This is a genomic window from Paenibacillus sp. NPDC057886, assembly GCF_042796655.1.
Taxonomy (GTDB): Bacteria; Bacillota; Bacilli; order Paenibacillales; family Paenibacillaceae; genus Paenibacillus.
On the sequence record NZ_JBHVMZ010000017.1, the window covers coordinates 1 to 57,671 of the forward strand.

At 44.9% G+C, this 57,671-nt stretch carries 53 protein-coding genes and 2 riboswitches (1 of these 55 running past the window's edge); of the genes, 41 read left to right on the forward strand and 12 right to left on the reverse strand.

Translation table 11 applies throughout. The features are described 5' to 3' along the window. Positions 1 to 23: 23 nt before the first annotated feature. The 8 genes from ACFVQB_RS33015 (at position 24) to ACFVQB_RS33050 (ending at position 7,948) form a co-directional block, all read left to right on the forward strand. The gene (locus ACFVQB_RS33015; RefSeq protein ID WP_379449524.1) at positions 24 to 1,067 is read left to right on the forward strand and encodes a hypothetical protein; all 1,044 of its coding nucleotides are present in this window, start codon (positions 24 to 26) and stop codon (positions 1,065 to 1,067) included. Between the two features lie 132 nt (positions 1,068 to 1,199). Continuing rightward, positions 1,200 to 2,750 (forward strand): ABC-F family ATP-binding cassette domain-containing protein, encoded by a 1,551-nt coding sequence (locus ACFVQB_RS33020; RefSeq protein WP_379449414.1) that lies wholly within the window; start codon positions 1,200 to 1,202, stop codon positions 2,748 to 2,750. Between the two features lie 64 nt (positions 2,751 to 2,814). Then, a riboswitch (TPP riboswitch) is annotated at positions 2,815 to 2,924 on the forward strand. A 235-nt stretch (positions 2,925 to 3,159) separates the two neighbouring features. Then, positions 3,160 to 3,834 carry a thiamine phosphate synthase gene (locus ACFVQB_RS33025; RefSeq protein ID WP_379449417.1) on the forward strand — a complete coding sequence of 225 codons (675 nt, stop codon included), beginning with the start codon at positions 3,160 to 3,162 and terminating at the stop codon, positions 3,832 to 3,834. A 4-nt stretch (positions 3,835 to 3,838) separates the two neighbouring features. Then, complete coding sequence (thiO, locus tag ACFVQB_RS33030; RefSeq protein ID WP_379449419.1) at positions 3,839 to 5,068, forward strand: glycine oxidase ThiO; 1,230 nt, start codon at positions 3,839 to 3,841, stop codon at positions 5,066 to 5,068. Beyond that, the gene (thiS, locus tag ACFVQB_RS33035; protein ID WP_379449422.1) at positions 5,065 to 5,268 is read left to right on the forward strand and encodes a sulfur carrier protein ThiS; all 204 of its coding nucleotides are present in this window, start codon (positions 5,065 to 5,067) and stop codon (positions 5,266 to 5,268) included. Before thiO ends, thiS begins: the two co-directional genes overlap by 4 nt. Positions 5,269 to 5,271: 3 nt before the next feature. Beyond that, positions 5,272 to 6,039: a thiazole synthase gene (locus ACFVQB_RS33040; RefSeq protein WP_379449424.1), complete on the forward strand. Its 768-nt coding sequence runs from the start codon at positions 5,272 to 5,274 to the stop codon at positions 6,037 to 6,039. Next, positions 6,036 to 7,085: a MoeB/ThiF family adenylyltransferase gene (locus tag ACFVQB_RS33045; RefSeq protein ID WP_379449428.1), complete on the forward strand. Its 1,050-nt coding sequence runs from the start codon at positions 6,036 to 6,038 to the stop codon at positions 7,083 to 7,085. Before ACFVQB_RS33040 ends, ACFVQB_RS33045 begins: the two co-directional genes overlap by 4 nt. Before the next feature lie 173 nt (positions 7,086 to 7,258). Next, positions 7,259 to 7,948 carry a winged helix-turn-helix domain-containing protein gene (locus ACFVQB_RS33050; RefSeq protein WP_379449431.1) on the forward strand — a complete coding sequence of 230 codons (690 nt, stop codon included), beginning with the start codon at positions 7,259 to 7,261 and terminating at the stop codon, positions 7,946 to 7,948. A gap of 135 nt (positions 7,949 to 8,083) precedes the next feature. Here the strand turns inward: ACFVQB_RS33050 and ACFVQB_RS33055 are convergent, their stop codons facing one another. Together ACFVQB_RS33055 and ACFVQB_RS33060 are read right to left on the reverse strand one after the other, a co-directional pair. Further along, positions 8,084 to 8,584 (reverse strand): C40 family peptidase, encoded by a 501-nt coding sequence (locus tag ACFVQB_RS33055; RefSeq protein ID WP_379449434.1) that lies wholly within the window; start codon positions 8,582 to 8,584, stop codon positions 8,084 to 8,086. A gap of 282 nt (positions 8,585 to 8,866) precedes the next feature. Continuing rightward, entirely contained in the window at positions 8,867 to 9,508 is a 642-nt protein-coding gene (locus tag ACFVQB_RS33060) for a thiamine diphosphokinase (RefSeq protein WP_379449437.1), read from the reverse strand. Positions 9,509 to 9,696: 188 nt separating this feature from the next. Between ACFVQB_RS33060 and ACFVQB_RS33065 the strand changes: the two genes are divergently transcribed. Together ACFVQB_RS33065 and ACFVQB_RS33070 are read left to right on the forward strand one after the other, a co-directional pair. Continuing rightward, on the forward strand, positions 9,697 to 10,365 hold the full coding sequence (locus ACFVQB_RS33065) for a trimeric intracellular cation channel family protein (RefSeq protein WP_063563197.1): 669 nt from the start codon (positions 9,697 to 9,699) through the stop codon (positions 10,363 to 10,365). Position 10,366: 1 nt separating this feature from the next. Next, positions 10,367 to 10,831, forward strand: a complete 465-nt coding sequence (locus ACFVQB_RS33070; RefSeq protein ID WP_379449440.1) for a low molecular weight protein-tyrosine-phosphatase — start codon at positions 10,367 to 10,369, stop codon at positions 10,829 to 10,831. A gap of 163 nt (positions 10,832 to 10,994) precedes the next feature. On the opposite strand, the gene ACFVQB_RS33075 is transcribed toward ACFVQB_RS33070, so the two are convergent. Next, on the reverse strand, positions 10,995 to 11,729 hold the full coding sequence (locus ACFVQB_RS33075; RefSeq protein WP_379449443.1) for an alpha/beta hydrolase: 735 nt from the start codon (positions 11,727 to 11,729) through the stop codon (positions 10,995 to 10,997). A 255-nt stretch (positions 11,730 to 11,984) separates the two neighbouring features. On the opposite strand from ACFVQB_RS33075, the gene pdhA reads away from it, so the two are divergent. From pdhA to ACFVQB_RS33120, 9 genes are all read left to right on the forward strand, one after another. Then, positions 11,985 to 13,052: a pyruvate dehydrogenase (acetyl-transferring) E1 component subunit alpha gene (gene pdhA / locus ACFVQB_RS33080; protein WP_053780908.1), complete on the forward strand. Its 1,068-nt coding sequence runs from the start codon at positions 11,985 to 11,987 to the stop codon at positions 13,050 to 13,052. Between the two features lie 105 nt (positions 13,053 to 13,157). Beyond that, entirely contained in the window at positions 13,158 to 14,135 is a 978-nt protein-coding gene (locus tag ACFVQB_RS33085; RefSeq protein WP_379449447.1) for an alpha-ketoacid dehydrogenase subunit beta, read from the forward strand. Between the two features lie 175 nt (positions 14,136 to 14,310). Continuing rightward, positions 14,311 to 15,624 carry a dihydrolipoamide acetyltransferase family protein gene (locus tag ACFVQB_RS33090; protein ID WP_063562830.1) on the forward strand — a complete coding sequence of 438 codons (1,314 nt, stop codon included), beginning with the start codon at positions 14,311 to 14,313 and terminating at the stop codon, positions 15,622 to 15,624. Positions 15,625 to 15,627: 3 nt separating this feature from the next. Continuing rightward, positions 15,628 to 17,043: a dihydrolipoyl dehydrogenase gene (gene lpdA / locus ACFVQB_RS33095; RefSeq protein WP_024630356.1), complete on the forward strand. Its 1,416-nt coding sequence runs from the start codon at positions 15,628 to 15,630 to the stop codon at positions 17,041 to 17,043. Between the two features lie 285 nt (positions 17,044 to 17,328). Continuing rightward, the gene (thyA, locus tag ACFVQB_RS33100; RefSeq protein ID WP_379449452.1) at positions 17,329 to 18,123 is read left to right on the forward strand and encodes a thymidylate synthase; all 795 of its coding nucleotides are present in this window, start codon (positions 17,329 to 17,331) and stop codon (positions 18,121 to 18,123) included. A gap of 55 nt (positions 18,124 to 18,178) precedes the next feature. Next, positions 18,179 to 18,667, forward strand: coding sequence for a dihydrofolate reductase (locus tag ACFVQB_RS33105; protein ID WP_379449455.1), 489 nt, complete (start codon positions 18,179 to 18,181; stop codon positions 18,665 to 18,667). Between the two features lie 626 nt (positions 18,668 to 19,293). Further along, complete coding sequence (locus tag ACFVQB_RS33110; protein ID WP_024633996.1) at positions 19,294 to 20,781, forward strand: glutamate synthase subunit beta; 1,488 nt, start codon at positions 19,294 to 19,296, stop codon at positions 20,779 to 20,781. A gap of 303 nt (positions 20,782 to 21,084) precedes the next feature. Next, a complete protein-coding gene (fur, locus tag ACFVQB_RS33115; RefSeq protein ID WP_024633997.1) occupies positions 21,085 to 21,552 on the forward strand; it encodes a ferric iron uptake transcriptional regulator in 468 nt (155 codons plus the stop codon). Between the two features lie 125 nt (positions 21,553 to 21,677). Continuing rightward, complete coding sequence (locus ACFVQB_RS33120; protein WP_379449459.1) at positions 21,678 to 24,026, forward strand: type IA DNA topoisomerase; 2,349 nt, start codon at positions 21,678 to 21,680, stop codon at positions 24,024 to 24,026. An 85-nt stretch (positions 24,027 to 24,111) separates the two neighbouring features. On the opposite strand, the gene ACFVQB_RS33125 is transcribed toward ACFVQB_RS33120, so the two are convergent. Both ACFVQB_RS33125 and ACFVQB_RS33130 read right to left on the reverse strand, forming a co-directional pair. Beyond that, positions 24,112 to 24,876, reverse strand: a complete 765-nt coding sequence (locus ACFVQB_RS33125; protein WP_379449462.1) for an HAD family hydrolase — start codon at positions 24,874 to 24,876, stop codon at positions 24,112 to 24,114. A gap of 43 nt (positions 24,877 to 24,919) precedes the next feature. Continuing rightward, the gene (locus ACFVQB_RS33130) at positions 24,920 to 25,840 is read right to left on the reverse strand and encodes an ArsR/SmtB family transcription factor (RefSeq protein ID WP_379449464.1); all 921 of its coding nucleotides are present in this window, start codon (positions 25,838 to 25,840) and stop codon (positions 24,920 to 24,922) included. Positions 25,841 to 26,041: 201 nt separating this feature from the next. On the opposite strand from ACFVQB_RS33130, the gene ACFVQB_RS33135 reads away from it, so the two are divergent. The 5 genes from ACFVQB_RS33135 to ACFVQB_RS33155 all read left to right on the forward strand — a co-directional run bounded on the left by ACFVQB_RS33135 (position 26,042) and on the right by ACFVQB_RS33155 (position 31,576). Next, positions 26,042 to 27,241, forward strand: coding sequence for an MFS transporter (locus tag ACFVQB_RS33135; protein ID WP_379449467.1), 1,200 nt, complete (start codon positions 26,042 to 26,044; stop codon positions 27,239 to 27,241). An 83-nt stretch (positions 27,242 to 27,324) separates the two neighbouring features. Then, entirely contained in the window at positions 27,325 to 28,050 is a 726-nt protein-coding gene (locus tag ACFVQB_RS33140) for a phosphonate ABC transporter ATP-binding protein (RefSeq protein ID WP_024634002.1), read from the forward strand. Positions 28,051 to 28,117: 67 nt separating this feature from the next. Continuing rightward, a complete protein-coding gene (locus ACFVQB_RS33145) occupies positions 28,118 to 29,395 on the forward strand; it encodes a hypothetical protein (RefSeq protein ID WP_379449469.1) in 1,278 nt (425 codons plus the stop codon). Next, positions 29,388 to 30,086 carry a response regulator transcription factor gene (locus tag ACFVQB_RS33150; RefSeq protein ID WP_063562821.1) on the forward strand — a complete coding sequence of 233 codons (699 nt, stop codon included), beginning with the start codon at positions 29,388 to 29,390 and terminating at the stop codon, positions 30,084 to 30,086. Before ACFVQB_RS33145 ends, ACFVQB_RS33150 begins: the two co-directional genes overlap by 8 nt. After that, complete coding sequence (locus tag ACFVQB_RS33155) at positions 30,083 to 31,576, forward strand: sensor histidine kinase (RefSeq protein WP_379449473.1); 1,494 nt, start codon at positions 30,083 to 30,085, stop codon at positions 31,574 to 31,576. The genes ACFVQB_RS33150 and ACFVQB_RS33155 overlap by 4 nt, the downstream gene beginning before the upstream one ends. A 101-nt stretch (positions 31,577 to 31,677) precedes the next feature. Here ACFVQB_RS33155 and ACFVQB_RS33160 read toward each other — a convergent pair whose 3' ends face one another. Further along, a complete protein-coding gene (locus ACFVQB_RS33160; RefSeq protein ID WP_379449475.1) occupies positions 31,678 to 32,904 on the reverse strand; it encodes a glucose-1-phosphate adenylyltransferase in 1,227 nt (408 codons plus the stop codon). 159 nt (positions 32,905 to 33,063) lie between these two features. On the opposite strand from ACFVQB_RS33160, the gene glgB reads away from it, so the two are divergent. From glgB to ACFVQB_RS33175, 3 genes are all read left to right on the forward strand, one after another. Beyond that, entirely contained in the window at positions 33,064 to 35,106 is a 2,043-nt protein-coding gene (gene glgB / locus ACFVQB_RS33165) for a 1,4-alpha-glucan branching protein GlgB (protein WP_379449476.1), read from the forward strand. Further along, complete coding sequence (gene glgA / locus ACFVQB_RS33170; RefSeq protein WP_379449478.1) at positions 35,103 to 36,545, forward strand: glycogen synthase GlgA; 1,443 nt, start codon at positions 35,103 to 35,105, stop codon at positions 36,543 to 36,545. The genes glgB and glgA overlap by 4 nt, the downstream gene beginning before the upstream one ends. A gap of 76 nt (positions 36,546 to 36,621) precedes the next feature. After that, on the forward strand, positions 36,622 to 38,325 hold the full coding sequence (locus ACFVQB_RS33175) for a right-handed parallel beta-helix repeat-containing protein (RefSeq protein WP_379449480.1): 1,704 nt from the start codon (positions 36,622 to 36,624) through the stop codon (positions 38,323 to 38,325). A gap of 46 nt (positions 38,326 to 38,371) precedes the next feature. Here ACFVQB_RS33175 and ACFVQB_RS33180 read toward each other — a convergent pair whose 3' ends face one another. Together ACFVQB_RS33180 and ACFVQB_RS33185 are read right to left on the reverse strand one after the other, a co-directional pair. Next, positions 38,372 to 40,123, reverse strand: a complete 1,752-nt coding sequence (locus ACFVQB_RS33180) for an alpha-glycosidase (protein WP_379449482.1) — start codon at positions 40,121 to 40,123, stop codon at positions 38,372 to 38,374. Between the two features lie 245 nt (positions 40,124 to 40,368). Continuing rightward, on the reverse strand, positions 40,369 to 41,544 hold the full coding sequence (locus tag ACFVQB_RS33185; protein ID WP_379449484.1) for a M20 family metallopeptidase: 1,176 nt from the start codon (positions 41,542 to 41,544) through the stop codon (positions 40,369 to 40,371). A 180-nt stretch (positions 41,545 to 41,724) separates the two neighbouring features. Between ACFVQB_RS33185 and ACFVQB_RS33190 the strand changes: the two genes are divergently transcribed. The 3 genes from ACFVQB_RS33190 to ACFVQB_RS33200 all read left to right on the forward strand — a co-directional run bounded on the left by ACFVQB_RS33190 (position 41,725) and on the right by ACFVQB_RS33200 (position 45,049). Further along, complete coding sequence (locus tag ACFVQB_RS33190; protein ID WP_379449486.1) at positions 41,725 to 43,188, forward strand: ABC transporter substrate-binding protein/permease; 1,464 nt, start codon at positions 41,725 to 41,727, stop codon at positions 43,186 to 43,188. Continuing rightward, positions 43,175 to 43,897: an amino acid ABC transporter ATP-binding protein gene (locus ACFVQB_RS33195; protein ID WP_379449488.1), complete on the forward strand. Its 723-nt coding sequence runs from the start codon at positions 43,175 to 43,177 to the stop codon at positions 43,895 to 43,897. The genes ACFVQB_RS33190 and ACFVQB_RS33195 overlap by 14 nt, the downstream gene beginning before the upstream one ends. Before the next feature lie 284 nt (positions 43,898 to 44,181). Further along, positions 44,182 to 44,378: riboswitch (cyclic di-AMP (ydaO/yuaA leader) on the forward strand. A gap of 2 nt (positions 44,379 to 44,380) precedes the next feature. Next, entirely contained in the window at positions 44,381 to 45,049 is a 669-nt protein-coding gene (locus ACFVQB_RS33200) for a 3D domain-containing protein (RefSeq protein WP_379449490.1), read from the forward strand. Between the two features lie 131 nt (positions 45,050 to 45,180). Here ACFVQB_RS33200 and ACFVQB_RS33205 read toward each other — a convergent pair whose 3' ends face one another. Further along, positions 45,181 to 45,969 carry a polysaccharide deacetylase family protein gene (locus ACFVQB_RS33205; RefSeq protein WP_379449491.1) on the reverse strand — a complete coding sequence of 263 codons (789 nt, stop codon included), beginning with the start codon at positions 45,967 to 45,969 and terminating at the stop codon, positions 45,181 to 45,183. A gap of 154 nt (positions 45,970 to 46,123) precedes the next feature. Between ACFVQB_RS33205 and lpdD the strand changes: the two genes are divergently transcribed. The 5 genes from lpdD to ACFVQB_RS33230 all read left to right on the forward strand — a co-directional run bounded on the left by lpdD (position 46,124) and on the right by ACFVQB_RS33230 (position 49,054). After that, the gene (lpdD, locus tag ACFVQB_RS33210; RefSeq protein WP_379449493.1) at positions 46,124 to 46,468 is read left to right on the forward strand and encodes a prenylated flavin chaperone LpdD; all 345 of its coding nucleotides are present in this window, start codon (positions 46,124 to 46,126) and stop codon (positions 46,466 to 46,468) included. 129 nt (positions 46,469 to 46,597) lie between these two features. After that, positions 46,598 to 47,269, forward strand: a complete 672-nt coding sequence (locus tag ACFVQB_RS33215) for a PspA/IM30 family protein (RefSeq protein WP_024634017.1) — start codon at positions 46,598 to 46,600, stop codon at positions 47,267 to 47,269. 95 nt (positions 47,270 to 47,364) lie between these two features. Next, entirely contained in the window at positions 47,365 to 47,766 is a 402-nt protein-coding gene (locus tag ACFVQB_RS33220; protein ID WP_063562809.1) for a DUF350 domain-containing protein, read from the forward strand. A gap of 23 nt (positions 47,767 to 47,789) precedes the next feature. Next, positions 47,790 to 48,296 carry a DUF4178 domain-containing protein gene (locus ACFVQB_RS33225; RefSeq protein WP_379449496.1) on the forward strand — a complete coding sequence of 169 codons (507 nt, stop codon included), beginning with the start codon at positions 47,790 to 47,792 and terminating at the stop codon, positions 48,294 to 48,296. 11 nt (positions 48,297 to 48,307) lie between these two features. Beyond that, positions 48,308 to 49,054 carry a DUF4247 domain-containing protein gene (locus tag ACFVQB_RS33230; protein ID WP_376037512.1) on the forward strand — a complete coding sequence of 249 codons (747 nt, stop codon included), beginning with the start codon at positions 48,308 to 48,310 and terminating at the stop codon, positions 49,052 to 49,054. 111 nt (positions 49,055 to 49,165) lie between these two features. On the opposite strand, the gene ACFVQB_RS33235 is transcribed toward ACFVQB_RS33230, so the two are convergent. Further along, positions 49,166 to 49,456, reverse strand: a complete 291-nt coding sequence (locus tag ACFVQB_RS33235) for an HNH endonuclease (RefSeq protein ID WP_379449497.1) — start codon at positions 49,454 to 49,456, stop codon at positions 49,166 to 49,168. 172 nt (positions 49,457 to 49,628) lie between these two features. On the opposite strand from ACFVQB_RS33235, the gene ACFVQB_RS33240 reads away from it, so the two are divergent. Together ACFVQB_RS33240 and mobB are read left to right on the forward strand one after the other, a co-directional pair. After that, a complete protein-coding gene (locus tag ACFVQB_RS33240) occupies positions 49,629 to 50,897 on the forward strand; it encodes a molybdopterin molybdotransferase MoeA (protein ID WP_379449529.1) in 1,269 nt (422 codons plus the stop codon). 7 nt (positions 50,898 to 50,904) lie between these two features. Continuing rightward, positions 50,905 to 51,450 (forward strand): molybdopterin-guanine dinucleotide biosynthesis protein B, encoded by a 546-nt coding sequence (gene mobB / locus ACFVQB_RS33245; RefSeq protein WP_379449499.1) that lies wholly within the window; start codon positions 50,905 to 50,907, stop codon positions 51,448 to 51,450. A 177-nt stretch (positions 51,451 to 51,627) separates the two neighbouring features. On the opposite strand, the gene xerS is transcribed toward mobB, so the two are convergent. Further along, positions 51,628 to 52,719 (reverse strand): tyrosine recombinase XerS, encoded by a 1,092-nt coding sequence (xerS, locus tag ACFVQB_RS33250; RefSeq protein WP_257031372.1) that lies wholly within the window; start codon positions 52,717 to 52,719, stop codon positions 51,628 to 51,630. A gap of 175 nt (positions 52,720 to 52,894) precedes the next feature. On the opposite strand from xerS, the gene ACFVQB_RS33255 reads away from it, so the two are divergent. Further along, the gene (locus ACFVQB_RS33255; RefSeq protein ID WP_076289151.1) at positions 52,895 to 53,383 is read left to right on the forward strand and encodes a GNAT family N-acetyltransferase; all 489 of its coding nucleotides are present in this window, start codon (positions 52,895 to 52,897) and stop codon (positions 53,381 to 53,383) included. A 154-nt stretch (positions 53,384 to 53,537) separates the two neighbouring features. Next, entirely contained in the window at positions 53,538 to 54,431 is an 894-nt protein-coding gene (locus tag ACFVQB_RS33260) for an aldo/keto reductase (protein ID WP_379449502.1), read from the forward strand. Between the two features lie 510 nt (positions 54,432 to 54,941). On the opposite strand, the gene ACFVQB_RS33265 is transcribed toward ACFVQB_RS33260, so the two are convergent. Continuing rightward, positions 54,942 to 55,820 carry an aminoglycoside phosphotransferase family protein gene (locus ACFVQB_RS33265; protein WP_379449504.1) on the reverse strand — a complete coding sequence of 293 codons (879 nt, stop codon included), beginning with the start codon at positions 55,818 to 55,820 and terminating at the stop codon, positions 54,942 to 54,944. 348 nt (positions 55,821 to 56,168) lie between these two features. Between ACFVQB_RS33265 and ACFVQB_RS33270 the strand changes: the two genes are divergently transcribed. Both ACFVQB_RS33270 and ACFVQB_RS33275 read left to right on the forward strand, forming a co-directional pair. Beyond that, positions 56,169 to 56,444: an acyl carrier protein gene (locus ACFVQB_RS33270; RefSeq protein ID WP_064637210.1), complete on the forward strand. Its 276-nt coding sequence runs from the start codon at positions 56,169 to 56,171 to the stop codon at positions 56,442 to 56,444. Then, a protein-coding gene (locus ACFVQB_RS33275) for a hypothetical protein (RefSeq protein ID WP_379449506.1) crosses the window boundary here: on the forward strand, positions 56,425 to 57,671 show its 5' portion. Its footprint extends 151 nt past the window's final position; the window shows 1,247 of its 1,398 coding nt (coding positions 1-1,247); its start codon is at positions 56,425 to 56,427; its stop codon lies beyond the right edge, outside the window. Before ACFVQB_RS33270 ends, ACFVQB_RS33275 begins: the two co-directional genes overlap by 20 nt.

Sequence of the window (57,671 nt, forward strand, 5' to 3'; positions counted from 1 at the left end):
AAAAAGATGGAGCGCCGTGTGCGATGAAAGTCGCACGCACGGTGCGGAGAAGGGGAAAAGGCGGTGATCATATCAAATCCTTACCTATTTCTATTGATCTATCCATTGTGTTTGTGCTTATCTTTTTACCTATATTTTGGGTTATTTCTCACAATACGGACAACGCCCAAGAGGCTCAATATTTAAGCAATCGATATAAGATGGCACTTCAGACTGCTGTACTGGATGCAGGGGCTGTGATGCATCAAAATGAAAAGCAAAACGATGAAGCAGGGTATGATTCAACCAAATTTGTTAAAGCGGACAGAGAACTTGCCTTGACTACGTTTACCCAAACAATGGCGCTAAATATGGGGATTCAGGATGATCCTGCTGCTATACGGGCCATGTTTAATTACATTCCTGCAATGGTCGTGTTGGATTATGATGGTTACTATATTTTGGCGAACGAAACAGAAATGACCGGAAATCTTGAAGATTCATTCCGGCAAGTTTGGAGTCCCAAAAAGCCCTATACATATTCTGATTCAAATGGTAGCAGTATTAATTTCACACTCGATGGGTATGTTTATGCCTATGACGCAGGTTTGGGCAAGTGGGTGGAGGGATTCCAGAAAGAACTGGCCTCCAGCACGCAAATCCCTCTGCTTCAGAATGCCGAGACGTTTGAGCAGGTCAGACGAAGCCGGATCGTGACTAGTGTGCAGAAAGATTTGGCAGATGTTATTAACCGGCATAATGAGTTTGCTAGAAGGAATGGTGTTTCCTATACCTTTACCATGCCTTTAATTTCACAGGAAGACTGGTACAATTCGATTAATGACACGGGGCTTATGGCTTTTATTCAGGGGATACCTGTAGGTAACCAAAAGATTAACAATTATGCCATTGGTGGTGGCAGACTGGTGAAGAAAACAGCGATCGTTGGCGGAGTTGATCCGGTAAGTGGAATAAAATACTTTTACCCTTCCACATGTAACAATGGTTACAGAGCCGAAGAAGTGTTTACAAATGCCAAACAAGCGGCAGCGCAAGGGTATTTTGAGTATAACTGTTCCATAAATTAATGGCAGTTTGTTTGTAATATAAAAGCGAGGTTGCATGAGATGTTTACATTACTTTCAGAAAAGGCGACACCTGTGCTAAAATAGGGTTTCGGAACGATAGTAATGTCCAATAGATAGGAGCAACCTCATCTTATGAGTTTATTGTCAGTAGAGAACGTGAGTCACAATTTTGGAGACCGCACGTTATTTAAAAATGTATCTTTTCGTTTACTTGCCGGAGAGCGTGTAGGCCTTGTTGGTGCTAATGGTGTGGGCAAGTCCACACTGATGAACATCCTTACCGGAAAATTGTTAAAGGACGAAGGGAAGGTCGAATGGACCCCCAAAGTTCGTTATGGATATCTGGATCAGCATACCAAGCTCACACCTGGAAAAACGATTCGTGATGTGCTTAAGGATGCGTTCCTGCCCTTGCTGGAGCTGGAAAAAGAAATGATGTCCATCACGGATCAGATGGCAAACGCCGATCCGGACAAGCTTGAATTGTTGCTGGAAGAAATGGGTGACATTCAGGAGCAATTGGAGCAAGGTGACTTTTATCTGATTGATGTGAAAGTGGAAGAGATGGCAAATGGACTGGGCTTGTCCGCCATCGGTCTGGATCGTGACGTGGCCGCGCTTAGTGGTGGTCAACGTACGAAGGTATTGCTTGCCAAGCTCTTACTGGAGAAACCAACTGCTCTTCTGCTGGATGAGCCGACGAACTATCTTGATGTGGAACACATTGAATGGCTGACGCGTTACCTGAAGGATTACCCGTATGCGTTTATTCTGATTTCGCATGATACGGAGTTTATGAATGAGGTCGTTAACGTTATTTATCATCTAGAATTCGCCAAGTTGACGCGTTATGCAGCGAACTATAACAAATTCCTTGAAATGGCCGACATGAATAAGGCGCAGCATATTGATGCTTATGAGAAACAGCAGGAATATATCAAGAAGCAGGAAGATTTCATTCAGCGGAACAAAGCCCGCGCTTCCACTTCCGGTCGTGCCAAGAGCCGTGAGAAGCAGCTCGGCAAGATTGAACGGATCGATCGTCCGGATGAAGCGGCCAAACCAACTTTCAAATTCAAGGATGCTCGGGCGAGTAGTAAAACCGTCTTTGAGGGTATTGATTTTGAAATTGGATATTCGTACGCATTATTGCCTAAAATGACGATGACGATTGAGCGTGGTGAGAAAATTGCCATTGTCGGCTGTAACGGTGTAGGTAAATCCACACTGCTCAAGACTATCTTGGGAAAAATTCCACCAATCAGCGGTAAGACCTTCCTGGGTGACTATCTGGAAACAGCCTATTTCGAACAGGAAGTACGAGCAGGAAACATTACCCCGATCGAAGATGTGTGGAACGAATTTTCTCATCTGACACAGAATGAAGTCCGGGGGCATCTCGCACGTTGTGGATTGAAAAATGAGCATATCACCCGTCCGCTTAACGCACTCAGTGGTGGTGAACAAGCCAAAGTTCGTTTGTGTAAGCTTCTGATGCGTGAAAGTAACTGGATTTTGTTCGATGAGCCTACAAACCATTTGGATGTGACGGCGAAAGCAGAGTTGAAACGTGCCTTGCAAGAATTCAAGGGTACCGTGCTGCTCGTATCCCATGAACCTGAATTTTATGAAGGTTGGGTTACCAAAAAGTGGGATGTTGAAGCTTGGTCCGAGAAACAATAACGTAATAAATGGAAATGTACGGTGACAAAAAAAGGTGTCTATGGTAACATAGGCTACAGCTTCATATGAACACTAGGGGGGTCGCACGATGCGGCTGAGATGGAAGAATGCGATTCCGGACCCTTTGTACCTGATCTGGATCATACCAGCGTAGGGAAGTGGCGCGTTTCAGCTAATGACAAAGGGCGTTATCGATGACTTTGCGATATTGCCTGCAAGATGAATCATGCGGTTTCTAAGTATACAGCGTTGCGGCTATGTTGGTTTTTTATAGTTGATATGCGTTATGTATAGAGTAATTGCATGCGACAGTCATTCAGTTGATCCATGAATTTTAAATTCGTGGCCACTCCCCTACGGGAGTGGCTTTTTTTGTTGTTTATATCAGCTTAAATCATGCAAGAGGAGGGTGAACAGGACGGAAATCTTCCACGAACATGTAACAACACGATCATTCGAACTGCATGTGGTTTCACCAGGTACAGGAGATATGAACTCTTTTCTGAATATTGCCAAGGATGTATGGCGATGGGTCGATTATATCCACATTCGGGAAAAAAAGCTGCCCCTTGAACAACAGATGTTTTGGGCGCAAAGCCTTAAAACACGAGGTGTCCCATCTAACCGAATCATTATGAATGGCTTAAATCAACTGGATCAACATGCGTTGCTTGGTGGTGTGCATTGGGGACAAGCAGTTATTCGGAACTACGATAAGGATGTGTTGAGGAGAAACGATCGGCTTCGGGTAGGGATATCGGTTCATTCTTTGGAAGAGGCAAAAGTTGCAGAAGAACAGGGAGCGGATTATCTCTTTTATGGGCATGTCTATGCTTCAAATAGTAAACCAAATTGCGAACCCAGAGGGCTTAGTGCGTTAGCTGAGGTATGCTCTAATGTTTCGATTCCCGTGATCGCGATTGGCGGGATTAGACCTGAGAATGTTGCTGCCATTCGAACTGCTGGTGCCAGAGGAGCGGCTGTGATTTCAACGATTTGGACGAACGATAAGCCGGAACTGGCTGTAGCTTCATTGCGACAGGCAATCACGGATTCAGAGAAGTACGCCGAACCAAGGAGATGAGACCATGAGAGAGGAAGCAAGAAGCCGAAGCAGGAATCGTTCAGGATATCATTCAGGAACAGTATCCAGGAGTAAAGTTGGAGCGGAAATTCGAGGCAAGCTTTATGCAGAGACCATTATTGTAGGCGGAGGAGTTATCGGTTGTGCCATCGCATGTGAACTCGCTACGCGTGGTCATGAAGTTCTTCTGGTTGAGCGTGCGCGGATCGCTGGAGGAACTTCCTGTGCAGCCGCCGGGATGCTTGCTGCTGACAGTGAGGAATTCACTCATGCTGTGATGGCAAAGCTTGCGCGGCAGAGCAGAGCTTTGCTTCATGAGCAGAAGGAACGAATCAGTTCGCTTAGCGGAGTGGAAATGGGGCTGCAACAGCATGGCTTTATTACTCCTTTCCGTTCATACAGGGAGGTCAGCAGTTACAAAAACAATCGATCGTCTACCTTATCAACAGAACATATTTGGTGGGATCGTATCGCTGTCCAACAGGAAGCTTCATGGTTAAACAGGGATACGTATGGAGCATATTACAGGCCTTCCGAGAGCGAGGTTCTTCCTGTCAATTTAACGCAGGCTTATGTCAGATCTGCTCAAGCCATGGGTGCGAGGGTGATGGAAGGTGTACAGGATGTCCGTTTGCATACGGATGTGAATGGAGTGCAAGGGATTGAGACTTCAATAGGAACGATGACATCGAGAAATGTCATTATTGCTACAGGGTTACATGGTGAAGAATTGATGAGACATGTTGGTCTGAAATCCCCTGTTTTACCAGTGAAGGGGGAGATTGCAGCCGTGCAGTTTTCACCCCACCATGCCGGGTACAGGCCTGACAAAACGGTGTATGCAGAGGATATATATATTGTCCCCAAAGCTAATGGAGAAGTATGGATCGGTGCAACAAGCCTTCCTGGAAGAACAGATATGAAAGTTTCGGTGCAAGGCATTCAGAAGCTGCTTGCAGCTGCAACAAACTGGGTACCTGGCATGAAGGAAGCACATTTTATCCGAGCGTGGGCTGGTGTCCGTCCTTCAACTCCGGATGGACTGCCGTATGTGGGGGCTTGTGAAAGTGTTCCAGGTTTATTCGCTGCTTTTGGACATTATCGTAACGGCATATTGCTTAGTGCGATTACAGCTAGCCTCATGGCTGACTTGATTGGTGGCAAAACCTCGGAAGAACTGGAGATTCAGGACCTTTGTCCAGAACGTTTGAACATAAAGGAGATGTTGCAGTGAACATCATTGTCAACGGACAAACCATGCAAATTGAAGATAACTTAAATCGTGTGGACAAATTGCTCCATTCATTTAATTTGCAAGTGAAAACCGTCGTGGTTGAATTGAATCGGCAAATTTTAACGCGGGAATATCATGAAACGACGGCGTTAAGAGACGGAGATCGGATTGAAATTGTACATTTTGTGGGAGGCGGTTGAATCATGTTGAGGATTGGAAATTATACGTTTGAGTCTAGATTGCTTCTGGGTACAGGCAAATTTTCGGAATTGGAAGTGCAGAGCCAGGCGGTTGAAGCCTCAGGTACGGAAATATTAACGTTTGCAGTTAGACGATTAAATCTGGAAGATCGCAACAAACAGCATTTTCTGGACACACTGGACTTGAAAAGGTATACCCTTCTTCCTAATACAGCGGGTGCTTCAACAGCAGAGGAGGCTGTGCGAATCGCTGAACTTGCCCGAGCTTCAGGACTTTGTGATATGATAAAAGTAGAAGTTATCGGCGATGGAATCACATTGCTTCCTGACCCGATTGAAACCTATAAAGCTTGCGAAATCTTGCTTGAAAAGGGCTTTACGGTACTGCCTTATATCTCGGACGATGTTATTCTGGCCAAGCGATTGCAACTACTCGGCGTACATGCTGTTATGCCTGGGGCTTCACCCATAGGGGCGGGAAGAGGGATTATTAATCCCTATAATCTGGAGATTATTATTGAACAAGCCGTCGTTCCTGTTATTGTGGATGCAGGACTTCGAGCACCTAAAGATGCTGCTCATGCGATGGAGCTGGGAGCTGACGGTGTATTGTTGAATACGGCTGTCTCCGGATCCGGAGATCCGGTGAAGATGGCGAAGGCAATGCGAATGGGGGTTGAAGCAGGCAGACTGGCATATGAGGCAGGCATGATTCCCGTTAAGCGCTATGCAGCAGCGAGCAGTCCGGCGGAAGGAATGGTTCATACATGACTAATCAGACACGATCTTCTGAACAGGCAGACCGCTATTCCAGACAGGAACGGTATGCACCTATCGGTAAGGAAGGTCAGCGTAGATTGAATAACAGCAGAGTATTAATTGTTGGAGCGGGCGCGCTAGGTACGGGCATTGCTGAAACGCTGGTTCGTTCAGGAATTGGCCATATTACCATTGCAGATCGAGATTATGTGGAGTGGAGCAACCTTCAGCGACAGCAATTGTATATAGAACAAGACGCCATTCAGCGAATGCCCAAAGCGATGGCAGCAAAGAAGCGCCTATCTGACATTAATTCTACTATTGAGGTTGTAGGCAAAGTGATGGATGTCAGAGTAGACGAGCTGGAGGAACTGATTCAGAACGCAGACTTGATCATGGATGCCACAGATAATTTTGATACCCGGCTATTAATAAATGATATGTCTCAAAAGTATCGTATTCCTTGGATTTACGGCGGATGTGTGGGCAGTTATGGAATTACCTACACATTTCTGCCTGGCGAAACACCTTGTTTAAACTGTTTGTTGGGTGAGGTTCCGTTAGGTGGGGACACCTGTGATACGTCAGGCATTATCCCTCAGGCGGTGCAGATGGTTACAGCTAATCAGACTGCGGAAGCGATGAAGTTTCTCAGTGGTAATTCAGATGCACTGAGACGCAAGTTGTTATCATTCGATGTGTGGAGAAATGAATACATATCCATTAACGTCGACGGTGCCCGAAAAGAAGATTGTCCTTCCTGCGGAGCAAAGGCTAACTATCCGTACCTCTCTGCCTCCAATCTGGCAAAAACAGACGTATTATGTGGCAGGGATACGGTACAGATTCGCCCTTCACGGCGGATGAATCTGGATCTACAGCATACGGCTGATCGCCTTGGCAAGCTGGATGAAGGCCACGTGGAGGCTAATCCGTTTTTGGTTTCTTTTACAACTGGAGCGCACAGGATGGTCATCTTTCAGGATGGTCGCGTTCTGGTTCATGGAACAAAAGACACGGCGGAGGCGCGTACGCTGGTTCACCGGTACTTTGGTTAGAGAAAAAATAAATGATTGTTCCGAGTCCGTTCCTTCCGGGAATGGACTTTTTCATTTTACGGCATGATAAACATACAACAATGCTGCGATGCACAATGGTCACAAGGATGTGGGGACCCAGTGTAATTGAAATCAACAAATGTAGCAGCGTATAAGACAGGCCGGGTGAAAAAATGAAAACATCCATATTACTGGTTGGCAGGGGCGATCTGGTTTCTTTTATTCAAGGAATACTGTGTGCTGAAGGGTATCAAGTCGAGCAAATGGAATGGACAGATCTGAACCGTATTTCTGAACTAACACTCACGAATCTCAATATGATCATATTAATGAATGAAGGATGTAATGAAGATACCCTGAAACATGGATTAGAGTCTTTCGTACACATAGGAGTCACTTCTCCATTATTTGTGATAACCCCCAAGATATCGCCTGAATTGATTGTGGAATTACTCGATTATGGCGCTAATGATGTGATGGAAGCACCTATTCACGGTAATGTGTTGATGGCCAGAATACGGAATCTTTTACGTGTATTCTCGCATGCTTCACAGGAAGATGAAGAAGTCATTGTAGTGCATGATCTCAAGGTGAATCTGCGTTCACGTCGCGTGAGTCGTGCAGGTGAATATCTGGTATTAACACCGAAAGAATACGAATTGCTGGAGTTTCTGGCTCGTCATGTGAACGAAGCGTGTCCCCGGAGCGTTATTTTAAGGGAAGTATGGGGATATGATTTTGCAATGGATACCAATGTAGTGGATGTGTATATCAAACATTTACGGGTGAAGGTGGATAAGGGGAGGAGTGTTAAATTAATTCATACCGTTCGTGGAGTCGGTTATATGCTTTATACTAAATAAAAGAGGTTGTATCGCCGAACTCAGTGCCTGTTTTCCACATAACTCCTATTTGGACAGAGAACTTCATTGGGTAAACATAAAAGGACCGGATCATCAGATCCGGCCCCACTCGCTTCGTTATTTTCGGAATATGAGCTACAGTACGCGACGAGCTTTAATATATGTTTTTTTCCAGTTCCCCGAGTTCAAGTCGGAGAGAGTAACACCTGGCGAGCCGTACGTGTGAAGAACTTTTCCGTCTCCTGCATATACTCCTACGTGAGTAATATTGGAGCCTGTGGAGCGACTACCGCTGGAGAAGAAGAGCAGATCTCCCACTTGCAGATTAGCTTTGGAAACAGCTACACCTTCTTGGGATTGCTTAACGGATGTACGTGGCAAGTCTACACCATACTTTTTGAAGATGTATTTCATAAAAGAAGAGCAGTCAAAATTCTTGGTTGTAGAAGTTGACGCGCCAAATTTATATGGAGTTCCTGTAAAGGTTTTACCATAGTTCACGATTTGTTGTCCTGTGGATACAGAAGCGCTTGCTGCCTGTGCAACAGGTGCATTAGTCATTAATACAGCTCCAAAACCTAGTGTAGCGCACAACCCGACGGTTACGGCCTTTTGGACAAAGATGTTTGTTTTCATGTGAGTACCTCCAAAATTCGTTTTCGTTTAGTTGCTAGAGCGAGTATAACAGCTTTGTAACAGCCTAGAAATTGGATGGAACCTGATCATCCCTACGGCCGCAACGGTTTGGGTTTGTTTATTAAAATACCATTAAAAATGTCAAAAAATTAATCATTGACGAAACCTGAATGTTACAAATACAGAAAAGACCCTTGATATATCAAGGGTCTTTGTTGTTTTATACGCTTATTTTTAATCTAAATCATAGGTTACAAAAACGTAATAAGTATAGGCGGAAGGTTAATCTTTGCTCTGAATAATGAGTAATAACCCACTATCGATCGAGACGGTGCCAGACTTTCCAAGCAGTTTGTTGCTAATCCCCAAAGATTGTCCCATGCGTATAGTGGCTTGATCTAGCGGGTACATGAAACCTTCCAGCGTAATACCTGTTACTTCATTAGTAAGTGGGAGCAGGGAGATGTACTCATATCCACGGTCTTCCACAAAAGCTTCGGAGGTCGTTAACATCATATAATTGTGTTCATCCTGCAGAGTACAGGAAATATGATGCTGCATAGCGCGGACCATAATATGTACGTTAGCCAGTGTATGATCCATGCGTGTGCCCGTTGCGCCCAACATAAGAATGTCAGTAGGCTCAAGATCCAATGCTGTTTCAAATGCCATCTCTGTATCCGTCAAATCCTTATGCACAGGATCGCAGGTGATTATTCGTTCGCTGTTATCTCGTACACTCTCCCGTTCCTGCTCGGTAATGGAATCAAAATCTCCTACTGCAATATGTGGCTGAATCCCATGTTCGATTAAGAATAACGCCCCACGATCGGCTGCGATAATGATGTCATCCTTACCGATTTCATCTAAAAATTGAGGAGAGAGGTTTCCGCCTGTAAAAATAACAATTCGTTTCTGAGTCATTCTATTTCATCCTTCCTAATCAATAAAGAAACAATTCACTTCTAACTTAAGGTGTTAGTATGGTGCAAAAATCATTCACTAAACCAGTATAATCCACAAAATGTGGTTGCACAATTTCAGCCTGCGCGGATACAATGGGTAGAGCGACATGGAGATGACTTGAAAAGTGAGGTTTGAACAGGTTGGACTTGCACATTTTTGAAGTATTCAGCATTATAGGTACCATTGCGTTTGCAATGTCCGGAGCTTTCGTGGCAATGGAAGAGGAATATGATATTTTGGGCGTGCTGGTACTGGGGCTCGTGACCGCATTTGGAGGCGGAGTCATTCGTAATGTTCTCATTGGTGTACCCGTAACCATGCTGTGGAGCCAGGGAATGCTGATTATGCTCGCCCTAATATCTGTGGCGATTGCGTTTGTACTACCTCTTAAGTGGATTGGTCACTGGAAGCGGACAGAAGCGCTATTCGATGCGATTGGACTTGCAGCTTTTGCGATTCAAGGGGCGTTGTACGCGGCCAATATGGGACATCCCATTAGTGCGGTTATTGTAGCCGCAGTGATGACCGGTATAGGCGGAGGGATCATTCGTGATCTGCTGGCAGGCAGGAAGCCCCTGGTACTGCGCGATGAAATTTATGCCGTGTGGGCAATAACAGCTGGTTTTGCCATTGGTATGGGATGGTTCACAACGAACGTTGGACTGTTAATATGTTTCGCCGCAGTTGTGTTCTTCCGGATGTGTTCTGTTCATTATAAATGGAAGCTGCCCCGTCGTTCTCTGGTACAAACGGAGAGTGTGAAACCTCAGACAGCACCAGCGCCACTTAACCGCACCTTGAGTAAGGGGGAATAACATGATTAACGTTTTGTTTGTATGTTTGGGCAACATATGCCGCTCACCGATGGCTGAGGCTGTCCTCCGTCATAAAGTGAGTGAAAGAGGACTTGATCAGCAGATTTCGGTGGACTCAGCAGGTACAGGAGACTGGCATGTTGGCAAACCTCCGCATGAGGGGACTCGAACATTGCTTGATTCATATCAAATTTCTTATGCCAATATGGCGGCAAGACAATTTGGGAGTGCGGACTTCACACATTTTAATTACATTATATGCATGGATGATTCCAACGCAGCTAACGTAAGAAGTGTAACAGGTGGTGAGGATGCGGAAATTATCAAGATGATGGATCTGCTGCCGGACGAGACGCTCCGTGAAGTACCTGACCCGTATTATACGGGGAATTTTGAAGAAGTGTACAGGCTGGTTGATGCAGGCTGCGACGTGTTGCTAGATCGGATTGAAAGGAACATTCTTTAATATAACAATCGGTGATGTTTTCTAGGAATGACAAGTGTGATATAAAAGAAGAAGCCGGAATGGACAAGCAGGAAAACCTGCTTCTTTTTTGAGTGTTAATGTAAGCGGTATCATGCCATTATAAAACAAAAGCGGCATTTCAGCCGCCTGTTCAATGATCGAATTAATTTTCCTGAAGAAAGTAAAGCAATGCTTCCGGCAGTTCCTTCTGCCAGAATCCCCATTGGTGATGCCCGTCTTTCTCCTGATAGGAGACGAGTGCACCTCGTTTTTCCAGCAAATCACGGGTATCCCGGTTTAATTGAACAAAATCATACGTGCCGGTATCGGCTTCAAAGGCAGTCTCCTGCAAACCAACAATCATCCAGATCGACAACCAGGACAAGTCTTCAGCAGCAGCGTAGATTTCCTGGGAAGCTGTGTAGTAAGCTCCAGACATACTGATGACACGTGTGAACAGGTCTGGATAGAGCAGAGCAAGATGAAGCGAGACGCTGCCACCCAGAGAGTCGCCAGCAAGTACACGTTCCTGCGGAGAGCGGCGCACAGGATATTTCTCTTCTACATAGGGAATAATCTCTTCAGCGAAGCATGAGGTATATGCCTTGAACCGATCGCCGAAAGGGGCGTATTCCTGAGTTCTTACTGACACGTCAACCTGAACTCCTACTATAATGAAAGGTTCGGCTCCCTCGTCGAGAATGATACGGTTGGCAGTGGTGGCGATGCGTCCAAAGTTAAAAAATTCTTCACCGTCCTGACAATAAACGACAGGGTAAGATAACAATTCGTTATAGCCTGGGGGGAGATAAATTCGTAGTGTGCGCTTCTCTCCGAGATAGCGGCTCTCAATCTCTTCCTTTACAATCGTGCGTTTCAAATAGCGGGAATCCGTCATAAAACGTCACCTTTCTCGGTAAATTTTTGCATTCGACCGCGCAATACGGTAAGATTAATCTTGTGCGGGGATAGGTCAAATACGCAAACATGTATTATGCTGTTATACCAATATTAAGCCCCTGTTATACATACAATCCGAAAGGAAACATAAAAAAATTACGGATATCTTTGACGTATGCAGTGAAACAGGTGTATAATAATATTATAACAGCGGAACTTGATATTCAAATTTTTTGTTGAGGTGAAGAAAAAAATGAGCAAGGTTCCTTATGAAGTATATACGGAGGATGTAGAAGCTCTGTCCGTGCTGTCTCCTGACGGCGAAATCGTTAACAAAGACATGATGCCTAAACTTTCCGACGATCAATTAAAAGAAATTATGTACCGCATGGTATTTACCCGTACGTGGGATGACCGTGCAGTAAACCTGGGCCGTCAAGGTCGTCTTGGTTTCTATGCTCCAGTATCTGGTCAAGAAGCTACAATGGTTGGTAGTGAATTTGCAATTGAAAAAGAAGACTTTGTATGTCCTGGCTATCGCGACATTCCGCAACTCGTGTGGCATGGACTTCCTCTTTATCAAGCGTTCCTGTACTCCCGTGGACACCAACATGGTGGACAAATTCCGGATGGCGTTAATGTATTGATGCCGCAAATCATCATTGGTGCACAAATTCTGCACGCAATGGGTATTGCTATGGGTTACAAATTGAAGAAACAAAAACAAGTGGTAATTACGTACACAGGTGATGGTGGTTCTTCAGAAGGTGACTTCTATGAAGGTCTGAACTACGCTGGTGTTTACAAATTGCCTGTTATTTTCTTCGTGCAAAACAATGGTTATGCCATCACAACTCCTTTTGCCAAACAAACGGCAGCTCTGTCCATCGCTCACAAAGCGGTAGCAGCAGGTATCAAAGGTGTTAAAATTGACGGTATGGACATCTTCGCAGTTATCAAAGCGGTTCAGGAAGCTGCTGAACGTGGTCGCAACGGCGAAGGCGCTACTCTGATCGAAGCAGTAACTTACCGTTTCCGTCCTCACTCCCTTTCTGACGATGCTTCCAAGTATCGTACAAAAGAAGAAGAGGCAGAATGGAATGCTAAAGATCCAATCGCACGTTTTGCTAAATATCTGGAGAAAAAAGGTCTTTGGACTGAAGAAGATACAGCACGTGTGAAAGAAGAAGCAAAAGCAAAAGTGAACGAAGAGATCAAAAAAGCGGAAAAAACCGAGAAAATGACGATTTCAGGCTTGATCGACAGCATGTTCGAACAAACGCCTAAGCACTTGGAAGAGCAAAAAGCTGATTTCCAATAAGTTTTTTCCGATAAAGCATAAACATCCGGGACGGGTTCCGGTGTCCCGGTATACATGTATGAATTCAAATGTGAACTGTCAATGTTTAAGGAGGAAATGAAGCAAATGGCACAAATGAACATGAAAGAAGCAATCCGTGATGCGCTTCGCGTTGAGTTGAAACGTGATCCTAACGTTCTGCTTTTCGGTGAAGACGTAGGTAATGTAGGCGGCGTTTTCCGTGTAACGGAAGGTCTGCAAAAAGAGTTTGGCGAAGAGCGTGTATTTGATACTCCACTCGCTGAGTCCGCTATTGGCGGTCTGGCTGTAGGTTTGGGTGTTCAAGGTTTCCGTCCGGTTGCCGAGATCCAATTCGTTGGTTTTATCTTCGAAGCCCTTGACCAAATGGTAGTTCAAGCAGCTCGTATGCGTTTCCGCTCCGGCGGTAAATATAATTCTCCAATCGTATTCCGTACACCATTCGGTGGCGGTGTAAAAGCGGCAGAATTGCACACAGATTCCCTTGAAGGTCTGCTTACACAAACTCCGGGTATCAAAGTGGTTGTTCCTTCTAACCCTTACGATGCAAAAGGTCTGATGATCGCTTCTATTCGCGATAACGACCCTGTATTTTTCATGGAGCACTTGAACTTGTACCATGCATTCCGTGCAGAAGTACCTGAAGAAGATTATACAGTTGAGCTGGGCAAAGCGAACATTGTTCGTGAAGGTTCTGATGTAACTATCATTACTTACGGTATGATGGTTCACACTTCTGTGAAAGCAGCAGAAGAGCTCGAAAAACAAGGAATTAAAGTTGAAGTTATCGACCTTCGTACGGTTAGCCCGATCGACATCGATACAATCGTTGCTTCTATTAAGAAAACAAACCGTGCAATTGTTGTACAGGAAGCTCAAAAGAGCGCAGGTGTTGCAGCTGAAGTCATTGCCCAAATCAATGAAAAAGCAATCCTGCACTTGGAAGCACCGGTTCTGCGTGTAGCTGGTCCGGATACTGTATATCCATTTGCACAAATCGAAGATACATGGCTTCCTAACCCAGCGCGTATCGTTGCTGCGGTTAACAAAGTCGTAAATTTCTAATTTAATCATCTGACATGCCGCAAGGCGCAGTATGGTGATCCACACCGCAGCGCAAGCTGCACTGTAAACAGCCATTAGCCCCTTGAGTAACAGTTTATTGCACTAGCAGTAACGGTTGTTTCTTGGAGTTAAGGGTTGTTTTCAGGATTGAGACATAATCAAGGAGGTTTTTCAGTTGGCTAAATTTGAATACAAATTCCCTGAACTGGGCGAAGGCCTTCACGAAGGCGAAATCATCAAGATGCACATCAAAGTCGGTGACAAAGTAACTGACGACGACATCATCATGGAAGTACAGAATGACAAAGCGGTCGTTGAAGTACCTTGTCCGGTTAACGGCACAGTAACAGAAGTATTCGCAAAAGATGGCCAAGTTTGCCACGTTGGCGAAGTTGTTGCAATCATCGACGCTGAAGGCGAGCTTCCAGAGCAAGACGACGCTCCTGCAGGCGAGCAAGAAAAAGATGCAGCCCAAGGCGGAGCTGACACAAGCGGTTCTTCCGCAGCAGCTTCCAGCTCGGATGCAGCTAAAGAAGGCGGCAACAACAGCGTTCCGGCAGTACCTGCCAAAGACGTTCTGGCAACACCAAGCGTGCGCAAATTTGCTCGCGAACAAGGCGTAGACATCGCTCAAGTTAACGGTACTGGCAACAACGGTAAAGTTACCAAAGAAGATGTTGAATCCTTCAAAAACGGTGGCGGTTCTTCCGCAGCGGCATCTTCCGAAGCTCCGGCTCAAGAAGAGAAAAAATCCGCAGCACCAGCAGCTGCAGCAGCTGATCAACGTGTGGAAGAAGAACGTGTACCATTCAAAGGTATCCGTAAAGCGATCTCCAATGCGATGGTTAAATCGGCTTACACAGCACCTCACGTTACAATCATGGACGAAGTGGACGTAACTGAATTGGTTGCTTTCCGTACTCGCATGAAACCTATCGCTGAGAAAAAAGGTACAAAAGTAACTTATCTGCCATTCATCGTTAAAGCTCTGGTTGCAGCTTCCCGTGAGTTCCCAGCATTGAACGCTATGATCGATGAAGAAGCTAATGAAATTGTATACAAAAAATACTACAACATCGGTATCGCTACAGATACAGACAACGGCTTGATCGTTCCTGTTATCAAAGATGCTGATCGTAAATCCATCTGGATGATCGCTGATTCCATTCGTGATCTGGCAGCTCGTGGCCGCGATGGCAAATTGAGCGCGAACGAAATGAGAGGAAGCACAATCTCCATCAGTAACATCGGTTCTGCTGGCGGTATGTTCTTTACTCCGATCATCAACTTCCCTGAAGTTGCAATTCTCGGAACTGGACGCATCAGCGAAAAAGCCGTTATCAAAAATGGCGAAGTTGTTGCAGCACCTGTAATGGCTCTTTCCCTGAGCTTCGACCACCGTATCATTGATGGCGCAACAGCACAAAACTTTATGAACTACATTAAACAGCTGCTCGCTAACCCTGAGCTGCTTGTTATGGAGGTGTAAGATATGGTAGTAGGCGACGCTTCTCTCAATATCGACACATTAGTAATTGGTGCGGGTCCTGGTGGCTATGTAGCTGCCATCCGTGCTGCTCAACTGGGCCAAAGCGTATTGATCGTAGACAAATCCGAGCTGGGTGGCGTTTGTTTGAACCGTGGATGTATTCCATCCAAAGCCCTGATCTCGGCTGCACACCAATATGAGTCTGCATTGCACGGCGAAGCTTTTGGTATCTCTGCTGAGAACGTAAAAGTGGACTTCAGCAAAACTCAAGAATTCAAAAACGGCGTTGTTAAGAAAATGACTGGCGGCGTAGCTGGTTTGCTCAAAGGCAACAAAGTTGAAGTTTTCAACGGTGAGTGCATGTTCATCAACGAAAACGAAGCTCGTGTATTCAATGATCACGAGTCTCCACGTTACAAATTCAAAAATGCAATCATTGCAACAGGTTCCCGTCCAATCGAGCTGAAACCTTTCCCGTTTGGCGGACGCATTCTGTCTTCTACAGAAGCTCTGAATTTGCCTGAAGTTCCAAAAAGCATGATCGTTATCGGTGGCGGTTATATCGGTGCTGAGCTTGGTCAAATGTACTCCAAATTCGGTGCAAAAGTAACAATCATCGAAGGTTTGGATACTGTACTGCCAGGTTTCGATAAAGACATGACTAGCCTCGTAGCTAAAAACATGAAGAAAACAGGCATCGAAATCGTAACGGGTGCAAAAGCTGAAAGTGCTGAGCAAACGGATAAAGATGTAACTGTTAAATATTCTGTAAATGGTGAATCCAAAGAAGTAACTGCAGATTACCTGCTCGTTACTGTTGGACGTCGTCCAAATACAGACGGAGAGCTTGGTCTGGACCTGATTGGCGTAGACGTTGACGAGCGTGGATTTGTCAAAGTTGATCACCAAGGCCGTACTAGCATTCCTCACATCTTTGCAATTGGTGATATCGTATCCGGTCTGGCACTTGCCCACAAAGCTTCTTATGAAGGTAAAGTGGCTGCTGAAGCGATCGCAGGACAACCATCTGTAGTTGACTACAAATGTATGCCGGCAGTTGTGTTCACAGATCCTGAGTGCTCCAGCGTAGGTTACACTGAGAAAGAAGCTAAAGAAAAAGGCTACAAAGTAAAAGCTGGCAAATTCCCTTATGCGGGTAATGGCCGTGCTGTATCTTTGAACCACGCTGAAGGCTTCGTGAAAATCGTTGCTGACGAAGAAAGCGGCCTCGTGTTGGGTTGTCAAATCGTAGGTCTGGAAGCTTCCAACCTGATTGCTGAGCTTGGCCTCGCAATTGAAATGGGTGCAACTCTGGAAGATTTGGCGCTGACTATTCACGCTCACCCTACTTTGGGCGAAATCGTGATGGAAGCTGCGGAACTGGTTATGGGTCACCCGATCCACATCATTTCCCGCTAATATCGTCTTAGCTTCGGATTCGTCCGGCATTATACGTAAATCAAGAAGGGATGGATAACGTGTTACAGCGTTGTCTGTCCCTTTTTTTATGTGAACAACTAAATTGAGAGCCTGTTAATCATGCAATCAGAAGCTCAATGTGGTACACTGGAACAACCAATATGACAGCATAGAGCTTAGGTCGATGCTGCTTTCAAATAAGGCAAATTGGAACAAACACAAGTTATGTGAATGTTCTTGTTTGTTTTTATTGCTATGAAATTAGAAGTGCGAGGGGAATATAATTTGAAAAACTATCTCGATTTATTACAGGATATCCTGGATACAGGCGTGCATAAGGGAGATCGCACCGGAACTGGAACACAGTCGGTATTTGGCAGACAGCTCAGATATGATCTATCCGAAGGGTTCCCGCTGGTAACAACCAAGCGAATTCATCTGAAATCAGTCATTCATGAGTTGTTGTGGTTCTTGAGCGGGGATACGAATATATCCTATCTGAAGGAAAACGGTGTGAAGATCTGGGACGATTGGGCCGACGAAAATGGTGATTTGGGTCCGGTATATGGATCACAATGGCGTACTTGGGAAGCGCCAAACGGGGAGAAGATTGATCAGATTGCTGCCGTTATTGATTCGATTAAAAACAATCCGGATTCGCGGCGTCACCTCGTTAGCGCCTGGAATGTGGCGGAGATTAACAACATGAAATTGCCTCCTTGTCATTTCGCGTTTCAGTTCTACGTGGCTGAGGGTAAACTATCGTGTATGCTTACCATGCGTTCTGTAGATACGTTCCTCGGGCTGCCATTTAATATTGCCAGCTATGCGCTCCTGACACATATGATTGCCCAGCAGTGTGATCTTGAAGTGGGAGAGTTCATCTGGTCCGGTGGGGATGTACACATCTACTCGAACCATGTGGAACAGGTGAAAACGCAGTTGGAGCGTGAGCCATATGCGTTGCCTAAGTTGGTAATCAAGCGCAAGCCGGATTCCATTTTCGATTATACATTTGATGATTTTGAGTTTGAGAACTATCAGTATCATCCGGGTATTAAAGCTCCGATTGCAGTTTAAGTGCGTGATTTTGAACAACCTCTAAACAGACACGGATTGAAGGAGTGTGTAATCTTTGAGTATTGAACTTGTATGGGCGATGGGCGAGAATGGCGTTATTGGATTGAACAATTCCATTCCGTGGCGTTTGCCTAAAGATATGGCCTTTTTCAAGCAGCGTACGATAAACAAAACGATTATTATGGGACGGAATACATGGGAGTCCTTTGGAGGCAAGCCGCTTCCGCAACGTCGGAATATTGTCGTAACAAGAGATCTGAACTACCAAGCGAATCAGGCTGAAGTGGTGCATACGATTGAAGAAGGTCTGGAAGTTACAAAAGGCGAAGAGCTTTGCGTCATTGGCGGCTCCCAGATCTATCGTGAGTTTTTGCCGCTCGCAGATCGTCTGGTGGTGACCAAAATTCATGAGAATTTTGAGGGGGACACCTTTTTCCCGGAAGTGGATTGGTCGGAGTGGGAGCTAACAGAACAGATTGAAGGCGAGCAAGATGAAAAAAATGTTTATGCATATACATTTGAGTTCTATGAACGAAAACGGTAAGAGGGACATAAGATAAAGTAGAAGAGCCCAAAACTTACGCTATAAACGAAATATAGGGGCGCTGATTTACGAAATATTCGTGAACAGCGTCTTTTCTTTTAAAATTAAAATGAAATAATTGTGGAATGACATATAAATAACATAAATATGACGTTAAATTAACGAAAAAATGAATGTAATACATAGCCGCTAATCACTCTATGGTGAAAAAGTATAAAAATTGTAGGGTTTCACCGTTGTAAAGTCCTAAAATCGGATATTGTTCGGATCTGGTAGCGTAAAACAGCAAAAAAGGTTGTTTTTAATGGTAAATTACCTTACATTTAAATGACGTTTCTGCCATTTTTTCATTCATTAAACGCCTGGTGTTGTACAGCCACACCTTAGAAATAACCAATTTAAGGGTATTGACCATGGGTAGACATGGACGATATGATGTATAAAATACAAATAATTATGCGGATAATCCATTTAATATTCGCCAAGCAAAGTGCTACTATAATTGAAATATCTTCGAGAAGATTTTGTGATACAATATACAAAAAACTCAAACATGAGTAATCCATTTCATATAGAACCATGCAGATGAAGGGATTAAGACAAGAACGGATGGGGGAAAACGTAAGATGTCTACACCTACTGGATTTATGGAATACAAACGGCAGCTGCCTGCGGACCGCCAACCAGCGGAGCGGGTTAAGGATTGGGAAGAGTTTCATAAACATATGGCTGAAGAAGAGCTCAGAACACAAGGTGCACGATGCATGGATTGTGGTACCCCGTATTGCCATACAGGTATAGATATGACTGGCGGAACATCGGGCTGCCCTGTGCATAACCTGATTCCAGAATGGAATAATCTGGTTTATCGTGGTTTGTGGAGAGAGGCGCTTGATCGTCTGCACAAAACGAATAATTTCCCTGAGTTTACAGGTCGTGTCTGTCCTGCTCCTTGTGAAGGATCATGTACAGTGGGACTTATCGGTGAACCTGTAACCATCAAAACGATTGAAGAAGCGATTATTGAAAAGGGTTTTGAAGAAGGATGGGTTGTTCCCCAGCCTCCGGAGAAACGTACGGGTAAACGGGTAGCAGTTGTAGGTTCAGGTCCTGCGGGACTGGCTACGGCAGCTCAGTTGAACAAAGCAGGTCACTCGGTTACGGTATACGAGCGCTCCGATCGTGTCGGCGGTTTGCTGATGTATGGTATCCCTACGATGAAATTGGATAAAAACGTCGTTCAGCGTCGTGTTGATTTGCTGGAAGCAGAAGGCATTCAATTTGTAACAAATACGGAGATCGGTAAAGATATTGCTGCGCAGCAACTGGTGGATGATTATGATGCCGTTGTCCTGTGCGGTGGTGCAACCAAACCACGTGAGTTCAACATTGAAGGCAGTGACTTGAAAGGCGTGCACTACGCCATGGATTTCCTGAATGGCAGCATCAAAAGTTACCTGGACTCCAACCTGGAGGATGGCAACTACCTGTCAGCACAGGACAAGGATGTTATCGTCATCGGCGGCGGAGATACAGGTTCCGACTGTGTAGCTACATCGCTTCGTCATGGTTGTCGAAGCATTACACAATTTGGTACACATACTCAGGCCCCTATGGAACGTGATCGCATTAACAACCCATGGCCGCAGTTCCCGAACGTATATACTCTTGATTATGCACAAGAAGAAGCGAAAGCACTGTTTGGTGACGATCCACGTGAGTTCTCGATCATGACGACCAAATTTGTGGGTGATGACGAGGGGAATCTCAAAGAACTTCACACCGTTCAAATTGAGCGTATTGTAGATGAGACGGGACGTAAAATCTATCAGCCGATTCCGGGTACAGAGCGCGTCTTCCCAGCTCAAATGGCCATGATTGCTATCGGTTTTGACGGACCGGAACAGACTCTGGTGGAACAACTTGGACTTGCAACAGATCGTCGTACCAACGTTAAGGCACGTTACGGCAAATACAATACCAATGTGGATAAAGTATTTGCAGCAGGTGACATGCGTCGTGGTCAAAGTCTGGTTGTATGGGCAATTAATGAAGGCCGTGAAGCTGCCCGTGAAGTGGACAAATACTTGATGGGTGCTACAGTTCTCGTATAATGACTTAATGAGCCGCATATGGATATGGATTTGCAATTTTTGAATAAGATATATAAATGATACAACAAAACTCTCGCAATTAGCGGGGGTTTTTTGTTGTTTTTATGATAACATGGGACGTTCAACTACAATTATTTTAGACAACTGTGAGGTATAGCATTGCTTTTTATCTCATGAAGATTTATTATTATATTATAATTATTATAAATAAGAGGCGTAATCACACTTAATGAAAAACTACACGAATTGTGAAATTATAATATCCGGAGGTGCGACTTTATGGCAAGTAACCGGGTCAAATCCATTTCAGAACAGATTGATGACATTAAAAAACAATTGGTTGCAAAAGGATATAAGCTGACACAGCAGCGAGAAGTTACGGTACGTGTATTGCTTGAGCATGAAAAGGATCATTTTAGCGCAGAAGAAGTATTTTTGCTGGTCAAGGAACAATTTCCCGAGATTGGCCTAGCTACCGTATATCGTACGCTTGAACTGCTTAGTGATCTTCAGGTCGTGGAAAAGATTAATTTTGGGGACGGTGCTGCGCGCTTCGACCTGCGAAGTACGGACGGCTCACATCACCATCATCATTTGATTTGCACAGAGTGTGGCACTGTGGAAGAGATCATGGAGGATGGCTTGCTTCGTTTGGAACAACAAATCGAGCGTCAGTACGGCTTTGCCGTTACAGACCATCGGCTTGATTTTCAGGGCGTATGCAAAGAGTGCAGAGCGAAGCAGGCTTTGAATGAACAGGCAGCAGGATAAATCCAATAGGGAGGATGCTCCCGCAAACAAAATCTGATATAATAAGTTTTAGAAGCAAGGGGCTTCCGTGGGCGGAAGGCCCCTTTTTGCCGTCATCTGGACGGTGAAGGAGGAGAGATGGACGGATGAAGACACTGGTTATTGCGGAAAAGCCCGACATGGGCCGAACCATTGCCGCCGTCATAGAACCAAGAGCCAAGAACAATCGCAATTATTTGGAAGGTGAGCATTACATTATCACCTGGGCGATTGGTCATCTATTGGGACTTGCTGAACCGGATGCCTATGATTCAAAGTACAAGCGCTGGAATATCGGCGACCTGCCGATCATTCCGGATCAGTTTAAGATTGTGCCTAACCCCAGAACGAAAGATCAACTGAAAATGATCGGAGAACTTGCGAAAAGGGCATCGGCCATCGTTAATGCTTGTGATGCAGGGCGAGAGGGACAGTATATTTTTGCCTTAATTCAACAACAGTTGAAGCTGCGTCAGCCTGTCAAACGTCTGTGGATATCGGATCTGACCGCTGAGAGTATTAAACGTGGTTTTGACGGTTTGAAAGATGCCTCGGAATTTGAGAATTTGACCCATGCTGCCAGGGCTCGTAGTGAAGCGGACTGGCTGATTGGCATGAATGCATCACGGGCTTTCACCACCAGACATAATGCCTTACTTTCTGTAGGCCGGGTGCAGACTCCGGTACTGGCCTTGATCTATGATCGGGAAATCGAGATTGAAGCGTTCCAGTCCCAGACCTTTTATGAAGTAGCCGCATGGTTTCGTCAGGAAGGAGTGGAGTACAGGGGATTACGTCAAGGGGACAAGCTGACCGACCCCGCCGTTGCTGAATCGATTGCGACCAGTGTGAAGGGGGAAACGGGACAGATTACCAAGTACGAAGCAAAACAGACCAAGGAGTATCCATATCGGTTGTATGATTTGACCCTTTTGCAGCGTGAAGCAAATGCCAAGTATGGATATGGGGCGAAGAAATCGTTGGATATCGCACAGGCGCTTTACGAGAAACATAAGGTGATCTCTTATCCACGGACAAATTCAAACTATGTTACGGAACAGAATATTGAAGGTATGCACAAAACGCTGAATCTGCTTAAAAATGGACCCTATAGTGAACTGGCGCAAGGAGCGAAACCTGAACTCGTTCATAAAAATAACAAGGGTGTATGTAACCCGTCCAGAGTTGAGGATCACCATGCGATTTTGCCTACATTGAAACGACCGGGTACGTTATCCAAGGATGAACAGAATATCTATGATCTGATCGTAAGACGTTTCTTATCCCATTTCTATCCGCCAGCAGAGTATAAGCAGCATACCGTGCTCACTGACGTTGAGAAGCACCAGTTCAAGACATCTGTGAAAGAACTGCTCTCGTTGGGTTGGAAAGTAGTGCTGGGATCTTCAGATCAGGAGCAGACAGGCAAGAAAAAGACAAAGAAAAACAGCAACGAAGAAGAGGAAGCAGAGGAATGGACAGATAAGGCATTTGCTGTTCAACCTGAATTGCCTGTTCAATGTACCAAGAGTGAATTCAAGGAGAAGGCGACACAGCCTCCCAAGAGTTATACTGAGGGAACGTTGCTAAAAGCAATGGAGAGTGCAGGGAAACAGATCGAGAATGAAGAGCTGCGTGATGCAATGAAAGACAGTGGACTGGGTACACCAGCGACTCGTGCGGCAACGATCGAACGACTTAAAAACGTGGGTTACATTACGATGCAGGGTAAAAAGATGCAACTGACGTTGAAGGGTCGGACAGCCATTGAATTGATCCGCAAAGCCGGCGTAGATTTGTTAACCTCGCCTGAAATGACGGGGCAGTGGGAAAGAAGATTGTACCAAATTTCCAAAGGTGAAGCGGGCCAGGACAAGTTTATGGAGAACGTCAAAAAATTTACGATGTCCATCATTGATAAAGTACGTGTGCAGGCACCGGCACCAGCGGATGCTTTTGGGGAAGATACACGTGGGGGGCGGGGTAAAGGCAAGGGAGCCAAAGCCCAGAGAACCAACACCAGAACAACTTCTGCCAAGACTCCAGGTCCTGCCGCGGTTACCAGTACAGGTTCGAAGACTTCACGTCAAACGTCGGGAGCTTCATCCAGAATTGCCAGTGTTGCGAATGCGACGGCGCAAAAGCAATCTTCGAATTCGTCGGGCCAGGGCGTTCGTGAAACGTTGGCATCCTGTCCATCACCGGGTTGCACCGGTCAGATTATTGAAGGCAAGAAAGGTTATGGCTGCACACGTTTCAAGGAAGGCTGCGGGTTTGTCATTTGGAAAGAGTACGTCGGCAAAAAAATTACTAGTACGATGTTAAAAGCGTTGATTGAAAAGGGGAGTACTCAGGTACTGGCTTTTAAACGAAAAGACGGAAGTACGGTGAAGGCGCGTATTATTTTGCAAGATAAGGCAACAGGCAAACTATCTGCGGAAAAGCAGGATGCATAAGCTTATAGGATGTAAAGGCTTTAAGAAGAACGTGAAGCCTGGTATACCAGCCTCAATTTAAATGATAATTAAACAAAAAGGACCCTTATCCAAGGGTCCTTTTCTGTTGCTGCTGTTGTATATTTTCATGGATGACCTTCGGTACCTCTTCCAGGGCAGTGATGGTATACATTGATGTCTCGGGATTAGGTTGAAGCTCCACCATATTGTATTGCCATTCGTTCGGCTGTTTGATATATATGCTATGGATTCCCGCCGTCACTGCTGGCATGATGTCTGTACGTAGTGAGTTTCCAATCATCCAAGTTGCACGACGCTCAAACTGGCCAGTGGAGAGAATACCTTCAAGCGCTTCAATATTCTTATGTTGCCGAATGTAGATCCGGTCATCAAAATAAGCCGAGAGCTTCATCTGGTCAATTTTCCGCTGCTGGATTACGGTTTCTCCACCCGTATACAAATAGAGGGCATGTCCAGCTGATTTAAGATTCTCTAGCGTTTCAACCATATGAGGATAAGGCTCAACCTCTTGGTCATATACACTCATTCCCAATTTGGTGAGGTAAGACTCTTCTTTGCGTGAGGTGGGCTTTGAGAACTTCTGGGAGAAGTAACGGTAGGTATCAATAAGGGATTGCGGGAAATGGTGACTTGCAAATCCCAGTTTATTGACCCCGGTTACATCAATCTCCAGCTGTTTCTCCCTAATTTGTTGAACCGTTAGGGCATGTCCGTCAAACCACTCCTGCATGTTCTCAAAGAATTCACCAAGCACCAGGTTGAAGTATTTATTGCAGTACACGAGTGTATCATCGAGATCAAACAAAATATGTTGTTTTATTATTTTCATATTCAATTCACTCCTTGCAGCCAGCAGCACAGTTGTTCAAACTTTATATGCGAATATAAGATTCCAGGAACATGTTCAATTCAGATACGCCATCTGGTCGAATACTGTATTTCTCTTTGCGATTACTACCGAGCAGATGGGTTCGCAGCAATCCGGCGATGCGCAGTGCCATAACCTGATCTTTAACCATATCCTCGTCTTTGCCCAACTCCTCACACATCTCAGCGAGTGACTTCGGTTCACCTGACACGTAGCGGAGCAGACGGAGTCTTTCCGGATCAGCCAGGGCATGTGTGAAACGAAGCAGACAAGTTGGTGGTTGGTCTTCATCCTCTTCAGGTGCATCTACAGGATACTGCATAATCATCATGCCCTCATAGAAGCAGTACATATTAATGGGGCGGTTGTGGACGGTTGGAAACAGGATAACTTCATCCAGTCCAGGCATCGGTTCCACCAACACACCCGCAGTAGCGTATTCGATAAGGAGTTCAGGTCCCATTTTATCAAGCAGTATGCGTTTCTCTTCAGCGTCTTCCTCCAGCCAGGTACGATAATCCTCACTCATATTCTGGCAGTAATGCTGATCCCAGAGTCGCAAAAGTGGCACATAGCTATCCCGAATACGTGTAGATTCTTCAATTGTAAGATGGGGCAGCAGAACAGATACGCGTGCGAACAGCTCTTCGGCTGTAAGTCCAGCAAGCATATCCAAAAAATCAGTATTCTCATTAGAAGTGTTCCGATAGGCTGCCCATGCAAACAAAACATCAAAGTCATCAAAAGGCCAGGTGGCAGCAGGTGCGAGCGCTGCTCGAACGTTGGAACTTAGTTTGCCTTCTACCTCAATGATCCATTCGGGGCCAACATCGAGATGTTGAATCCACTTCTTTGTTACATATACCAAAAAGCTGTTGAGCATTTCATATATCGGTGAAACATCGATTTTCACATGATAAGCCATATGATGCAGAATCCTCCCGTCACATCTAAATGTACGCAGCGACTTAAGTACTATTATGGCTTGTTTTGCAGGGCGTTGTCCACTATAATGTTCAAGTCCAGGGCAAAACCCCTGGCGTAACCATGCATGATCAATAGAATAGTTATACCATGCGAAAGGTCGTCAGTGATGGCGATTTTTCTTTGTATGCTTGCAGGAGGAATGATTTTTGTGTCATCTATAACCAACCCCAAATTATCACATTCTACAACAAACTATCTCATTCTGATTACCGTTATTGTTGTGGCGGGGATTAGCCAGGGACTTTTATTGCCGGTGCTATCCATTTTTTTGGAGCAAAAAGGAGTCTCGCCGGGTTTAAACGGATTGAATGCAGCCGCATTGTACGTTGGCTCTTTTGCTATGACCCTGGTGGCGGAACGACTGCTGGGAGCTATTGGTTTCAAAAAGCTGATTATTGGCGGACTGTTATTTGTCATGATTCCCCTGATTCTGTTTCCTTATGTTCCTGATATCAAAATTTGGTTTATTTTGCGTCTTGTTGTCGGAATCGGTGATAGTGCACTCCATTATTCTGCCCAGTTATGGGTACTTCTGGTGACCGCACCCGAAAAACGCGGACGCTACATCTCATTATATGGCATGTCCTATGGTTTAGGATTCAGTATCGGGCCACTGGGAATCAAACTGCTCGGATTTGGTGATGCCGTTCCATTCTGGGTATTGTTTGTTTGTATGGCTGCTGTACTTATCCTTGTATTAATGAAGCTTCCCGATACGAAGCCGGAAAAGGCTGAACATGGACAACTGCCTGAACGCCGTTTCCGTCGCAGCCTGGCCTGGGCATGGTATGCACTTTTGCCTGCGTTATTGTATGGGTACATGGAAGCCGGGATGAACAGCAATTTTCCGGTATACGGACTGCGTATTGGTTTGGATGCCAATCTGATATCGTCATTACTTCCTTTTGTCGGAATCGGTGGTCTGTTCCTGCAATTACCTTTAGGCATGTTGAGTGACCGTTATGGTCGAAAGCAAACGTTAATGTTTGCCGGCATTACTGGAGGTATCATCTTCATGCTAGTTCCTGTGGCGGGTACACATTTCTGGTGGACACTTGTGCTGTTGACCATAGCAGGAGGTCTGGTAGGTTCATTTTTCTCGCTTGGCCTGGCCTATGCCGCAGATATTTTGCCCAAAACGCTGCTGCCTGCAGCGAACGTGGTGGCCTCATTTCATTTTACAATTGGAAGCATCATTGGACCGAATCTGGGTGGGCAAGTGATCAACTGGATTTCACCAGGAAGCATGTTTATTTTGCTTGGATTCATGTATCTTCTTTTTGGTGCAGCAGGTGTATTATTTCGTCGTAAACCTATGCTCGAATCTGTGGTAAAATAGAAGCTGGTGTTCGCATGGAAATTGATGTCCATTTCCGAGTACACTAGTAGTAGGGAAAAACATGGACAAGAGGAGACATCGCGATGATCAGAGTTGAGGGTTTAAGCAAATCCGTTGGAGCGGACCGGGTTCCAGTTCTGCGGGATATACGATTCGATATGCAACAGGGAGAAATGATTGGTGTAGTGGGCTCGAGTGGCAGCGGGAAAAGCATGCTGCTTAAATGCCTTGCTATGATGGAAAAATGGGACAGTGGTCGATTTACGGTGGACGGAGCCGAGATTATAAAAGAAGGTTGGTCCGGAAAACGGAAAATTAAACGGGAATGGGCATACTTGGAACAGAATCCGCAATTGTATCCGAGACGTACAGCTTTGAAAAATGTATTGATCGGTCGGTCGGGTCAAACTCCTTTGTGGAGAATGGTAACAGGTATGGTTCGTTCCGATGATTATATGGGTGCGATGGATTATCTGGAAGGACTCGGATTGCTGGATAAAGCACACCAGACGGCAGAGAAGCTCAGTGGTGGCGAGAAGCAGCGTGTTGCCATTGCCAGAGCGCTTGCGCATGGCGCCAAAGTTGTTTTGGCGGATGAGCCTGTCATCGGACTCGATCCTCATACAGCAGATACGGTGCTGGAAACACTGCGCAAATTGTGCGAAGAGGAACGTGCTACCGTGATTGCAGTATTGCCGATTGAAATGGCAGAGAAACATGCGACCCGCATCTGGGGTCTTGCGGAAGGCAAGATTGCTTTTGATATACGTGGACGTCGGTTGACACAGCAAGAAAAAAATATGATTTAAACTATTGAAAAGAGTGATGAATTTGCTTAATTCACGGTGGGGGCGCCTGTTAGCGGGGGGAGCGGCTATGATTGTACTGGGCTCCGTTCTTAGCGGATGCACTGTCCTGAGTGATCCCAAGCTTTTGATGAAACAACCCATGATGTCGATGGACAAGGAGAGACTTCTTACAATTGTACAGAAAGAACAACCTCCTGAAAGCCAATTAATTCGGCCCAAAGATTTGAACAATACAAGCATGATACGGGTGGCAGATTTGGATGGGGACGGAACCCGAGAGGCCATTGTTTTCTACGAAACTCCGAGTGAAAATGTGCGGATTCATGGCATGCTTCTCGAAGAGCAGGGTGATACCTGGGTGAAAAAACTTACGTTTGATGTTCCGGGGAATACCTTGCAATCGTTTAAACTGCTGGACATCACGAACGATGGCAATCCTGATATTGTTCTTGGAGTGAGCCTTGAAGCACAGAAAGCCTTAATGGCCTATTCCTATAAAGGAGGAGCCCTTGAACAGGTGATGGGAGGAGTACCTTATAATGAGTTAATTATTGATGATTTACAAGGGAATCCTCTAGATCTGAACGGGGACAAAAAAAATGATTTTGCTATCGTTTCGCTCAATACCAGCGGATTTGCCTCCATTGCCCTATATCAATATGATGATGGCAGCTTCAAGGAAGTGGACCGAATACAGACGGACTATACAATAAAAGAATTTTATAATGCACTTGGTGGTCAAATTGCCAAGGATAAAGTGGGCATCGTATTGGATGCCGAATTGGACGACCGAAGTACCTTTACACAGATTGTGTATGTACAAGACAACAAATTGGTGTATGCATTCAATTCCCCTGATCAAACCTATAGAGATGACAAAATTTTAAGCGGTGATTTTAATAATGATGGTATTATTGAATTTGGATTAAAGGAAACACCAAGAGGCTGGGAACATTACGTATTTGATGCTCGAATGTGGTTTTATACTTTCTATCAATGGAACGGTAAGGATGGCAAAGATTTTGTATCCTTCCAGTATCGTGATGATGCGAATGCATTCCATCTTAACCTGAAAACGGATTGGTACGGAAAAGTTACAATTGATACCAAATCGGAAAAGGGAAAATATATTCGTTTCAAAATGATTGATACGGATGAAACGGTGGGTGAAATTAAATATTTCACACTTACGCAATGGGAACAAGACAAAGGTAAAGGATGGAAAGAAATTACCAAATCGAATGATCGAGTGATTGCTTATCGTAGCGCACAATCTGCGAATAACGATGGTGGATTACTGGACAATATGTCGCATCTGAACAGAAAGGAAGAACTTAATGAGTAAAGTACTTATTCTTGAGGATGAAGAATCCATCCGCAGTTTTATTGTTATTAATTTGAAGAGAAATGGGTTCGAAGTGCTTGAAGCGGGGGACGGACATGAAGCGCTTCGTATTTTGCAATCCGTACCAGATATTGACTTGGCTTTGTTGGATGTTATGGTTCCTGGAATTGACGGATTTGAAGTGTGTCGACGCATTCGAGAAACGAATGAACGTCTGGGTATTATTTTCCTTACAGCCAAAGTGCAGGAGCAGGACAAGGTATATGCGCTATCCGTTGGAGCAGACGATCATGTAAGTAAGCCGTTCAGTCCAACCGAGTTGATTGCACGTATACAATCTTTGTTGCGCCGGGTCAATGTTCACCGGGAGACGGCTGCAAAGGTAACATTCCAATCAGGACCATTCTCGCTGGATCTGATCTCCAAGCAATTCAAGAAACAAAATGAATTAATTGAATTAACACCAACCGAATTTTCCTTGATTCAATTTTTCCTGGAAAAAGAAAACACACCGCTTAGTCGAGATGTGCTGCTTGATCACGTGTGGGGCAAAGAGTATATGGGTGATCCCAAAATCGTGGACGTAAACATTCGCCGCTTGCGCCAGAAAATTGAGAACAATCCTTCCGAACCTGAATACCTGCAGACTGTATGGGGTCACGGGTACAAATGGAAGGGCCGGGATCAATGATCAAAAAAGGCATTACACGGCAGATCGTACTACATTACTTCATTGTAGTTTTTCTGGCTCTGCTGTTGGTGGAATTCGTATTTTTGATTGCAGTGCAAAGGTATTATTACGAGAGTATTTATAATACGATTAATCAGCAGATTACATCGACGAACGATTTTAAAGAAACGTTATCTCGTACGGATGAGGCTAATAATTTATCGTATTTGCTCGCTAATTTACAATTGGGTAGTACTGAGCTGCAAATCCTTGATATGGATGGCCGAGTCTTGGCTAGTTCAACTGCTTTTGAGTCTGAGCATGCCGTTCTTCAAACGAGCGATATATCACAGGCCATGAACGGAAGCATTGGCCGTTGGGTGGGTAGACAGCCCCTTACGGGTGAGCAAGTCATGGCGGTATCCCACAAGCTAGATTTGGGTGGCGAAAATACTTATATTGTGAGGTACCTCACCTCGCTGGATATGGTTAATTCCAAGCTTCTGGTTATGGGCCTGCTTGCAGTTGCGGTAGGTGTGGCTGTATTAGTCATTGTTTTAATTATCAGTATCGGAATGGCGAATTCAATTGTGCGACCCCTCAATAACATTACAGCTGTTTCGGCTCAAATGGCCAGGGGACGTCTGGATGTCAGAGTTAAAGGGAATTACAAGCACGAGCTTGGTGAACTGGCATCTACTTTGAACTTCATGGCACATGAGATTGTACGCAGTAACCAGATTAAAGACGATTTTATTTCATCTATTTCGCATGAATTGCGGACACCTCTGACCAGTATCAAAGGCTGGAGCGAAACTCTGGATTCAGGCGGGTACGATCCCGATGAGACGAGAATTGGAATGAGTATTATCTCCAAAGAAACCGAGCGATTGATCGGTCTTGTTGAAGAAATGCTCGATTTCTCCAAATTGCAGCAAAATCAGATGAAGCTTGTAAAAGGCTCGGTCAGCATTCGAGAAATTGTTCAGGAAACGATGTTGAACGTCTGGGCCAAAGCAGAGCAAAAGCAAGTACATCTCAAGCTGGACACGGATGAGACACGTGCGTTTAACGTATTTGGAGATGGCAATAGGCTGAAACAAGTCTTTCTTAATCTGGTCGACAATGCGATTAAATTTTCTCATGAAAATTCGTGGATTTTCCTTTCTGTTAAAGAAGAGAAGGGACAGATCATAGCTGCTGTTCAGGATACCGGTATCGGAATTAGTGAAGAACATCTCATCAAAGTACGTGACCGGTTCTTCCAGGTGAATCACCAAAACGGGGGAACAGGGCTGGGTCTTGCCATTACGCAGGAACTTGTGGAACTGCATGAAGGTACGATCACGATTCAGAGTGAGCTAGGTTCGGGAACTACGGTTACCGTTTCTTTGCCAGCATTGCCTGAGGATGAGGCAGTGACAGGTGAAGCTCCTAAGCATAACAGTGACTCTGAAGAAGTGCAGGAGACACAGGCTCAGCAGACACAGTCCGATAAGGAAGGGACATAATCCCTGTTGGCAACGTTAAGTCTACGTATATTGTTTGAAATAATGTCTGAATTTAACGCACCAAAAAGGCGAGCCATAAATGGCTCGCCTTTTCTTTATGCTTATGAAGAAAGCTCTCCAGCGCGCAGACGCCCGCTTTTTTCATAAACATCTTTCAGCATACGTACAGGTTGTGTGCGCACAGCCGGTTTGGCGGAGACGATCTCATTCGGTCCGACCACCATGATTTCATCCGCCGTACCTTTTACAATGGCACCATCTTTGATAATGGCACCTTCACCAATGATGGCGCGTTCGATGTGAACACCGCGACCTACTCGTGCATTTGGCATTATTACGCTGTCTTTAACTTCAGAGCCTTTACCGACTTCGGCTCCGCAGAAAATAACAGAACGTTCAGCACGGCCATCAATGTTGCAGGATTCATGAATCAAGGATTGCAGAAGCTCAGCACGCGTATGACGTGTTTTGTATGCACTTGGTTTAGTTCTCCAGTCGCGAGTAAACATCGGCCAGTCTTCTTTTTGCAGGCTCCAGTCTTCATCGTTATGAAGCAGATCCATATGCGCATCCCATAAACTCTTCACCGTACCCACGTCTTTCCAATAACCATTGAAGTTATATACGAAGAGAGGGGTATTCTCATTCAACATTTGAGGAATCACATCTTTACCAAAGTCATGGCTGGATTCCGAATTAGCGGCATCTTCAAGCAGGTGGCGCTTCAGGTATTCCCATTTGAACATGTAAATGCCCATGGAAGCCAAATTACTTTTCGGTTCAGCCGGTTTCTCTGCAAACTCTGTAACTCTCAGATTCTCATCGGCTGCCATAATTCCGAAGCGATGAGCTTCCTCCCAAGGAACCTCCATAACGGAAATTGTCGCTACCGCTTCATTAGCTGTATGAGCTTCCAGCATTTCACGATAATTCATATGATAGATATGGTCACCCGACAAAATTAGAACATTTTCGGGGTTTTGTTGGTCAATATAGTCAATATTTTTATAAATAGCATCCGCGGTTCCCAAGTATTCGTCATTTCCTGTATGATAAGATGGAAGTAAGGAAATTCCTGCCTCACTTGAAGTACCATGTCCCCAAGGTTCTCCTCCACCAATGTGATCATGTAATGAATCAGCTTGATACTGCGTCAGAACACCTACGGTGTCGATGCCTGAGTTTACGCAGTTACTGAGAGGAAAATCGATAATCCGGTAGTGCCCGCCAAACGGTACAGCGGGTTTTGCGATACTTGAGGTTAAAGGGGCTAATCGCTTCCCTTCTCCTCCCGCCAACAGCATAGCGATGCAATCTTTATTAAACATAATCGTTTCCCTCCCAAGATATTTGTCCAGTGTAGTACATACATAAACGCAATGCGGAGCTATTGAAACGATGTATACTGTAAAAATCCTGAAAAATTACAACATTTTTTTACACACCGCATTTTTCTTTTCAACTTGGCTAGAATGGGGTAATGGTTAATGTTATATCTATTTTCTGGAGAAGAAGGTGATCTCTTGGCCATTCAACCGTTAACAAACCCGGAAATTTCGCCGGAGCACATTTATTTGTTTCATGAAGGAAACCTTCATCACAGTTATCGAATAATGGGCGCACAGCCTGCGATTGAAGATCATCGTCAGGGGTACCGTTTTACCGTGTGGGCTCCGAATGCCACAGAAGTAGGCCTGGCTTTAGACCGTAATGGATGGAAAGGTGAACAGGAACCTTTATATAAGATACCCGATTCTGGATTTTGGAGTCGTTTTATTCCGGAAATCAGTGAAGGAACATTATACAAATTCCGTATATTAACGGAAGATGGTACCGAATTGCTTAAAGGTGACCCTTATGCTTTCCAGGCTGAAGTTCGTCCGCGTACGGCATCGGTCACCAGCTCCATTGAAGGTTACAAATGGAATGATGGCGCGTGGAGACGCAAACAACGAGGCGTTTATAACAAACCTCTACATATTTATGAAATGCATGCTGGAACCTGGAAACGGAAAGAGGACGGTACTCTATACAGCTATCGTGAACTTGCGGACTTGCTTGTTCCTTATTTATTGGAGATGAAATATACCCATGTAGAAATGATGCCGCTGAGTGAACATCCTTACGACCTTTCGTGGGGGTATCAAAACACAGGATTTTTTGCGCCAACCAGCCGTTACGGGCAGCCTAAAGATCTAATGTATCTGGTTGACACTCTACATCAGGCAGGAATAGGCGTATTGCTCGATTGGGTCCCCGCACATTTTGCCAAAGATGCTCATGGCTTGCGTTTGTTTGATGGAACGCCCTTGTATGAATATGCAGATTCACTGTTAGCAGAGAGACCAGGCTGGGGCACCCTCAGCTTTGACTACTCTAAACCCGAGATTCGTTCGTTTTTGATCTCTAATGCGTTGTACTGGATGGAGATGTACCATTTCGACGGTCTCCGGGTCGATGCGGTAACCAGTATGCTTAAGCTGGATTTTGAAAAGCAGCCAGGACAATATCGAACGAATAATGAAGGTGGCCTGGAAAACAAGGAAGCCGTTGCTTTTTTGCAGCAGTTGAATGAAACGGTCTTTAAGTACTTTCCATATGCGCTGATGATGGCTGAAGAATCCAGTGCATGGCCGATGGTTACTTCCCCAGTAGATCAGGGTGGGTTGGGTTTCAACTACAAATGGAACATGGGTTGGATGAACGATACACTTGATTACATGGAATCGGATTTTCACGAGCGTCCTTCCAAACATCATTTGCTGACATTCCCGGTCGTATACTCCTTTGCTGAAAATTACGTGCTTCCTCTGTCTCATGACGAGGTCGTTCATGGCAAAAAGTCGCTCCTAGACAAGATGCCAGGAACATACGAGCAGAAGTTTGCCGGAATGCGTGCCTTTATGGGGTACTTTATGACATTCCCAGGCAAAAAACTGCTGTTTATGGGTGGAGAATTCGGCCAGTTTATCGAATGGAAAGATGAAGATCAACTGGACTGGTTTTTGCTGAACTACGACAGTCACCGTAAACTCCACAAGTTTGAACGGGATCTGTCCGAACTATACTTGAGCGAAAAAGCTTTGTGGGAGCTTGATCATTCCTTTGAAGGTTATGAATGGATCACTCCGGATGATCAGGACCAAAGTGTCATTTCATATGTGCGCAAAGGAAAAAAACCTGCGGATACACTCCTTGTGCTCATTAACTTTCAGCCGGTCAAGCGGGAGCGTTACCGGATTGGTGTCATGCGTCCCGGTATGTATACCGAAGTTCTGAACAGTGATCATTCCGATTACGGAGGATCAGGCATTATCAATGATATGCAGCTCACTACAGAAAAGATTCCTTTTCATGGGCAACCAAATAGTCTGGAAGTTGTTTTGCCACCGCTAAGTGTAGTTATTTTAAAAAAGAACACACGTCGGAAAACGGATGCATTGCCCCTTGAACTTCAATCCGTTAGAGCAAAATCCAGTAAAACAATAGATAGCATTACAGTTAAACCCAAAAGGAGGACGAAAGCATGAATATTCTATTTGCTGCTGCTGAAGTACATCCATTTATCAAAACAGGAGGCCTTGCTGACGTCATCGGCGCATTGCCACAGGCATTAAAGAAGAGTGGGGCAGATGTTCGTGTTATTTTACCCAAATACAAAGGCATTCCGGACGAGTATAAAGAGGCGATGGAGCCTGTCATCACGACTGATGTCCCTCTTGGCTGGCGCAGACCTTATTGTGGAATAGAGATGCTGGTTCATGACGGGATTCCTGTCTACTTTGTAGACAATGAGTACTATTTTGGACGGGATGGCGTGTATGGATATATGGATGACGGGGAGCGTTTTGCCTTCTTCAATCGTGCTGTTCTCGAAGTGTTGCCGCAAATCGAATTCAAGCCGGATGTGCTGCACAGTCATGATTGGCACGCAGGTATGATTCCTTTACTACTGGAGGCTCACTATGCGCATGATCCCTTTTACAGTGAGATGAGAACGGTTTTTACGATACATAACCTGTTATATCAAGGTGTGTTTCCACATGATTTATTCAGTGATTTGCTTGAACTGGATGATCGGTATTTCACGGTAGATGGGGCAGAATATTATGGCAATGTCAATTTCCTGAAAGCAGGAGTCGTTTTTGCGGATCATGTAACGACCGTCAGCCCTACCTACGCCAAGGAAGTACAAACCTCCTATTATGGCTATGGTCTGGATGGGTTGCTCAGTTCATTGGGCGATCGTTTCAGCGGGATTGTCAATGGTATTGATACCAAGAGTTACAACCCGGCAGCGGACAATAAAATTGCGGTTAAATACAGAACCAGCCTGTCCAAGAAAATCGAGAACAAGATCGAGCTGCAGAAAGAATTAGGATTGCCTGTACGTCCGGATGCTCCACTTATGGTGATGGTTACAAGGCTTGTGGATTCCAAAGGTTTGGATCTGGTATGTCGTGTATTGGATGAATTATTGTACTATGACGACATTCAATTCGCAGTATTGGGTACGGGGGATCCGGCTTATGAGCACTGGTTCCGTGAGGCGGCTAATCGTTATCCGCTGAAAATGTCTGCCCAGATTACCTTCAATGATGGATTATCCCGCCGTTTCTATGCAGGCAGTGATCTGTTCCTGATGCCATCGAGGTTCGAGCCATGTGGTATTAGCCAATTGCTTGCACTCCGTTATGGCAGCATACCACTTGTCCGGGAAACAGGGGGTCTGAACGATACGGTGCAGGCATACAATGAATTCAGCGGTGAGGGAAATGGATTTTCTTTCACCAGCTTTAACGCCCATGACATGATGAACACCATTCGTCGTGCTGAGGAATTTTACCGTCAGCCAGAGCACTGGAAAAAGATCGTGAAAAATGCAATGAGCGGAGACTACAGCTGGAACGTCTCAGCTGAAGAGTATATGGATATTTATCGCCGCATAACGCTTGAATCTGTGAAATAGATTTGCACAAATGAGCCGCAGTATATTCGTACTGTGGCTTTTTTTGTACGAACATAAGAGGAGGCGAAATAAAAAAATGAACAACATTAATTTTACCTCTACTTACAATCCTAATTTGCAGGCTTTAAGCAGTACCGACGGGTATAATGCCGTCAAAATGAACGAAATGTTTGGTCAGGTCATGGGGAATATCGCCGCCATGCAATCCACGCTGACAGGCAGCCTTATTGATGTGAGGAGTTTTGCTCCCGGAGATGGAAGTGATCAGACAGCTCAGATTAAAGCTTTTTTTGACTCAGCACAGGAAGGGGATGTTTTATTATTTACGCCAGGGCATTATAAAGTCGTCAAGACGGGCTGGTTCTATACGTTTAGTGGCAGATCCGTCATTATCAAGGCACTGCCAGGAGCAATATTGGAGGTCTCGGACCAGGGACTCCGAATTGAAGGAAGCAATCATGTAGAGATAAGTGGCTTGACCTTGGTTCGTGCGACTCAAGCCGGTTGGAGTAAAAACAAGACAGGGCTAAACATCGAGAATTCGAGCAATGTACTATTGCAACATAATGATATTAGTAAATTTACCGATGGAATTGGAGTGAATGGTTCCAGCAGTCAAGACAATCCCGCCCGCAATGTCGTTATAATAAACAATAAGCTTCATCACTTGGGAGAAGAACCAATTGCAGTTCGGAGTCATTTGGTTTTTGTGGTGATCCGCGAGAATGACTGTTACCGATATCTTGGGGATGGCATACTGGTCAAGGGAACATGGCATGTTTCTATCACCGATAACTTTCTGCACACTCCTGTATTATCCAGTGATCCAGATTATGCTGCTTTTTCAGGCGGACAACAAGTGAATAATATGCCTACAGTTGGAGGTGGGATTACCTGTAACAATGAGGGAGGAGAGACTGGAGCCAGAAATCTGCATATACATGGCAATAGCCTGATTGGAACAGCATTTGGTGTGGGGCTTATCGGTTTCGAAGGCGCATTTGTAACCTCCAATGTCTTTAAGGATATCAAAATCACTTCTGTCATTTCCGTGTCTTTCTCCTCATCGAGATATAATCCAAATAACGTCAGCAACCATCTGTTTGTAATCCATGGCAACCTGATCGACACCATCTCTAGGCCAAGTGCTACTGCTGCCATTGAAGCAAAAACCAGTACAGGTGCAGAAGGTATGGACATCGGAATCATATCAGACAACATCATCATTCCGAGAGGAAAACACTGGGGAATTGTCGCGGATGGTCATATTATTGTAAAGGGCAATTACATAGCCGAAGCGGGCATAGCCATGGATATTGCCAATGGAGTAATTGCATCGAGCAACATCATTGAGCCAGGTTTTGAAACGACCAATCCTGACCGAATGGTCAGTTTGCATAATGATTGTACCTTTTCTCATAATTCAATTGCAGGAAAAGGTACATGTCTTCAATTACGCGGCTCCAACAACATCATAACTGGAAATCGTTTAAAATATGAGGGAACATGGTGGGCAGTACATCTGGATATAGTTAATAACACGGTGGAGGGCAACATCATAAGAGACAATATGCTGATGGTTACGGCAAGTGCGGCGGGACGTTACCTCTTTGGCACAAGTCCCTTGACAAATGGGAAAAATGTAGTCGTTGATCTGCTTCAGGATAATAATGGAACGTTATATCAATTAGTTAATGAAATTGTCATGCTTGGTCCGAATTCTACGCGGTGGAGAATCACCATAGATGCGAAAGGGGATTTGAAAACGACGAAGTTATAGCTTTAGTTCAACTCTTCGTCAAATATTCAGGAGTTTTCTGCAAGTATTAGCTCGGTTCCAATTGTCTATACAAAATGCGGTATCCGTAAGGATCAAGTTTAATATTCATCAATCCATTGGTGGGAACAACAGCATCTTCGGTTAGGGCATCCTTCCAGTCCTTGGTTTCCATCGGATGTGACAGGGTACATTCTTGCGGAGTATTGTTCATCCACACCGTAAAGTGAAGAGTATCATCCATACGTTCATAAATGATGCACGGATCATTATGATCAGCCTTTAAAAAACGGAAACGACCTTTGCGCAGAGCCTCGTTGCTCTTACGCAAATCAATCATCAGGCGGTAGAAATCATAAAGCTCCCGATCTTGCTTGGCAGGATCCCATTGCATGCATTTACGACAATCCGGATCACCTTCTCCGCGTAAACCAACCTCATCCCCATAGAATATACAGGGAGTACCAATATAGGTGAAAAGAAACACAACCGACAATTTTAATCTGCGTTTGTCTTCTCCAGCCCGTGTAAGCAGACGTGGGGTGTCATGACTGCACAGCATGTTAAAGATGACTTCATTCGTTTGTTGCGGATAACGCATGATGAGTGATCCCATCTCGTTAGCGAAGTTATAACCATCCATAGAACCACAGAAGAACTCAAGCACCTTGTCAGCAAAAGGGTAGTTCATCACGGAATCAAATTGATCTCCCATGAGCCAGGTCAGGGAATCACTCCATACTTCGCCTACAATATAGGCTTCCGGATTGGCAGTTTTGACCACTTTGCGGAAATCGCGCCAGAAATGGTTATCCACTTCATTCGCAACATCCAGTCGCCAACCGTCGAGTTTAATCTCCTTGATCCAGTATTCAGCCACATCAAGCAAATAGTCTTTTACTTCTGGATTGGCGGTGTTGAACTTAGGCATATTGCCATAAAACCCAAATGTATCGTAGGTAGGGATTCCATTCTTAATCTGAACAGGGTATTCATTGATATGAAACCAGTCTGCATATTTGGAATTTTTTCCATTCTTCAGGACATCCTGAAAAGGAGGGAAGTCTTCGCTGCAATGGTTAAAAACCGCGTCAAGCATGACACGAATTCCGCGGCGATGACATTGTTCTGCCACTTTTTTGAGCATTTCATTATCCCCTAAATGAGGGTCTACTTTTTTATAATCAACGGTATCGTATTTATGGTAGGAATTTGCTTGGAACAACGGGGTAAAGTAAATGGCATTAACACCTAGTTTAGTCAGATCATCCAGGTGATTGAGCACACCTTGCAGGTCTCCGCCGAAGTAGTTATCCAGTTCAGGTCGGCCGCCCCATTCATGGGTTCCTTCCGGGTTCAGGTCGGGATCGCCATTGGCAAACCTTTCGGTCATAATTTGATAGAACACGGCTTCTTTGGCCCATTCGGGAACCTTAAATACATCGATTTCATGAATGTAGGAAAATTCATAATATCCTCCTGTAGGATAGGGGGGAGCATAATGAATTCCGTTATCAGCCAGATAAATATTTTCGGTACCGGCGGTAATGCGGAAGATGTAAGTCAGACGCTTGAATTTGGGCTTGACTGCAGTTTCCCAGTAATCAAACATACTGTCGGAAGCCGCTTTCTCCAATTGAATTTCCTTATAGGTTCCATTCCAATCGTATTTATCACCAGTCAGTGCAGTCACATATTGCACATCGTCTCGCTTTGTTCGTACACGCAGGTGAATCGTCGAAGGATTATAAGCATAAGCCCATTTATCGCGGGGAACGTGATACATCGCTTCGAGCAGCATGACAACACCTCCTGAGCTCAAGATAAAGTTATAGCTATAAATAACCAAGTTAGACAGCATGTGAACCATAAGTGCAGCCGCCAAATGTAAGAATTTCAACATTTTTCAACGTTTTCTTTTCACAGCATTTCCAGCTTGTGTCCGTATATACGTATTTATGATAAACAAAAAGGGTGCTCCTTAAGACCTGAAATGCAGGTCCAGCAGAACACCCTAGTGTTAATACGCAGCAGTTTACGAAAAACTTAGCGACTGGCTTGCTTAAACTCTGTTTGAATGGTTTGCAGCAGTTTAGGTTGTGTAAGAACATCATAAGCAGTTGCAGCAAGTGCCTTGGCTCCAAGGATCATGCCATTCAGGGCCCGTTCCTGAAGCGCCAGATCACGGAATTCAATGGAATGAAGCGTATGAACTTCGTCCACAACACGGATATAAGGATGGATCGCAGGACAACGCAAGGAGACGTTACCGATATCCATGGAACCATGGTCGTTACCACTCACGATCTCCTCTTGAGTAATGCCGAGTTCAAGCAGATTAGCACTAAAAGCAGCAGATAACGATTCATTTGTGACCATCTCATCATAGGATGTCTCATAATTGGATGTAACAAGCCGGCATCCGGTTTGCAAAGCAGAACCTTCCGCAATCTGAATTACGCGTTGGGTGAGAATATTCAACTCTTTTCTCGTCGAGGCACGTACATAGAATTGGGCCGAAGCATAGTCAGGAATGATATTGGCTGCCTGTCCTCCGCTATTGATAACCCCGTGGATACGAACCGTACTTTTCACTTGTTGACGGAACGCATTAATGCCATTAAACGTCTGGATTACCGCATCCAGTGCATTGATGCCTTCATGTGGACTTGCAGCAGCATGTGAAGATTTGCCATGGAATTCAAATTGTACGGCATCAATAGCCAGGGAACTGCCAGATTTCTCATAGGCGTAATAAGGGTGAGCCATTAGCGCGACATCACAGTCATCAAATAAACCTGCTTCAGCCATAGGCACTTTAGCGCCACGCGTTTCTTCCGCTGGTGTACCGAACACTTTCAATGTTCCGCCCACTTCATCCAGTATGGACTTCAGACCTACCGCAGCTCCGAGGCTCATCATGCAAATTAGATGGTGCCCACAAGCATGACCGATTTCCGGTAGTGCGTCGTATTCACATAACAGGGCAATAGTCGGACCTGGCTTGGAAGCCGTATACGTACCGATAAATGCGGTGTCCAAGCCAAGGACAGGAGCTTCTACGGAAAAACCATGGAAGGCAAGTTCTTCTTTCAACCGAGCAGAGGCGAGATATTCTTCGTTCCCAAGTTCGGGATTGGCACCAATGTATGATGAAATCTCCTTAAAACGGGAAGCATATTGATCAATTACAGTTAGAATTTGTGTTTTGGTATGTGTCATGGTGGACTCCTTAGCAAAAATGAAAATAATTCAATAATTATATCATAGTTGCGGTTATTTTTCAGAAACGAGTCAGGATTTGTAATGTCGAAATGCATTGCATAATCATGCATTCTACTTTATAATGACTCAGGCATCAACAACAGAAAGCATACAAAGTATTATAAGGGGAGAACAGGGTTGAAATTGATTAGTCGTTACACCATGATGCTGCTAGCTTTTGTGATCTTGCTAACTATGGTTGCACCTGCTGCGTCGGCAACGGGAACTACAGGCAATTCAGGCAGTAAAAAGCTGGTGCTCGGAACAAGTGCCGATTTTGCACCATATGAATTTCATAAAGTCATTGATGGTAAAGACCAAATTGTCGGATTTGATATTTCCATTGCTAAAGAAATTGCTGCCGATCTTGGCGCAGAACTTGTAATAGAGGATATGGGTTTTGACGGACTTCTTCCTGCGTTGCAGAGTGGCCGTGTGGATATGGTCATCTCGGGAATGACGCCAACGGATGAGCGTAAAAAGAGTATCGACTTCTCCGATACCTATTATAAATCGAAGCAAGTCATCATGATTCGCAATGAGGATAAAGATAAATATCCAACCATGGCTGATCTGGAAAATGAAAAGATTGGAGTTCAAAAAGGCTCCATTCAGGAAACGATTGGCCAGGGAATCCCAGGCGCAAAACTGACAGCACTTGATAAAATATCCGATATCGTGCTGCAATTGCAGACCAATCGTGTGAATGCTGCAATCGTCGAAGATACGGTAGCTGCAGGTTATCTGGATGATGTTATTGGACTAGCTCCGGCTATTCCAGATGAAGAGCAGGTCGAAGCGGCAATCGGGATTCGCAAAGGCAATACGGAATTGCTGAATGCAGTGAACGGAACGCTGGAACGTCTGAAAAGCGAAAATAAAATCGATCAGTTGGTTACCGAAGCAAGCCAGTTGATGGCAGACAAGGTGAACAAAAGTCAAAACATTTTCGAAGTGTTCTGGCAGTACAAAAGCTTCTATGCAACAGGTGTAGGTTACACTCTCTTACTGTCTGCACTCGGTGTAATATTCGGAGTAATTATCGGTTTGATCATCTGTCTGTTCCGTCTGCATGACGTCTCAATTCTGCGTTGGATTGGAACAGCTTACGTTGAGGTTATTCGTGGTACACCGATGTTGGTTCAGTTGATGATTATCTATTATGGACTTGCACTGACACTTGGTATTAATTTTACGCCGCTTCAGGCGGGGATTATCACACTATCCATTAATAGTGGTGCCTATCTTGCCGAGATTTTCCGCGCTGGTATACAGGGTGTGGATCGAGGCCAGTTGGAAGCAGCTCGTTCCCTGGGAATGGGTAGAGGTGCGGCAATGCGCTTCATTGTGCTTCCACAAGCGTTCAAAGCGGTGTTGCCGGCGATCGGTAATGAGTTCGTGACCATTATCAAGGAATCCTCCATCATCTCGGTTATTGGTATGGTGGACATTATGTACCAGGCAAGTGTAGTAAAAAACATTACGTACCAAGGAATGAATCCATTCCTGATTGCAGCGGCCATTTACTTTGTGCTGACGTTCATTTTGTCCAAGCTGCTGGGTCGACTGGAAAGGAAGTTGAGTGCAAGTGATAGACGTTAGACAATTACACAAATCATATGGAAATAACGATGTGCTCAAGGGCATTAACGTAACAATTGGCAAAGGCGAGGTCGTCGTGGTCATCGGTCCGTCCGGATCGGGGAAAAGTACCTTTTTACGTTGTCTGAACCTACTGGAGCAGCCTACTTCCGGTGAGATTGACTTCGAGGGAGTTTCGATCACTGACCCCAAACATAACATTAATGCGACTCGTGAAAAAATGGGGATGGTATTCCAGCATTTCAATCTGTTCCCGCACAAAACGGTGCAGCAGAACATTACGATTGCTCCCATTAAAGTGAAAAAACAGTCTGCACACGAAGCGGAACAAATCTGTGCAGATTTGCTCAAGACGGTTGGCTTGTCTGACAAAAAAGACGCCTATCCAAATCAGCTGTCCGGTGGACAAAAACAACGGATAGCCATTGCAAGAGCTCTTGCGATGCAGCCGCATGTCATGCTGTTTGACGAGCCTACTTCAGCACTGGACCCTGAAATGGTCGGTGAAGTACTGGATGTCATGAAGCGGCTTGCAGAGGGCGGCATGACTATGGTTATTGTAACGCATGAGATGGGCTTCGCACGCGAAGTGGGTGACCGCATCCTGTTTATGGATGGCGGGGTTATTGTAGAAGAAGGAACGCCTGCTGAAGTGTTTGGTGAGCCCAAGCATGCACGTACACGTGACTTCCTCGCTAAAGTGCTCTAATACATCAAGTCATTATGGATGAAGATCAAGATGAAAATACAAAATCTATACTGCGGATGAGAATTTCATCCCCTCATACATCCCTGTCGATGACCCGTCGGCAGGGATTGTTTTGTTATGTGAGGACACGCACGGATTTACATAAAAAGTAACGTTTCTGTCATCAAAGATATAAGCTCAAATAGACAATTTTTTGAAAAAGCCGCTTGAATTCAGCATAAATGTTGAAGTGATTTAGCCAGATGGTAACATTTACTACGACTATTGGTTACAAAATTGTGATATATTTGTTCCTGCCGAAACTTCCGGAGTTGGGAGTGTGGGGGATGTAACGATGCAGAGTGTGCTTGGGGAAGAATCATTTGCACACGGCTTGGGGTGAATTAGGGCTACATAAATTCTTAATGTAATTGAACCTATAGGGTGGTTTCCTCCATCCGAATCCGACAACTAACTTCGCAGGCATAATGAGGGAGGAAGACCATGATTAACAAGAAACGTATAGCCAAAACAGCAACAGCATTGCTGACAGCAGCAATGCTCATCCAGGCCGTTCCGGCTCATGCTGATTCAGTTCATGTGGCCAAAGAGGGGGATACCTTCTACACCTTATCCAAACAATATGGAGTTGGACTTAACGCTCTTATTAAAGCTAACAATGACATTTCAGCTTACAACATTTATGGTGGTTTGAAAGTTACGATTCCTGGTAAAACAACGAACACAGCTTCTGCTGCTGCAGCTAAAACGGAGGCCAAAACGGTAACTGCCGCAAGTCTTGACGTTAATGCAGATAGTAAGGTTGTTCAAGCCTGGGGAAAAACGTTTGATTACAGCAAAGCTGTTGACGTAAAAGCAACAGCATACTCTGCGGACGCTTCCGAAAATGGAGGATGGGGTGCTGTGGACTACTTTGGTAATCCGCTTGAATTGGGTACCATTGCAGTGGACCCAAGTATCATTCCATTGGGTACAAAGGTACTGGTGACAGGTCATACACATCCAGGACTGCCAAAACAGGCATTTGTCGCTACGGCTCGTGATGTGGGCAGTGCCATTAAAGGTCACAAGATCGATATCTTTATTCCTGGCAGCAAGCAATCCGTGAGCACATTTGGTATTCAGGATGTTGAACTTTACATCTTGAAATAAAATCAAAGCGTAGCTGCACATCATCATATGTGACTCCAACTGAATCTAATTAAACAGTAAAGGGTGTTCTCCAATCACGATAATGTGATTGAAGGACACCCTTTTGAATATCCGCCTTCTGGAATCTTAACCTATTTGCCCTTTGGCAGTTCCAGCATTTCGTCCAAAGTCACCAGCTCGTACCCGCGGTTTCGCAATTCCTCGATGACTTCAGGCAACGCCTCGATGGACCCACTCAACTTCGATCCGACACCGCCTCCTGCATGCTGCAGAACAATGGAACCCGGTTTGACGGCCGACAGGATGTTTTGTTTGACTTCCTCTTTGGAAAGGCCCTTCCAGTCCAGGGAATCGACGTTCCAGTTCACAATGCTGTAATGTTGTTTGGCTGCCCATTGCAGCTGTTGCTCGTTAATATCGCCATAGGGTGGACGAATCATTTTGGGTGTGTAACCCGCCAGATTACGAATAATATCCCCGGTATGTAAGATTTGTTTGCGAAATGCATTCATGGACAGCTTACTGAACTCCGGGTGATTGTAGCTGTGATTGCCAACAATATGTCCTTCCTTCACCATGCGTTTCACCAAATCCGGATGTTTCTCAGCGCGATGTCCCACAATGAAAAACGTAGCCCGTACCTTGTATTTTTTCAAAATATCCAGCACCTGTGGGGTGAACCGAGGGTCAGGTACGTCATCAAAAGTCAGTGCGACCTTTTTAATTGAGGGGCCATTGGTTTTGAACGTATCTGCATATTTCTGCCTGAGCTGTCCCAGTGTCAGCTGTTCCTCTTCGGAAGAATCAGACTTCGAAGCAGGTTCGGTTTGCGGGCTTGAAGAAGCCCATAACTGAGCAGGAGCGTAACTTCCTCCCAGAAGAATGACCATGATGGATAACATGATGAGGCGTATACGCATGTTAGTGCCTCCTTTTCCCAAATTGCGTTCTCTTTGGTATGCCCGGGGCTTTCCGTATTTATGCATGATGTGAGATGTTTCATTGCTGATTCATTAAATCGGAGCCATAATTCCTCCATATATATTACATATTGAAAAGGACAGGTGGAGCAGGATGAGTACATACGACTTAAATTCCGTTCGTTTACAGGTGATTGAGGCAGGGGAAGACAAGGTATTTATGGTAACTGGAGGAAGATCACATATTGGGGCAGTAGCGACATTTTATCCGGACCGTGAACGGGTGAGTGGGGCTACGGTGCATATTCCAGGGCATAAGGAACAAGAACTGTGTGAAAGACTCGCACGTAAGGCTGCCCTGCAATTAAAAGTAACAGTGACTGTAATTTTGGGGATTCACTTTGATGCAATTACGCGGATGCAGATTGATGAGATTGTGCAGACTGCAGAGAAGCTGCTTGATGAAGAACTTTGCCAAACCGGTCGACTTATTCAATAGTTCCATCTAGGCTAAGTAGGCTAAAATCGTTTTTTATGATTTTTTTTGTTAAAATTGAAACGAGTAGTACATTGCCACGTATGTATGATTATATACAAGGATGAACTATCGACTAGGAGGAATACCATAATGTCCATTTTCAAACGATTGCGCGATTTAACGATGTCAAACATTAATTCCATTATTGACAAGGCAGAAGATCCGATCAAGATGACGGATCAATATATCCGAGATATGCAGGAAGATCTGGAAGATGCGGAGAAAGCCGTTGCTGCACAGATCGCCATTGAGAAGAAATTCAAGCAGCTGTTCGAAGAACAGGAAGCTCTCGTGAAGAAACGTGAGGAGCAAGCACATACAGCAGCGCGTGCACAGAATATGGATTTGGCCCGCCGGGCACTGGAAGAGAAAAAAGTCGCTGAAGAGAAGATGGCCGAATACAAAACAAGCTATGACCAAAATAAAGCTTCTGCCGATAACCTTCGTGGCAAGCTGGACGAAATGCGCAAACAATTGACTCAAATGAAAAACAAACGTGAAACATTGGTTGCGCGCTACAACGCTGCAAAAGCTCAAACCGAAATCAACAAGGCGCTGAACGGATTTGGCTCCGATACTGCAAGTGCCGGCATGAAGCGTATGGAAGAAAAGATGATGCAGATGGAAGCTCAGGCTGAAGCCAGCAATGAAATGTCGTCCAAAGGAAAATCGCTGGATGATGAGTTTGAGAAGCTGGGCAAGGATCAGGCTGTTGAGGATGAACTGGCAGCATTGATGAAGCAATACGAAAATAAGAACTAAACCTTGTAAGCAAGCAGGGGCAACAGCGGAGGAGAGACCAGCGTTTCTCCTTCGCTTTTAATTGCGGTTCATGTTGAAATGTGGGGGCTATGTAAATGGATTTGAACATTTTGGCAATGCTGGTCTGGACGTTATCGGGTTCGGTTTTGCTGTTTGTCTTGATGTATGTGGATTCTTTGTTCACGAAGTATAAGGATTTTGCCGAAGTGAAGGCCGGCAATATGGCCGTTACGACACGTATGGTTATGAAGCTGTTTGCTCAGGGATATGTACTCGCCACTTCCATTTCGACAGCAGGTCATCTTGGAGAAGCATTGCTGGTATCTGTTGTTTCATTTATCATTTTGCTGATTCTGGAGAGTGTGGTTCACTTTATGATTCGGAGATGGGCGAACCTGGATCTGGATACGGGAATACAGCAGGGCAAGACAGGTTACGGTTTGTTCTCGGGAGCACTACATATCGTGGGCGCATTAATTATCGCAGCTTGTTTATAAGATAAGGAACAGGAGTAATGGGCATGAGTATGTGGAAACGGATTAAAGGGATATTAGCCAAACCTGAACCGCCCCAGGCAGAGAAAACAATGCTTCAGCTGGCACCTGGTGATATCTGCGAGGTATCGCTGGTCACTTATGAGGTTGTTGGGCGGGTACATCATCGAGCACGGAATGCGGCTGTCCTCACGTTGCAGGATGGTACGGCAATCCGACATTTGCATATTGAAGAACGGGAAATGACCCGGTATGCCCTCTATACACCAATTGATGGCCGTCTTGATGCACCGGATGAGGTGCCTACGTTGCTGGATCTGGATGGACGTGCGTATCATCTGGAGGAAGAATACGGAGGAATGGTAACCACTGCAGGCAGGACACCCTATGGTCAGGCTGGGGAACAATTAGTATGGCAATATCAGTCTGATGATAACATGCTTTTGCGTGTGGAGTGGCAAGACAGAAGATTTACGCTGTATGAGGGTGAGTCCATTCTTCCTGCGGATATCAAAGTGATTCGTTCGAGCTAGGAGAGGTTCCAATGAAAAAGCGCTTGGCACATGGATTAAAATTAATGCTGGTCCTCAGCCTTGTGATGTCGCTGCTGTCCGCGTGCGGAGCACCTTCCGTTCAGGACACATATCCACTTGAATCGGTCAGCGGCAGTGGTAACACGACATCCTATGTGTACCGAGCTGCTGATCGTACCGTTCCAGAGGTCGCTCAGGAATTATCTGAACAGCGGAAGCCAGATCAGATCTCGGCGGAAAATACAGAGCGGATGTTCCTGGTGTATCAGGATCAGTATTATCATTTGCAGCAAGACCCGAATAAAGCGGAAGACACCTTGGTTGAGGTGGACTCCAAGGAATATGTTCGGCAGAACTATGATTCGTCCTTTTTGCAAGGGTACTTAACCGCAACATTAATCGGTAATTTGTTTGATTCTTTTGGGGGTAGAGGGTCCGGTACGTATCGGGGTTATACGAACAAGGACACGTACAAACCAAGGGAAGGTTCCTATCGGACACCGACGAGCAGCGATAAAAAGGTTGCTCCGCCGATTACCGTTGACCGGAAAGGGTCGATTACTCGGCGTGGTAGCGATAAGGATTCAAGCGTAGGCTCAGGAGGAGGATTATTCAGCAGAAATAAGGAACAAAGCAAAGGCACAATTGATCGTAATAAAAGCAGTGGTGGCCTTGGAGGATTGTTTGATTCACCCAAGAGCTCTTATAAAAAGCCAAAGACGAGGGTTGGCGGCGGCCGAATTATGAGGCGTAGATAGCACTACGCATGAATGGGGCCGCAATATTAAATCATTCGCAGAAGAACAGTGAAAAGGTAAGGTGGAGCAAGCTTACCACTGAAAATTACCTTGGACGCTGTTCTTTTTGTTTTAGGATTTGCGGACATGATGGGACTTTCGAACACGAGGAATGGTTGTAGCAGGTTGTTTGCGAATCCAGCGGATATAAGGAGCGATGCGCGCATCTTGCCTTAGTGCCTGTATCTCAGTTAGACCTAAGGCTATAATATCGCGATTGGTATACAGAGAATGAATTTGTTTGTGGCAAGGGATACAGAGATCGGCAGTAGGCATGTGCGTTCCACCCATTTCTTTCGGTGTCAGGTGATGGACTGTTGTGTCGACAGGCTCCCTTCCACATAATTCGCATCGTTGGTTCATAAAGGTCAGCTCCTTTCCTCTTACATATTATGGTCTGTCGATTCGTCTTTCATGTGAATGGTATGTTGGGGAGTACTTGTCACGACCTAGCTTTCGGGCTACACTTTCTAAAACGATCAAATGTCCCAAGGAGGTTCTATCACCATTGAAAATAAATTCACATTCAACGGATATGACGGCTGCGAAATTTATCCGTACGGCTATACAAGTACCGGAAGCGCAGGCGAAAGTTGCTGCTTATGTTAGTTCAGGTTCAATAGAAAAAGTAACACTTGAGCAAGCACATGGTCGAACGCTTGCTGAGACCATTCATGCTCCCCATCCTTACCCATTCTTTCGTCGTTCCGGAATGGATGGGTTCGCGATTCTTAGTTCGGATACGATTGGAGGATCCAGCGAGCAGCAAGTTTGGCTCCGTGTCATTGATGAAATTCCATGCGGGTATACATCGGATCTTACGATTACACCCGGTACAGCTGCTCGGATCATGACAGGAGCTCAGGTGCCGGAAGGCGCAGATGCTGTTGTTATGATGGAGATGACTGAAAGCAAAGAAGAGCATGGGGAACAATGGATTGCCCTGAAGCGTCATATTCAGCCGAATGCCAACATTACGCCAATTGGATTGGAAGTTCATGAGGGACAATTGCTGCTGGAAGCGGGGACGATCATCCAGGCAGGTGAACAATCCGTGCTGGCAACATTCGGCGTAGGCCAAGTGCCTGTATACAAACGCCCCAAAGTAGCCATTTTTGCAACAGGTACAGAATTATTGGAATTGGACGAGCCGTTGCAGCCAGGGCGTATCCGAAACAGTAACAGCTATATGCTTCGTTCTCTGGTCGTTGAAGCGGGGGGAGAGCCGGTTATGTATGGTTCGATCGCTGATGATGTGGATACCGCACGAACGAAGCTTGCAGAAGCGCTTGAGCATAATGATATGGTGGTCACAACAGGCGGGGTATCCGTAGGAGATTATGATATTATGGGTGACCTGGTTCGGGAAGGGAATATGGAGATGCTGTTTAACAAAGTGACCATGCGTCCCGGCAGTGTTACGACGGCTGCTGTGCTCAATGACAAGTTGCTATTTGCGCTTTCTGGCAATCCGGGGGCTTGCTTTGTCGGCTTTGAGTTGTTTGTTCGGCCAACGATTCGTACGATGCAGGCCGATGCTCATCCATATTTGGAAGAATGGACAGCCATATTGGATGATGACTATACAAAGGTCAACAATTTCACACGATTTGTACGCGGACGGACAGAGATACGTAACGGAATGGTGTATGCTAAACCTTCTGCCTCGCGTGTGGACGAATCCAGTGTCATGATTACAATTAAAGATAGCGATTGCCTGATCGTTGTTCCGCCCGAGAAAAAAGGTATTCCTGCTGGTGAACAGGTTCGAATTCTCAGACTTCCCACGGGTCATTTAAGGTAGGTCATACATGTCTGAAATAAGCAGCACTTCACCACATATCGTGCAGATTGTTGGATATAAGAACACAGGCAAAAGCACCTTAATTGCTGCACTTACCCGGTACCTTACCTCTTCTGGACGAAGAGTGGCTGTAATTAAACATGATGGACATGATCATTTTGAGATGGATCACGAAGGAACCGATTCCTACAGCTTTGCTCAGGCAGGGGCCGATGCAGTCGTTGTCATGTCAGAGAAACGTACTGCAATCATTGAAAGACAAGCGACTTCGTTGGAAGACATGATAAACTATCTGTCAGCGTATGACTGGATTCTCATTGAGGGATACAAACAAGCGCCATACCCCAAATTGGTCATGGTCCGTGAAGAGAAAGAACTTTCTCTGATCGAGACGTTACAGGATGTAATCGGGATTATCTCATGGATAGAGCATGACAAGGGAGAATATATGGAGGAAAGAGAGAACTACGTGTGGCATTCTGTTCATGAGACAGAAGATATAGCAAGATGGCTGGTCTCGCTCGAGCGTCATGAAGAAAAAAGAAATTTATGACGAAAGAATTATTATGTAAACTTAATGATATGAATTGTAACGAACTGATTGTACTTCTTTAAGTATATGAATGAATAAATATAAAAAAGCGATCCTTGCAGGACATTCTCCTGAAAGAATCGCTTTTTTAAGTTATCTTGTAAGCAAACGAATGCGTGCTTAAGCTGTAAAAATAGGCTACATCCCATCATCAGTACGACGTTCAATCGCTTCAGACATCGTTTTATCCGTGAGGTGAGCGTAAATTTCGGTGGTTTCCGTAGAAGCGTGTCCAAGCTGTTCTTTTGTTTTATAGATATCATTTTGCAAATAATAGTCGGTCGCAAAAGAATGACGCAATTTATGCACAGTCAGATACGGTTTGCCGAATTGTTTGGCGTACTTCATGATCATGGCCTGTATAGCCCGTTTGGTCATCCGACTTCCTTCGGAATCTCCATTGCGAAGAGCGATAAACAACCCTTTTTCCCGTTTGGGTGTACGGTAACGTGACTGGCGCAAATTGATATAGGTTGCGAGTTCATCCTTGGCTTGTTCTCTAAAATACACAGGCGTCTTAAACGTCTCATCATTATTACCTTTGCGATATACATACAACAGCTTATTGTTCAGATCCAGATCATCCACGTTCAGGTTTACCACTTCAGACACACGCAAACCCGAATTCAGAATGAGGCTGGCAATGCAGGCATCCCGTTCTTTGTTTAGCTCGTGCGAGTAAATCGCCTGTTTGTTCTTTTCCATATCCACCGCGTATCCTTCAAGGATGTATCCGATAAACTCCAGTAACTCTTCTTCTTCCAGAAGTTTACCCTTTAGTTTGGCTGCTGTATCTTTGGGTTTATGGGTACGTTTGATCTCAATCTTCGCCATAATGTTTCGTTTCAGTAGTGGGTAGAAGTCCTCGTCTTCCGCAATCTGACTTAAATAATGAAAGAGCGAACGCAGAGAAGAAAGCTTGCGGGAAACCGTGATTCTGGAGTTGGCTCCTTCACGCTTGGTGGCCAGAAATAATCGATAAGATGTTACTGATTCCATTCGAAGGACTTCCAGCTCAGTCAATGTGACTTCCTTGTTAGAGCTTGCCTCGGATAATCCTTCCGCACGCAACCAGCCAAAGAAAGCTTCGTAATCCCTTAAATATTCAAGTAGAGTAGAAGGAGATAAGTCTGGTAATTTATAGTCAATGAATTGCTGAACGAACCAAGGCATGGAAGGCAGTTTGTCATCCAGCTTGCGTCGGTCGATCTCTTTTTGCACATTGGTCAAGTTCGGCACCCCCATGTTAAAATAATTTCTAAAATATGCTATATCCTAGTTTACCATATTTAGATCGTCACAGCCTGTTCACGGAACCGGAATAATCCTGATTCATGCTTCCTTGCCCTTGGCAGTGTAAAGCTTTAATGTATGAGTTATAAGTAGAGCAGAGGAGGTGAACCGGATGAATATAAAAATAGAGCTGGTTCCCCGGGAACGCAGTCAGGTGATTCGGCACTTAATGCAATTTTATCTGTATGACTTTACCAAATATTTGAATATTGATGTGGATAGCAACGGTATTTTCCCGGAATACCCCGGATTGGACGCGTTTTGGTCAGAGGAAGACCGCAAGTTTCCTTTTTTGATTACGAGTGATGAGGCACCCGCGGGGTTTGCTTTGGTAGAGCGTTGTGAACCAGGCAGCAAAGATAATGACTACTATTTGACCGAGTTTTTTGTAATGCAGAAATATCGGCGTAGTGGCGTGGGTACCCGGGCAGCTTATGAGCTGTTTGAACGTTTTCCGGGAAGGTGGAAAGTAACCCAGGTTCGCAACAATGTCATTGCTCAGGCGTTCTGGCGAAAAATCATAGGGGAATACACGGGAGGCCGCTTTCGTGAGAAGTTTCATCCTGAACTGGGGAACCCGAGTCAGTTCTTCGTAACCTGATTCAACGGATGTATCTGTGTTGGAGGAAATAAAGTAGAATGAAAAAGTGGGTGTAATACCCAACATAAGGGGTAATACATACCGAAGACTAATTTGTACTATATGTACTTTCATTATCTGTACCCAAATTCACGAAGCTTGGAGGAAATGATCCATGGAACTGCGTAATTACGGAAACACTGGCATGAAAGTAAGTACACTTGGGTTTGGTGGAGCGGAGATCGGCAAAAACGTATCCAAAGCAGATGTAGAAACATTGCTTAACAGTGCGTTGGATGCAGGGTTAAATGTCATTGATACGGCTGAATGTTATGGGGATAGCGAAGAGTTGATTGGGGATGTGTTATCACATCGAAGAGACGATTATTATTTGTTTACCAAATGTGGACATGCCGCTGGGGTAGATGGCCCAGATTGGGACGCCAAAGTATTAGAGCAAACGATTGACCGTAGCCTTAGAAGACTAAAAACGGAATACGTTGATGTCATTCACCTTCATAGTTGCTCTGAAGAAGTGCTTCGGCAAGGAGCGGTTATTGAAGTGCTGCAGCGAGCCAAGGAAGCTGGGAAAACAAGGTTTATTGGATATAGCGGTGATACAACGGATGCCCTTTATGCGATTCAGACAGGCGTGTTCGACAGCTTAGAAACATCGCTCAACATTGCCGATCAGGAAGCCATTGATCTGACGTTGCCTGAAGCAAGAAAGAGAAATATGGGTGTTATTTCCAAACGCCCCATTGCCAATGCGGCATGGACGTATGACTCGCTTCCGGAGGAAGCATATCCCTTTGTATATTGGAAACGCTTAAGTGAACTTGGTTATGGTTTTCTGGGCGAAGATGCACAAACAGCCGTTGAAACGGCATTACGTTTTACGCTCAGTACAGAAGGGGTAGACACGGCAATTGTGGGTACAGCCAAACCTAACCGTTGGCAGCAAAATGCGGATCTTGTCGCCAAAGGAGCTCTGAGTAAAGAGTTATATAACGAGATTAGAGAACGTTGGAAAGAAGTTGCGGGAGCGGACTGGACTGGACGAACTTGAACTTGATTTATTCAGCTATAAAAATAGCGTGATTATCCCAAAGTCGCCTCAAAGGCGGCTTTTTTATTGGCAACAACCTTATATTTTCACTATATGAAAAATTCACAATAATAAAGCATACTGGTTATGTCCACGAGGAGCGCATGCTTCCGCCAGATTTTCATCCAAGAATTAAGGAGAGTTTAATCGTGTAGCTTCAAATGTTAACTTACCTGCACCTGTCTTCGCACACTATATTATTATTTCAATATATGAAAAATTCACAATAGAAAGATCAATTTACGCTCCCCAGTTCATACCTGCATCTCCACTACATCATCTCACCAACTCGTTATAACGAACTACCTTATCCTCGACTTCATGTCAACACCGAATTTTAATTAAAATTGCAAGATTTCGAGGTTAAATGGCATGGCTGAAAAATATATGATAAAGAAATCTACGGATAAGTACAGAAAGAAATCCCAACGCGGGGCTTGCGACCCGGTGGGATTTGGCAGATTCATAAGCTTAGAGCGATTTATAGTCACGAATAATGACATCTAATACATGCTTGCCCCAATTCGAGGCTTCCGAGCCTTGTTCATTCCAATCGTAGGAGATGAGTGCTTTCCACAAAGCCCAACCACGGGCACGATTAACCGTATCTTGGTCAACATTCATGCAGCTTAGGAATATATCGCGACTTACATCATCAAAAAAGTTCCAGGCCATCACAAGATCACTAGAACGATCGCCCACGCCCATAGTCCCAAAATCAATGACCCCGCATAGTCGTCCATCTTGCACGAGCAGATTGCCTACTGCAACATCACCATGGAGCCATAACGGTGACGCTTGAAATTTCGTTGCAAGGGCAAGCTCCCATATTTCAGTCATGAGTTTTGGATCGTATTGGCCGGATACCTTTTTAATGACGGTCCTTGTATCTGTATCGTAAACCGCTAAGTTCCCGCCGCGATGAAAATTTTGAATGCCTGCGGGTATGCCGTGACTAGCATCAATGGCTTCTAATTCTTTCAGAAATTTAGCGAGGTCTTCGGCAAATGTGCCTAGATTGAGTACATTGGCAGGCGTGACGGTCTCGCCTTCAATCCATCGGTTGATCGACCAGGGAAGGGGATAGTCGCCCGAAGGTTCACCTTGTGCAATGGGAGCTGGAATGGGCAAGGACAGGTGCGGTTTGAAAACAGGAAGCCACTTCAGTTCTTTTTCTACAGCAGAGGCGTAACGTTCGTGACTTGGTAAACGAATCGTCATTTCGTCTCCCAATCGATAGGTGCGGTTATCATGCCCGCTTTTTTCTACAGGTGTTATCGTTAAGCCTTTCCACTTCGGAAATTGACTATCGATTAATTGACGTACCAATTCAATCGTAATTTCAATCATGTGCTCGCCTCATTTTCTATAAAATGAATGGGGTCTAACGTAGTACATAAATTTTAACAATTTGTCTTGATCTTATCAAAGGGAGAAAATCGTCTAAAACGAAATGCGGAAGGCCGACGCTGGGAAGCCGCTAAAATAGCGGTTTTTTAGTTGCTGGAAGCCTTGTTGGGAGTGCGAAATCACAGGTTTTTATCCCTTGACATAAAATGTCATTATAAAGATAATAATTGTAACTTTGGAAGAGGGAGGGAGAAAACTAAACCCAAACCAGGTTTGTTTGAATGGCATATGTAAGCGTAATAATTTCGGTTGTACCTCACACAATTATCACTTTAAAGGAGTGTAGTTATGTACGATAAAATCGTAGATATTTTGTGCGCTATTAAAGAAGATCAACCGGAACTACGCCAATCCCTGTCCCCAGCAACGGAGCTCAATAACGATATTGGTCTCGATTCTTTGCAAATGATCCAGTTTATGCTCAAAGTCGAGGATCAATTAAACGTAATCATTGACTATGACGAATTCGATTATGAACATCTTCAGTCGATCGACACATTTATAACATTTCTGAAAAGCTGCCAGTCGCAAGAGCAATCCTTGTATGAAGATGTCCAGAAGTGAGGCCATGGGGATTCCAGCGATCGTTATGGGGACGTTTGATCCTGAAACGCAATGGAGGGATCCGAACTTAGCCAAGTTACCCGCTATGCCTGATAAGGACCGGGAATCCATTGTCTTATGTATGGACGAGCTGTTATTTCCATTTTGCGGGCCTGACGATATCCTCTACACCCGCTGTAAAATCGATCCAAAGTTGTACGAGTATCTGAACGGGTTAGGTTTTTCCTTTCGTACCCGTTATCTCTTTGATTTGAACGATGAGAAGAGTTACCTACCGGAACCGGACGTATTCAAGCAGTGTATGTTCAGTCTTGCTTCAGACGATCAAGAGTGTGAAGAGATATTGACCCACAACGTAAAACATCTATCTCCTTATGCCATTACGGCTGATACGGCGCAGTACCTGCATGCTGCTGGATCATTGGGTTCTTTGCCGGACCTTGAGACGGTTAAGCATGTTAATTCCAAATTCTACTCCAACCGACTCCTGACCAGAATCGGAGAGCAGTGTTATGGTACGGAAGTGAACAGTGTAGTAGAAGTACAGGCTGTCGGAAACACGCTGCTGAAGCGAGGGGCGTATTTGCTGAAAGATCCATTTGGTGTTTCCGGTAAGGGCAACATACTCATTGAAAATGAAGCCATGCAACGAAGGATAGCAGAGCACCTGGAAAAGCAGGAGAGAAGGGGAATGCGCTCGCAATTCCTGCTGGAACCACTGCTGAGAAAAAAACTCGATTTCAGCTCACACTGGTTCATTCATAAGAGCGGTGAGAGGGAGTTTCTTTCGGTTCAGCGTATGCTGAATCAGCAGCAGAATTACGGCGGTTCTATTAGAGCAGATGAAGCTTTGCTCCTTCTGCTGGAGAACGCGGGTTATTTCGATACGATGGAAAAGACACTTCGGATATTATTTAAAGATGGGTACCATGGTTTCGTTTGCTTCGATTCCATGATTCTGGAGGACGGGGTAATCGTGCCCATTGTAGAGATTAACGCCCGCAAGTCCATGGGTCTTATTAATGCTTATCTCGATAAAGGCTGGGAGATGTACGGCTACAGTGGCCTGCTTACCTTTCTGTCTCTCGGTCTACCTGAAGGTTTCACGTTTGGAAGTCTGCTGGACGCTCTGCATGTATCCGGTCTTCTATTCAGAGGGCAAGGTAGGTATGGAATTGTGCCTATTTCCTCTAACACCTTAATGGTGAATGATATTGTGACCTCTCG

Excerpts from the sequence above, each read along its gene's own strand:
- ACFVQB_RS33220 (WP_063562809.1), top strand. The coding sequence starts at position 47,365 with ATGGATTTGAACATTTTGGCAATGCTGGTCTGGACGTTATCGGGTTCG.
- ACFVQB_RS33150 (WP_063562821.1), top strand. The coding sequence starts at position 29,388 with ATGAGTAAAGTACTTATTCTTGAGGATGAAGAATCCATCCGCAGTTTT.
- ACFVQB_RS33175 (WP_379449480.1), top strand. The coding sequence starts at position 36,622 with ATGAACAACATTAATTTTACCTCTACTTACAATCCTAATTTGCAGGCT.
- lpdA (WP_024630356.1), top strand. The coding sequence starts at position 15,628 with ATGGTAGTAGGCGACGCTTCTCTCAATATCGACACATTAGTAATTGGT.
- ACFVQB_RS33055 (WP_379449434.1), bottom strand. The coding sequence starts at position 8,584 with ATGAAAACAAACATCTTTGTCCAAAAGGCCGTAACCGTCGGGTTGTGC.
- ACFVQB_RS33265 (WP_379449504.1), bottom strand. The coding sequence starts at position 55,820 with ATGATTGAAATTACGATTGAATTGGTACGTCAATTAATCGATAGTCAA.
- ACFVQB_RS33085 (WP_379449447.1), top strand. The coding sequence starts at position 13,158 with ATGGCACAAATGAACATGAAAGAAGCAATCCGTGATGCGCTTCGCGTT.
- ACFVQB_RS33185 (WP_379449484.1), bottom strand. The coding sequence starts at position 41,544 with ATGACACATACCAAAACACAAATTCTAACTGTAATTGATCAATATGCT.
- ACFVQB_RS33270 (WP_064637210.1), top strand. The coding sequence starts at position 56,169 with ATGTACGATAAAATCGTAGATATTTTGTGCGCTATTAAAGAAGATCAA.
- thiO (WP_379449419.1), top strand. The coding sequence starts at position 3,839 with ATGAGAGAGGAAGCAAGAAGCCGAAGCAGGAATCGTTCAGGATATCAT.
- ACFVQB_RS33155 (WP_379449473.1), top strand. The coding sequence starts at position 30,083 with ATGATCAAAAAAGGCATTACACGGCAGATCGTACTACATTACTTCATT.
- ACFVQB_RS33215 (WP_024634017.1), top strand. The coding sequence starts at position 46,598 with ATGTCCATTTTCAAACGATTGCGCGATTTAACGATGTCAAACATTAAT.
- ACFVQB_RS33225 (WP_379449496.1), top strand. The coding sequence starts at position 47,790 with ATGAGTATGTGGAAACGGATTAAAGGGATATTAGCCAAACCTGAACCG.
- ACFVQB_RS33180 (WP_379449482.1), bottom strand. The coding sequence starts at position 40,123 with ATGCTGCTCGAAGCGATGTATCACGTTCCCCGCGATAAATGGGCTTAT.
- ACFVQB_RS33255 (WP_076289151.1), top strand. The coding sequence starts at position 52,895 with ATGAATATAAAAATAGAGCTGGTTCCCCGGGAACGCAGTCAGGTGATT.
- mobB (WP_379449499.1), top strand. The coding sequence starts at position 50,905 with ATGTCTGAAATAAGCAGCACTTCACCACATATCGTGCAGATTGTTGGA.
- ACFVQB_RS33070 (WP_379449440.1), top strand. The coding sequence starts at position 10,367 with ATGATTAACGTTTTGTTTGTATGTTTGGGCAACATATGCCGCTCACCG.
- glgA (WP_379449478.1), top strand. The coding sequence starts at position 35,103 with ATGAATATTCTATTTGCTGCTGCTGAAGTACATCCATTTATCAAAACA.
- ACFVQB_RS33125 (WP_379449462.1), bottom strand. The coding sequence starts at position 24,876 with ATGAAAATAATAAAACAACATATTTTGTTTGATCTCGATGATACACTC.
- ACFVQB_RS33110 (WP_024633996.1), top strand. The coding sequence starts at position 19,294 with ATGTCTACACCTACTGGATTTATGGAATACAAACGGCAGCTGCCTGCG.
- ACFVQB_RS33260 (WP_379449502.1), top strand. The coding sequence starts at position 53,538 with ATGGAACTGCGTAATTACGGAAACACTGGCATGAAAGTAAGTACACTT.
- pdhA (WP_053780908.1), top strand. The coding sequence starts at position 11,985 with ATGAGCAAGGTTCCTTATGAAGTATATACGGAGGATGTAGAAGCTCTG.
- ACFVQB_RS33130 (WP_379449464.1), bottom strand. The coding sequence starts at position 25,840 with ATGGCTTATCATGTGAAAATCGATGTTTCACCGATATATGAAATGCTC.
- ACFVQB_RS33020 (WP_379449414.1), top strand. The coding sequence starts at position 1,200 with ATGAGTTTATTGTCAGTAGAGAACGTGAGTCACAATTTTGGAGACCGC.
- ACFVQB_RS33160 (WP_379449475.1), bottom strand. The coding sequence starts at position 32,904 with ATGTTTAATAAAGATTGCATCGCTATGCTGTTGGCGGGAGGAGAAGGG.
- ACFVQB_RS33200 (WP_379449490.1), top strand. The coding sequence starts at position 44,381 with ATGATTAACAAGAAACGTATAGCCAAAACAGCAACAGCATTGCTGACA.
- ACFVQB_RS33120 (WP_379449459.1), top strand. The coding sequence starts at position 21,678 with ATGAAGACACTGGTTATTGCGGAAAAGCCCGACATGGGCCGAACCATT.
- ACFVQB_RS33040 (WP_379449424.1), top strand. The coding sequence starts at position 5,272 with ATGTTGAGGATTGGAAATTATACGTTTGAGTCTAGATTGCTTCTGGGT.
- ACFVQB_RS33145 (WP_379449469.1), top strand. The coding sequence starts at position 28,118 with ATGATTGTACTGGGCTCCGTTCTTAGCGGATGCACTGTCCTGAGTGAT.
- ACFVQB_RS33240 (WP_379449529.1), top strand. The coding sequence starts at position 49,629 with ATGACGGCTGCGAAATTTATCCGTACGGCTATACAAGTACCGGAAGCG.
- glgB (WP_379449476.1), top strand. The coding sequence starts at position 33,064 with ATGTTATATCTATTTTCTGGAGAAGAAGGTGATCTCTTGGCCATTCAA.
- lpdD (WP_379449493.1), top strand. The coding sequence starts at position 46,124 with ATGAGTACATACGACTTAAATTCCGTTCGTTTACAGGTGATTGAGGCA.
- ACFVQB_RS33135 (WP_379449467.1), top strand. The coding sequence starts at position 26,042 with ATGATTTTTGTGTCATCTATAACCAACCCCAAATTATCACATTCTACA.
- ACFVQB_RS33230 (WP_376037512.1), top strand. The coding sequence starts at position 48,308 with ATGAAAAAGCGCTTGGCACATGGATTAAAATTAATGCTGGTCCTCAGC.
- ACFVQB_RS33235 (WP_379449497.1), bottom strand. The coding sequence starts at position 49,456 with ATGAACCAACGATGCGAATTATGTGGAAGGGAGCCTGTCGACACAACA.
- ACFVQB_RS33140 (WP_024634002.1), top strand. The coding sequence starts at position 27,325 with ATGATCAGAGTTGAGGGTTTAAGCAAATCCGTTGGAGCGGACCGGGTT.
- ACFVQB_RS33060 (WP_379449437.1), bottom strand. The coding sequence starts at position 9,508 with ATGACTCAGAAACGAATTGTTATTTTTACAGGCGGAAACCTCTCTCCT.
- ACFVQB_RS33045 (WP_379449428.1), top strand. The coding sequence starts at position 6,036 with ATGACTAATCAGACACGATCTTCTGAACAGGCAGACCGCTATTCCAGA.
- ACFVQB_RS33050 (WP_379449431.1), top strand. The coding sequence starts at position 7,259 with ATGAAAACATCCATATTACTGGTTGGCAGGGGCGATCTGGTTTCTTTT.
- ACFVQB_RS33205 (WP_379449491.1), bottom strand. The coding sequence starts at position 45,969 with ATGCGTATACGCCTCATCATGTTATCCATCATGGTCATTCTTCTGGGA.
- ACFVQB_RS33075 (WP_379449443.1), bottom strand. The coding sequence starts at position 11,729 with ATGACGGATTCCCGCTATTTGAAACGCACGATTGTAAAGGAAGAGATT.
- ACFVQB_RS33015 (WP_379449524.1), top strand. The coding sequence starts at position 24 with ATGAAAGTCGCACGCACGGTGCGGAGAAGGGGAAAAGGCGGTGATCAT.